The 54,755-nt window shown below is 64.0% G+C and carries 58 protein-coding genes (2 of these 58 cut by a window edge); 37 read left to right on the forward strand and 21 right to left on the reverse strand.

Annotation, left to right across the window (positions count from 1 at the left end; all coding sequences use genetic code 11):
• Positions 1–332, reverse strand: partial view of a TetR/AcrR family transcriptional regulator gene (locus tag ACZ1JX_RS00875; protein ID WP_465124953.1) — the beginning only. 346 nt of this gene lie to the left of the window's left edge; 332 of the gene's 678 nt are visible here — the first part of the coding sequence; its start codon is at positions 330–332; its stop codon lies beyond the left edge, outside the window.
• Between the two features lie 314 nt (positions 333–646).
• Between ACZ1JX_RS00875 and ACZ1JX_RS00880 the strand changes: the two genes are divergently transcribed.
• The 7 genes from ACZ1JX_RS00880 to ACZ1JX_RS00910 are packed head-to-tail and all read left to right on the forward strand — an operon-like array spanning position 647 to position 7,995.
• Entirely contained in the window at positions 647–1,408 is a 762-nt protein-coding gene (locus ACZ1JX_RS00880) for an SDR family NAD(P)-dependent oxidoreductase (protein WP_465124954.1), read from the forward strand.
• Entirely contained in the window at positions 1,408–2,757 is a 1,350-nt protein-coding gene (locus ACZ1JX_RS00885) for an aromatic ring-hydroxylating oxygenase subunit alpha (protein WP_465124955.1), read from the forward strand. The genes ACZ1JX_RS00880 and ACZ1JX_RS00885 overlap by 1 nt, the downstream gene beginning before the upstream one ends.
• Positions 2,758–2,771: 14 nt before the next feature.
• The gene (locus ACZ1JX_RS00890) at positions 2,772–3,746 is read left to right on the forward strand and encodes a thiamine pyrophosphate-dependent dehydrogenase E1 component subunit alpha (RefSeq protein ID WP_465126326.1); all 975 of its coding nucleotides are present in this window, start codon (positions 2,772–2,774) and stop codon (positions 3,744–3,746) included.
• Positions 3,747–3,758: 12 nt separating this feature from the next.
• Complete coding sequence (locus ACZ1JX_RS00895; RefSeq protein WP_465124956.1) at positions 3,759–4,769, forward strand: alpha-ketoacid dehydrogenase subunit beta; 1,011 nt, start codon at positions 3,759–3,761, stop codon at positions 4,767–4,769.
• Between the two features lie 14 nt (positions 4,770–4,783).
• Complete coding sequence (locus tag ACZ1JX_RS00900) at positions 4,784–6,178, forward strand: 2-oxo acid dehydrogenase subunit E2 (RefSeq protein WP_465124957.1); 1,395 nt, start codon at positions 4,784–4,786, stop codon at positions 6,176–6,178.
• 13 nt (positions 6,179–6,191) lie between these two features.
• Positions 6,192–7,352, forward strand: a complete 1,161-nt coding sequence (locus ACZ1JX_RS00905) for an acyl-CoA dehydrogenase family protein (RefSeq protein ID WP_465124958.1) — start codon at positions 6,192–6,194, stop codon at positions 7,350–7,352.
• Between the two features lie 13 nt (positions 7,353–7,365).
• Positions 7,366–7,995, forward strand: coding sequence for an FMN-dependent NADH-azoreductase (locus ACZ1JX_RS00910; protein WP_465124959.1), 630 nt, complete (start codon positions 7,366–7,368; stop codon positions 7,993–7,995).
• Here the strand turns inward: ACZ1JX_RS00910 and ACZ1JX_RS00915 are convergent.
• Genes ACZ1JX_RS00915 through ACZ1JX_RS00925 form a run of 3 tightly spaced genes read right to left on the reverse strand, consistent with a single transcriptional unit; the run spans position 7,941 to position 10,479 of the window.
• A complete protein-coding gene (locus ACZ1JX_RS00915) occupies positions 7,941–8,453 on the reverse strand; it encodes a MaoC/PaaZ C-terminal domain-containing protein (protein WP_465124960.1) in 513 nt (170 codons plus the stop codon). The genes ACZ1JX_RS00910 and ACZ1JX_RS00915 overlap by 55 nt on opposite strands.
• Positions 8,450–9,250 (reverse strand): SDR family oxidoreductase, encoded by an 801-nt coding sequence (locus tag ACZ1JX_RS00920; protein WP_465124961.1) that lies wholly within the window; start codon positions 9,248–9,250, stop codon positions 8,450–8,452. Before ACZ1JX_RS00920 ends, ACZ1JX_RS00915 begins: the two co-directional genes overlap by 4 nt.
• Before the next feature lie 2 nt (positions 9,251–9,252).
• Positions 9,253–10,479: an aromatic ring-hydroxylating oxygenase subunit alpha gene (locus ACZ1JX_RS00925; RefSeq protein WP_465124962.1), complete on the reverse strand. Its 1,227-nt coding sequence runs from the start codon at positions 10,477–10,479 to the stop codon at positions 9,253–9,255.
• Between the two features lie 220 nt (positions 10,480–10,699).
• On the opposite strand from ACZ1JX_RS00925, the gene ACZ1JX_RS00930 reads away from it, so the two are divergent.
• Positions 10,700–11,158, forward strand: a complete 459-nt coding sequence (locus ACZ1JX_RS00930; protein WP_465124963.1) for a VOC family protein — start codon at positions 10,700–10,702, stop codon at positions 11,156–11,158.
• Positions 11,159–11,164: 6 nt separating this feature from the next.
• On the opposite strand, the gene ACZ1JX_RS00935 is transcribed toward ACZ1JX_RS00930, so the two are convergent.
• Positions 11,165–11,875 (reverse strand): SDR family NAD(P)-dependent oxidoreductase, encoded by a 711-nt coding sequence (locus ACZ1JX_RS00935; protein ID WP_465124964.1) that lies wholly within the window; start codon positions 11,873–11,875, stop codon positions 11,165–11,167.
• Between the two features lie 163 nt (positions 11,876–12,038).
• Here ACZ1JX_RS00935 and ACZ1JX_RS00940 point away from each other — a divergent pair, with 163 nt between their 5' ends.
• From ACZ1JX_RS00940 to ACZ1JX_RS00950, 3 genes are read left to right on the forward strand one after another with little or no spacing between them, the layout of a single operon-like run.
• A complete protein-coding gene (locus ACZ1JX_RS00940) occupies positions 12,039–13,250 on the forward strand; it encodes a toxic anion resistance protein (protein ID WP_465124965.1) in 1,212 nt (403 codons plus the stop codon).
• 7 nt (positions 13,251–13,257) lie between these two features.
• Complete coding sequence (locus tag ACZ1JX_RS00945; RefSeq protein ID WP_465124966.1) at positions 13,258–14,013, forward strand: hypothetical protein; 756 nt, start codon at positions 13,258–13,260, stop codon at positions 14,011–14,013.
• Position 14,014: 1 nt separating this feature from the next.
• Positions 14,015–14,308 carry a polyhydroxyalkanoic acid system family protein gene (locus tag ACZ1JX_RS00950; RefSeq protein ID WP_465124967.1) on the forward strand — a complete coding sequence of 98 codons (294 nt, stop codon included), beginning with the start codon at positions 14,015–14,017 and terminating at the stop codon, positions 14,306–14,308.
• A gap of 6 nt (positions 14,309–14,314) precedes the next feature.
• Here the strand turns inward: ACZ1JX_RS00950 and ACZ1JX_RS00955 are convergent, their stop codons facing one another.
• Complete coding sequence (locus tag ACZ1JX_RS00955) at positions 14,315–14,776, reverse strand: DUF2721 domain-containing protein (protein ID WP_465124968.1); 462 nt, start codon at positions 14,774–14,776, stop codon at positions 14,315–14,317.
• A gap of 209 nt (positions 14,777–14,985) precedes the next feature.
• Here ACZ1JX_RS00955 and ACZ1JX_RS00960 point away from each other — a divergent pair, with 209 nt between their 5' ends.
• The 15 genes from ACZ1JX_RS00960 (at position 14,986) to ACZ1JX_RS01030 (ending at position 31,836) form a co-directional block, all read left to right on the forward strand.
• Complete coding sequence (locus ACZ1JX_RS00960) at positions 14,986–15,738, forward strand: DUF4198 domain-containing protein (protein ID WP_465124969.1); 753 nt, start codon at positions 14,986–14,988, stop codon at positions 15,736–15,738.
• A 24-nt stretch (positions 15,739–15,762) separates the two neighbouring features.
• On the forward strand, positions 15,763–16,137 hold the full coding sequence (locus tag ACZ1JX_RS00965) for a hypothetical protein (RefSeq protein WP_465124970.1): 375 nt from the start codon (positions 15,763–15,765) through the stop codon (positions 16,135–16,137).
• 24 nt (positions 16,138–16,161) lie between these two features.
• The gene (locus tag ACZ1JX_RS00970) at positions 16,162–17,373 is read left to right on the forward strand and encodes an acetyltransferase domain-containing protein (protein ID WP_465124971.1); all 1,212 of its coding nucleotides are present in this window, start codon (positions 16,162–16,164) and stop codon (positions 17,371–17,373) included.
• 280 nt (positions 17,374–17,653) lie between these two features.
• Positions 17,654–19,828, forward strand: coding sequence for a TonB-dependent siderophore receptor (locus ACZ1JX_RS00975; protein ID WP_465124972.1), 2,175 nt, complete (start codon positions 17,654–17,656; stop codon positions 19,826–19,828).
• A 63-nt stretch (positions 19,829–19,891) separates the two neighbouring features.
• Positions 19,892–20,902, forward strand: coding sequence for a PepSY-associated TM helix domain-containing protein (locus ACZ1JX_RS00980; protein ID WP_465124973.1), 1,011 nt, complete (start codon positions 19,892–19,894; stop codon positions 20,900–20,902).
• Positions 20,875–21,828 (forward strand): 2-hydroxyacid dehydrogenase, encoded by a 954-nt coding sequence (locus ACZ1JX_RS00985; RefSeq protein ID WP_465124974.1) that lies wholly within the window; start codon positions 20,875–20,877, stop codon positions 21,826–21,828. Before ACZ1JX_RS00980 ends, ACZ1JX_RS00985 begins: the two co-directional genes overlap by 28 nt.
• Positions 21,829–21,991: 163 nt before the next feature.
• Complete coding sequence (locus ACZ1JX_RS00990; protein ID WP_465124975.1) at positions 21,992–22,666, forward strand: haloacid dehalogenase type II; 675 nt, start codon at positions 21,992–21,994, stop codon at positions 22,664–22,666.
• A 3-nt stretch (positions 22,667–22,669) separates the two neighbouring features.
• Positions 22,670–23,953 (forward strand): NAD(P)/FAD-dependent oxidoreductase, encoded by a 1,284-nt coding sequence (locus ACZ1JX_RS00995; protein ID WP_465124976.1) that lies wholly within the window; start codon positions 22,670–22,672, stop codon positions 23,951–23,953.
• Positions 23,923–25,482, forward strand: a complete 1,560-nt coding sequence (locus tag ACZ1JX_RS01000) for an ABC transporter substrate-binding protein (protein WP_465124977.1) — start codon at positions 23,923–23,925, stop codon at positions 25,480–25,482. The genes ACZ1JX_RS00995 and ACZ1JX_RS01000 overlap by 31 nt, the downstream gene beginning before the upstream one ends.
• Positions 25,482–26,462: an ABC transporter permease gene (locus ACZ1JX_RS01005; protein ID WP_465124978.1), complete on the forward strand. Its 981-nt coding sequence runs from the start codon at positions 25,482–25,484 to the stop codon at positions 26,460–26,462. The genes ACZ1JX_RS01000 and ACZ1JX_RS01005 overlap by 1 nt, the downstream gene beginning before the upstream one ends.
• Positions 26,459–27,283, forward strand: coding sequence for an ABC transporter permease (locus tag ACZ1JX_RS01010; protein WP_465124979.1), 825 nt, complete (start codon positions 26,459–26,461; stop codon positions 27,281–27,283). Before ACZ1JX_RS01005 ends, ACZ1JX_RS01010 begins: the two co-directional genes overlap by 4 nt.
• Complete coding sequence (locus ACZ1JX_RS01015) at positions 27,280–29,028, forward strand: ABC transporter ATP-binding protein (RefSeq protein ID WP_465124980.1); 1,749 nt, start codon at positions 27,280–27,282, stop codon at positions 29,026–29,028. The genes ACZ1JX_RS01010 and ACZ1JX_RS01015 overlap by 4 nt, the downstream gene beginning before the upstream one ends.
• Positions 29,025–29,333, forward strand: coding sequence for a (2Fe-2S)-binding protein (locus tag ACZ1JX_RS01020; RefSeq protein WP_465124981.1), 309 nt, complete (start codon positions 29,025–29,027; stop codon positions 29,331–29,333). The genes ACZ1JX_RS01015 and ACZ1JX_RS01020 overlap by 4 nt, the downstream gene beginning before the upstream one ends.
• Positions 29,330–30,703, forward strand: coding sequence for an FAD/NAD(P)-dependent oxidoreductase (locus ACZ1JX_RS01025; protein ID WP_465124982.1), 1,374 nt, complete (start codon positions 29,330–29,332; stop codon positions 30,701–30,703). The genes ACZ1JX_RS01020 and ACZ1JX_RS01025 overlap by 4 nt, the downstream gene beginning before the upstream one ends.
• Entirely contained in the window at positions 30,700–31,836 is a 1,137-nt protein-coding gene (locus ACZ1JX_RS01030; protein WP_465124983.1) for an NAD(P)/FAD-dependent oxidoreductase, read from the forward strand. The genes ACZ1JX_RS01025 and ACZ1JX_RS01030 overlap by 4 nt, the downstream gene beginning before the upstream one ends.
• A gap of 21 nt (positions 31,837–31,857) precedes the next feature.
• Here the strand turns inward: ACZ1JX_RS01030 and ACZ1JX_RS01035 are convergent, their stop codons facing one another.
• Complete coding sequence (locus ACZ1JX_RS01035) at positions 31,858–33,330, reverse strand: aldehyde dehydrogenase family protein (protein ID WP_465124984.1); 1,473 nt, start codon at positions 33,328–33,330, stop codon at positions 31,858–31,860.
• 202 nt (positions 33,331–33,532) lie between these two features.
• On the opposite strand from ACZ1JX_RS01035, the gene ACZ1JX_RS01040 reads away from it, so the two are divergent.
• The 6 genes from ACZ1JX_RS01040 (at position 33,533) to ACZ1JX_RS01065 (ending at position 40,163) form a co-directional block, all read left to right on the forward strand.
• The gene (locus ACZ1JX_RS01040) at positions 33,533–34,390 is read left to right on the forward strand and encodes a GNAT family N-acetyltransferase (RefSeq protein ID WP_465124985.1); all 858 of its coding nucleotides are present in this window, start codon (positions 33,533–33,535) and stop codon (positions 34,388–34,390) included.
• A 2-nt stretch (positions 34,391–34,392) separates the two neighbouring features.
• Positions 34,393–35,847, forward strand: a complete 1,455-nt coding sequence (locus ACZ1JX_RS01045) for an NAD-dependent succinate-semialdehyde dehydrogenase (RefSeq protein WP_465124986.1) — start codon at positions 34,393–34,395, stop codon at positions 35,845–35,847.
• Between the two features lie 15 nt (positions 35,848–35,862).
• Complete coding sequence (locus ACZ1JX_RS01050) at positions 35,863–36,942, forward strand: tartrate dehydrogenase (RefSeq protein ID WP_465124987.1); 1,080 nt, start codon at positions 35,863–35,865, stop codon at positions 36,940–36,942.
• Between the two features lie 125 nt (positions 36,943–37,067).
• Positions 37,068–38,495 carry an aminotransferase class III-fold pyridoxal phosphate-dependent enzyme gene (locus ACZ1JX_RS01055; protein ID WP_465124988.1) on the forward strand — a complete coding sequence of 476 codons (1,428 nt, stop codon included), beginning with the start codon at positions 37,068–37,070 and terminating at the stop codon, positions 38,493–38,495.
• Positions 38,496–38,509: 14 nt separating this feature from the next.
• Complete coding sequence (locus tag ACZ1JX_RS01060; RefSeq protein ID WP_011446572.1) at positions 38,510–39,007, forward strand: Lrp/AsnC family transcriptional regulator; 498 nt, start codon at positions 38,510–38,512, stop codon at positions 39,005–39,007.
• Positions 39,000–40,163, forward strand: coding sequence for a M20 aminoacylase family protein (locus tag ACZ1JX_RS01065; protein WP_465124989.1), 1,164 nt, complete (start codon positions 39,000–39,002; stop codon positions 40,161–40,163). Before ACZ1JX_RS01060 ends, ACZ1JX_RS01065 begins: the two co-directional genes overlap by 8 nt.
• Here ACZ1JX_RS01065 and ACZ1JX_RS01070 read toward each other — a convergent pair.
• The 6 genes from ACZ1JX_RS01070 to ACZ1JX_RS01095 form a co-directional block, all read right to left on the reverse strand.
• Positions 40,160–40,831 carry a copper resistance protein B gene (locus ACZ1JX_RS01070; protein ID WP_465124990.1) on the reverse strand — a complete coding sequence of 224 codons (672 nt, stop codon included), beginning with the start codon at positions 40,829–40,831 and terminating at the stop codon, positions 40,160–40,162. The genes ACZ1JX_RS01065 and ACZ1JX_RS01070 overlap by 4 nt on opposite strands.
• A 126-nt stretch (positions 40,832–40,957) precedes the next feature.
• Positions 40,958–41,965 carry a copper resistance protein B gene (locus tag ACZ1JX_RS01075; protein ID WP_465124991.1) on the reverse strand — a complete coding sequence of 336 codons (1,008 nt, stop codon included), beginning with the start codon at positions 41,963–41,965 and terminating at the stop codon, positions 40,958–40,960.
• Positions 41,962–43,731, reverse strand: coding sequence for a copper resistance system multicopper oxidase (locus ACZ1JX_RS01080; RefSeq protein ID WP_465124992.1), 1,770 nt, complete (start codon positions 43,729–43,731; stop codon positions 41,962–41,964). Before ACZ1JX_RS01080 ends, ACZ1JX_RS01075 begins: the two co-directional genes overlap by 4 nt.
• A 27-nt stretch (positions 43,732–43,758) precedes the next feature.
• Positions 43,759–44,325, reverse strand: a complete 567-nt coding sequence (locus tag ACZ1JX_RS01085; RefSeq protein WP_465124993.1) for an RNA polymerase sigma factor — start codon at positions 44,323–44,325, stop codon at positions 43,759–43,761.
• A gap of 4 nt (positions 44,326–44,329) precedes the next feature.
• Complete coding sequence (locus ACZ1JX_RS01090) at positions 44,330–44,767, reverse strand: Spy/CpxP family protein refolding chaperone (protein WP_465124994.1); 438 nt, start codon at positions 44,765–44,767, stop codon at positions 44,330–44,332.
• Positions 44,767–45,024: a hypothetical protein gene (locus ACZ1JX_RS01095; protein ID WP_465124995.1), complete on the reverse strand. Its 258-nt coding sequence runs from the start codon at positions 45,022–45,024 to the stop codon at positions 44,767–44,769. The genes ACZ1JX_RS01090 and ACZ1JX_RS01095 overlap by 1 nt, the downstream gene beginning before the upstream one ends.
• A gap of 143 nt (positions 45,025–45,167) precedes the next feature.
• On the opposite strand from ACZ1JX_RS01095, the gene copC reads away from it, so the two are divergent.
• The 4 genes from copC (at position 45,168) to fghA (ending at position 47,722) form a co-directional block, all read left to right on the forward strand.
• Positions 45,168–45,545: a copper homeostasis periplasmic binding protein CopC gene (copC, locus tag ACZ1JX_RS01100; protein WP_465126327.1), complete on the forward strand. Its 378-nt coding sequence runs from the start codon at positions 45,168–45,170 to the stop codon at positions 45,543–45,545.
• A 16-nt stretch (positions 45,546–45,561) separates the two neighbouring features.
• On the forward strand, positions 45,562–46,407 hold the full coding sequence (copD, locus tag ACZ1JX_RS01105; RefSeq protein WP_465124996.1) for a copper homeostasis membrane protein CopD: 846 nt from the start codon (positions 45,562–45,564) through the stop codon (positions 46,405–46,407).
• 98 nt (positions 46,408–46,505) lie between these two features.
• Complete coding sequence (locus tag ACZ1JX_RS01110; protein ID WP_465124997.1) at positions 46,506–46,877, forward strand: VOC family protein; 372 nt, start codon at positions 46,506–46,508, stop codon at positions 46,875–46,877.
• Positions 46,877–47,722 (forward strand): S-formylglutathione hydrolase, encoded by an 846-nt coding sequence (gene fghA, locus ACZ1JX_RS01115; protein ID WP_465124998.1) that lies wholly within the window; start codon positions 46,877–46,879, stop codon positions 47,720–47,722. Before ACZ1JX_RS01110 ends, fghA begins: the two co-directional genes overlap by 1 nt.
• 153 nt (positions 47,723–47,875) lie before the next feature.
• On the opposite strand, the gene nusB is transcribed toward fghA, so the two are convergent.
• From nusB to hisG, 3 genes are read right to left on the reverse strand one after another with little or no spacing between them, the layout of a single operon-like run.
• Positions 47,876–48,322: a transcription antitermination factor NusB gene (gene nusB, locus ACZ1JX_RS01120; protein ID WP_465124999.1), complete on the reverse strand. Its 447-nt coding sequence runs from the start codon at positions 48,320–48,322 to the stop codon at positions 47,876–47,878.
• Positions 48,319–49,608 (reverse strand): histidinol dehydrogenase, encoded by a 1,290-nt coding sequence (gene hisD, locus ACZ1JX_RS01125; protein ID WP_465125000.1) that lies wholly within the window; start codon positions 49,606–49,608, stop codon positions 48,319–48,321. The genes nusB and hisD overlap by 4 nt, the downstream gene beginning before the upstream one ends.
• Positions 49,608–50,279 (reverse strand): ATP phosphoribosyltransferase, encoded by a 672-nt coding sequence (gene hisG / locus ACZ1JX_RS01130; RefSeq protein ID WP_465125001.1) that lies wholly within the window; start codon positions 50,277–50,279, stop codon positions 49,608–49,610. The genes hisD and hisG overlap by 1 nt, the downstream gene beginning before the upstream one ends.
• Positions 50,280–50,333: 54 nt before the next feature.
• Between hisG and ACZ1JX_RS01135 the strand changes: the two genes are divergently transcribed.
• Complete coding sequence (locus ACZ1JX_RS01135) at positions 50,334–51,380, forward strand: DUF2332 domain-containing protein (protein ID WP_465125002.1); 1,047 nt, start codon at positions 50,334–50,336, stop codon at positions 51,378–51,380.
• Here ACZ1JX_RS01135 and ACZ1JX_RS01140 read toward each other — a convergent pair.
• The 5 genes from ACZ1JX_RS01140 to ACZ1JX_RS01160 form a co-directional block, all read right to left on the reverse strand.
• Entirely contained in the window at positions 51,377–52,264 is an 888-nt protein-coding gene (locus ACZ1JX_RS01140; protein WP_465125003.1) for an alpha/beta fold hydrolase, read from the reverse strand. The genes ACZ1JX_RS01135 and ACZ1JX_RS01140 overlap by 4 nt on opposite strands.
• Entirely contained in the window at positions 52,261–53,079 is an 819-nt protein-coding gene (locus ACZ1JX_RS01145) for an SDR family NAD(P)-dependent oxidoreductase (protein ID WP_465125004.1), read from the reverse strand. The genes ACZ1JX_RS01140 and ACZ1JX_RS01145 overlap by 4 nt, the downstream gene beginning before the upstream one ends.
• A 164-nt stretch (positions 53,080–53,243) precedes the next feature.
• A complete protein-coding gene (locus ACZ1JX_RS01150) occupies positions 53,244–54,134 on the reverse strand; it encodes a pirin family protein (protein WP_465125005.1) in 891 nt (296 codons plus the stop codon).
• Complete coding sequence (locus tag ACZ1JX_RS01155) at positions 54,131–54,580, reverse strand: NUDIX hydrolase (RefSeq protein WP_465125006.1); 450 nt, start codon at positions 54,578–54,580, stop codon at positions 54,131–54,133. The genes ACZ1JX_RS01150 and ACZ1JX_RS01155 overlap by 4 nt, the downstream gene beginning before the upstream one ends.
• Positions 54,573–54,755: the 3' portion of a BolA family protein gene (locus ACZ1JX_RS01160; RefSeq protein ID WP_465125007.1), read on the reverse strand. It continues 90 nt past the right edge of the window; only the last 183 of its 273 coding nucleotides appear in the window; the start codon falls outside the window, past its right edge — the gene reads right to left on this strand; the stop codon is at positions 54,573–54,575. The genes ACZ1JX_RS01155 and ACZ1JX_RS01160 overlap by 8 nt, the downstream gene beginning before the upstream one ends.

The following is a 54,755-nucleotide window of genomic DNA, read 5'->3' on the forward strand; positions in this document are numbered from 1 at the left end:
TACCCGCGCACCATCGCGCGCACGTCGCCCATGTGGGCCTGCGAGGCGCGGCGGAAGGCATTGAGGCGGCGCTCGTGCAGTTCCACTATGGTCGCGCGGATCAGCGCATCGCCATTGGCGAAGTGGTGCAGCATGGCCCCGCGCGAGAGGCCGGCCTCGGCAGCGACAAGGGGCGTGACCGTGCGGGCGTAGCCGTGCTTGACCAGGCACGAGATCGTCGCCTCGATCAACCGGGCGCGGGTCGCTGCGCTCTTGCGGACCTGACGGCCCGGCTCGGGCAGAGCTGGCTGCCCGTCCGCTTCAGAGGCAATTGTCGGGACATGTGCGGGCACGGCCCGCCTTGCCATAGGCGCCATGATCTACCTGCCCGCCAATGGCGGCCTCTCCCCTTTCGCGTGGCCAGTTGCGGGCCATCGCGGCGTTGTTCATGTCGCACCATGCGGCACGTGAAAAAAGCATGCAAGCATGTTTTTTTCTTGCACTCTCCAAGCCAAGTCATATTGTGACGGCAAGGGAGAAAGGATGACGCCTGATTGCGCGCCGGAGATGGCGGCAGGGGTGTTGGTATCGGCGTCGGGGCATGGTTCCGTCCGCGCCGGACTGTCCGATCTTCCGTGGTAATTCGCCAGACTGGAAAGGGCAGGTCATGGATCTCGGGCTGCAGGGAAAGAAGGCCATCGTTGTCGGCGGCGCACGCGGCATCGGCTATGCCGTGGCCGAAGTGCTGGCCCGCGAGGGCTGCGACATTGCCCTGAGCGCGCGTGGCGAAGATTCGGTCAAGGACGCGGTGGCCTCACTCTCGCGCTATGGCACCAACGTGGTCGGCAAGCCGGTCAATGTGAAGAAGGCCGACGAGTACAAGGGCTGGATGGAATGGGCCATCAAAGCGCTTGATGGCGTCGACATTCTCGTTCCGCTCAGCTCTGCAGGGGGCGGCATTGGTAGCGAGAAGTATTGGTCCAACGCCTTCGAGACCGACGTCATGGGTCCGGTCCGCGCAGTCGAGGCGGTCATCCCGCACATGACCGCCAAGGGTTCTGGCTCGATCGTGTTGATCGCCACCACGTCCGCTCTCGAGGCGATGGGCGGCCCACAGGCCTACAACGCGATGAAGGCCTCCCTCATCACTTACGGCAAGCAGCTCGCGTTGGCCCACGGCAAGGACGGCATCCGCGTCAACGTGGTTTCGCCCGGCCCGGTCGAGTTCGAAGGCGGCAACTGGGACATGATCAAGGGCACGATGGAGAAGTTCTACCAGTCGCAGCTCCGCCAGCAGCCGATGGGTCGGCTTGGGCGTCCGGAAGAGATCGCCAAGGCCATCGTCTTCCTCGCAAGCGATGCGGCGAGCTGGTGCAGCGGCTCCCACCTCGTCGTCGACGGTGCCTTCACCAACCGGACGCACTTCTGATGTGGGACACCGCACGGATGGATGTGAAGCGCGTCGTCGACGTGATCCGCGTCGATCCGGCGGATTGCACCGGGCGCACGCCGGTTGAGAAGGCGCCCGATCCCGATCTTGGCACTGACATCATCCCGGCCGAGCGCTACTATTCCGAAGCGTTCATGAAGCTCGAATGGGAGCGGGTGTGGACCAAGGTCTGGCTGCTGGGCGGCCGGGCTGACGACATCCCCAATCCGGGCGACTACATCTGTACCGACATCGGCAAGGAGTCCGTGCTGATCGTGCGCCAGCACGACGGCTCGATCCGCTGCTTCCCGAATGTCTGCCTGCATCGCGGCAACCGGTTGCGGCCGGAAGGCATCGGCAACGCCGAGCATTTCCGCTGCATGTACCACCACTGGACGTACGGGCTGGATGGCAGGATCGAGCGCCTCCCGGACCTGTGCACGTTCCAGCAGGGCGGGCCTCCGGGCATGACTCTACCGAGTCTGCCGTGCGTGGAATGGAACGCTTTCGTGTGGTTCTCGCTGAACCCCGAGGTCGAGCCCTTCGACGACTTCATTTCTCCGCTCAAGGAGCATCTTGAGCCCTATCATCCCGAACGGATGGCGTGGAAGCGCGACGTGACGGTGGAGTGGGATTGCAACTGGAAGGCCTCGGTCGATGCCTTCAACGAGACCTACCACGTGCAGGGCATCCACCCGCAGCTGTTGTGGTATCTTGATGACGTGAACGTGCAGATCGACTGCTACGAACGCCACAACCGCTACCTCATTCCCTTCGCCACGATCTCGCCACGCGTGGCCATGCCGAGCCAGATTCCGCCCGCGATCGACGAGATCATGCGCAATGCCGGCATGGATCCGGCAGAATACGAAGGCCGCGTCAGCGACATCCGGCGCGACGTACAGCTGTTCAAACGCAAGCATGGGCCGGCGCAGGGCAAGGACTATTCTGCGCTGAACGATGACCAGTTGACCGACGACTATCACTACATGATCTTCCCCAACGTCGCGCTCAACGTCCACGCCGATGACATCCTGATGTTCCGCCAGCGCCCGCACGCGACCGACCCCAACAAGATGCTCTACGACGTCTGGGTGTTCGAGCTGGTGCCCGAAGGCGAGGAGTGGCCCGAGCGCGTGAAGCACCGGCGCTTCAAGCATGGTGACCGCAGCATCGGACAGGTACTCGATCAGGATGCCTACAACCTGCCGACGGTCCAGCTCGGCATGAAGAGCGACAGCTTTCCCGGTCTGTGGATCGGCGAGCAGGAACTGCGCATCCGGCACTTCCACAAGGTGCTGGACGACTACATCTATGGCCCCGGCGGCAAGGGCCCGGGCGACATCTGAGAGGAACAGGCATGTTGCAACTGGCCCATGACCAGCTGCTGGGCGCCTATCGGCGCATGAGCACGATCCGCGCGTTCGAGGAACGTCTGCATGACGAGATCAAGACGGGCGAGATTGCCGGGTTCACCCATCTCTATGCCGGGCAGGAAGCGGTCGCAGTGGGAATCTGCGATCAGCTGACGGTTGAGGACATGATCGTTTCCACCCATCGCGGCCATGGCCACGGTATCGCCAAGGGCTGCGACGTGAAGGGCATGATGCTCGAAATCTATGGCCGCGCCGATGGACTTTGCAAGGGTCGTGGCGGCTCGATGCACATTGCCGATCTGGACGTCGGCATGCTGGGCGCCAACGGCATCGTCGGCGGCGGTGCGCCGCAGGCGGTAGGGGCGGCTCTGGCGGCCAAGGTCGATGGCAAGGGCCGCGTCGGCATTGCCTTTTCGGGCGATGGCGCTTGCAACCAGGGCACGACCTTTGAGGCCATGAACCTTGCTGTTGTGACCAAGGCCCCGGCAATCTTCGTGTTCGAGAACAATCACTATTCCGAACACACCGGCTTCGAGTACGCCGTCGGCACGTCGAGGGACATCGCCAGCCGTGCCGAGGCGTTCGGGATGAAGGTCTGGCGCGCCAACGGCTGCGACTTCTTCGATACCTACGAGCAATTCCGGGACCTGCTGGAATACGTGCGGGCGGGACATGGCCCGGCAGCCATCGAGCTGGATACCGAGCGGTTCTACGGCCACTTCGAGGGCGATCCGCAGCGCTATCGCGGCCCCGGCGAACTCGACCGCATCCGGGACGAGCGCGATTGCCTCAAGGCTTTCCGCAAAGTGGTGACCGAAGCGGGCCTGCTGACCGCTGCGCAGCTCGACGAGATCGACGAGGAAGTGCGCATCCTGATCGACGAGGCCGTGGCCGATGCCCGTGCTGCCGCCGATCCCGACCCATCGACCGTCGCCGACGACGTCTACGCCGAATACTATTGAGGGTTTGCGAACATGGCTGTGATGAACATTCGCGAGGCTATCCTGCGCACCCTCCACGACGAAATGGAGCGGGATGGCGACATCATGCTGCTGGGCGAGGATATCGTGGGCGGCAATGGAACTGCGGGCGGGCCTGAGGCTATCGGCGGCATATGGGGCACGACGACCGGTCTGTGGGAGAAGTTTGGCCCGAACCGGGTGATCGACACGCCGATTTCCGAAAGCGCTATCGTGGGCGCAGCAGCAGGTGCCGCGCTTGCAGGGAAGCGCCCGGTGGCAGAGCTGATGTTTGCCGATTTCGTGGGCGTCAGCCTTGACCAGCTGTGGAACCAGATGGCCAAGTTCCGCTACATGTTCGGTGGCAAGACCAAATGCCCCGCAGTGGTGCGCATGGTCTATGGCGCGGGCATGCAGACGGCGGCTCAGCACAGCCAGTCGGTCTATGCATTGCTGACGGCGATGCCGGGGCTCAAGGTCGTGCTGCCCACCACGCCCGCCGATGCCAAGGGGCTTTTGACTGAAGCCCTGCGCGGCGATGACCCGGTGATGTTCTTCGAGCACAAGGCGCTCTACGGCGTGAAGGGCGAAGTGCCCGACGGCGAATATCGCATTCCATTCGGACAGGCGCGCATGGTGCGCGAAGGTGGCGATGTGACGGTTGTCGCCTGCGGGCGCATGGTCGGATTTGCCGAGAAGGCTGCCGACAAGCTGGCGGCAGACGGCATCGGTGTGGACCTGATCGACTTGCGCACGACCAGCCCGATGGACGAGGACGCCATCCTTGATTCGGTGGAACAGACCGGACGTCTGGTGGTGGTCGACGAGAGCCCGCCGCGTTGCAGTCTTGCCGCCGACATATCCGCTCTGGTTGCAACGCGTGCATTCACCAGCCTCAAGGCGCCGCCAGAAATGATCACCGGCCCCCATGCTCCAATCCCGTTCTCGCGCGTGCTTGAGCGAGCATGGCTGCCATCCCCGCAGACGATCGAGGGCGCGGTTCGTCGCACCCTCGCGTTCCGCTGAGCAGGAGCCGGGACATGGCCAAGCTCAAGGCGTTCACCATGCCCAAATGGGGCATCGAGATGGCCGAAGGTACGATCGCGGAGTGGATGGTCGCGGAAAACGCGCCCTTCGCGCGGGGCACCGTGCTGACCCTGATCGAGACGGACAAGATCACAAACGAGGTCGAGGCCGAGGCGGATGGTCGCTTCGTGCGAATACTGGCCAAGGCGGGCGAGACCTACCCCGTGGGCGCATTGCTCGCCGTATTGTCTGACGGTGGCGAGGCCAGTGCGCAGGAAATCGACGCCTTGATCGCCAGCTTCCGGCCTTCGGACACGAGCTTCGATCCGGATGCAGGAAGCGCGGCGGCCGAGGAGATCGAGGTGCCGCAAGATCTGGCGATCAGTCCTGCGGCGCTCGAACAGGCCAAGGCGCTTGGCGTCGATCTCGCGTCGGTCAAAGGCTCGGGCCGCAACGGACGGATTTCTGCGCAGGACGTGCATGTGGCTGCGCGAGGCACTGCGGAGCCGGAACTGGTCGGCGTGCTGCCGCTTCTGCCCGAAGGCTCGGTCATGGCGACGCCCGTGGCGCGGCGTCTGGCAGTCCTGCACGAGCTTGATCTGGCGAAAGTGGCGGGAACCGGCCCACGCGGGCGGGTACGCAAGGCTGATGTGCTTGCGGCGATTGCCAACATGGCACCGCCAGTTGTGGAAGCGCCGCCGCCCCCGCCAGCTTCCGCAGTGGCGCCTCCGCTGGTGAGCGGCGCGCCCGAGATCGTGCCGATGTCATCGATGCGCCGGACGATCGCGCGCAGGCTGACCCAGTCTAAGCAGGAAATTCCGCACTTCTATGTCCGCCGACGCGTCCGCGCGGATCGTTTGCTCGCCCATCGTGCGGCTAGCAGCGGTGAGAAACCCAGCGTCAACGACTACCTGATCCGCGCCTGTGCGCTGGCCTTGCTGGAAGTGCCTGCGGTGAACATCCAGGTCCACGGCACCGACATTCACAGCTTCGGGCAGGCCGATATCTCGGTGGCCGTAGCGACCGACCGGGGCCTTGTGACGCCCATCGTGTTCGGCGCCGACGAGCTTTCGCTAGGCCAGATTGCGGGGGCGATGAAGGCGCTTGCGCAAAAGGCCCGCACTGGAAAGCTGCAACCAGAAGAGATCAGCGGCGGCAGCTTCTCGCTGTCCAACCTCGGCAGCTTCGGGGTGGAACAGTTCGACGCGATCATAAATCCGCCGCAGGGCGCGATCCTTGCCGTGGGCACGGCGCGGCCCGAGCCGATCGACGACGATGGGGCAATCCGCATCGTGCCCGTGCTCAACCTTTCATTGAGCTGCGATCACCGCGCCATCGACGGCGCGGATGCCGGCCGCTTCATGGCAGCGCTTGCGCGGCTGATCGAGCAGCCCGGCCTGCTCGCCTGACCGGAGAAGACCGATGAACTTTGCCCTGACCGAAGAGCAGCGCCAGCTGCAGGAAGCTGCGCGCGCATTCGCCCGCGCCGAGCTTCCCGCCATTGCCGCAGAATGCGAGCGCGACAACAAGCCACCCAGCCATGCACTGATCCGGCGTTATGCGGAAATGGGATTCCTCGGGATCAACGTCTCGTCCGACCTTGGCGGGCTCGGGCTCGGCAATGTCGAGGCGCTGGTCGTGCTGGAAGAGTTTGCCAAGATTTCCTCGGCGGTCGCGTTCCCGATCTTCGAATCCTCGGTCGGCCCGGTGCGCGCCATCGAACACTTCGGCTCGGACGACTTGAAGCGCCGGGTCGTGCCCAAGGTCTGTGCGGGCGAGATGGTCGTGGCGGTCTCCATGTCGGAACCCGACGCGGGCAGCGCGCTCACCGATCTCAAGACGCGCGGCGAACTGCGCGGCGACAGGATCGTGCTCAATGGCACCAAGCGCTGGTGCTCGGGCGGCGGACATGCCGATGCCTATGTGGTCTATTGCCGCCTGTCCGATGCACCCGGTGCCAAGGGCATTGGGGCGGTTCTTGTCGAGAAGGACGCGCCGGGTCTGACGTTCGGTCCCAATGAGCAGCTGATGGGCTTCCGTGGCGTGCCATCGTCCGATCTCAATTTCGACGACTGCGAGATCCCGGCCGCCAACGTGATCGTGCCGGCAGGTGGCTTCAAGCAGTTGATGGAAGCCTTCGACCTTGAACGCTGCGGCAATGCGACGATGGCACTAGGCCAAGCCTCTGGCGCGCTCGAGGACGCCTGCGCCTATGTTCAGGAGCGTAAGCAGTTCGGCAAGCCGATCGTCGAATTTCAGGCGGTGCAGCTCAAGCTTGCCGAGATGCACATGAAGGTGGAGGCCGCGCGCCTGCTGATCTGGCGGGCGGCATCGCTGGCGCAGGACGGGCTGCCTTCGGTCCTGCACAGTTCCACCGGCAAGTGCTTTGCGAATACCATCGCTCGCGAGGTGACCGGGGACGCCATGCAGCTGATGGGGGCCTATGGCTATTCCAAGGACTTCCCGATGGAGCGCCGCTTGCGTGACAGCTGGGGCTGGGGAATCGCAGGCGGCGCCATCGACATTCAGAAGACCAATATCGCCGGTGCCATGCTCGGCCGCCGGTTCGACCAGCGGCGCTGAAGAGAGGCTTTCGATGAAGCTGATGCACGTCATGGGCAGTCCGCGCGGGGTTCGTTCGCGCTCGGACATGGTGGCGCGACACCTCATCGAAAAGCTTGCGCCTGACGAGATGGAGGCGCTCGACCTTGCCAGCGCGAGCCTGCCACGTTTCGACGGCACGACGATCGAAGGGCGCTACGACCTGATCGAGGGGCGCGAAGTGCGCCCCGAAGTTGCCGAGGCGTGGGATGGCATCGGGCGCGCGGTCGAACACTTCCTTTCGTTTGATACTTACGTGTTCAGCGTGCCGATGTGGAACTTTGGCGTGCCTTGGCGGCTCAAGCAGTACATCGACGTGCTGACCCAGCCGGGCCTTGCCTTCACGGTCGGGCCGGAAGGCGTGGTGGGTCTGGCTGCAGGCCGCAAGGCAATCCTGGTCTGCTCTGGCGCGCTTGATATCCGACCGGGACAGCCGGGCGCCGAGCTGGATTTCCAGACCGCTTTCATGAAGGCCTGGCTTGGCTTCATAGGCATTACCGACGTCCACGAAGTGCAGGTGCGTCCGACCTATGGTTCCACCGAAGAGGTCGAGGCGGCGATGCAGCGCGGTTATGCGGACGCTGATGCCTTGGCCGAGGCCCTAGCGCGGCCCTCTCGGCTATAGACGAGGTTGATGCTTTCGAACGTCACGCACTCGGTGCCGTCTTTCAGCAGAACGGCGTAGCGGGTCACAGCCGTGCCGCGCTCTTTGCCGCTGCGTGAGGGTTCAAGGGACAGGATTTCGCTGGTGACGTGGATCGTGTCGCCCGCGCGGACGGCGCGTTTCAGGCGCAGGTGCTCCCAGCCGACGCCACATACGAAGTCGATGTCGCTGTTGATGGTGTGATCGAGCTGTCGCCACATTGCGAGCACGTGGATGCCGCTGGCGACGACCTGTCCGAACACCGAGGCGCGCGCGGCTTCGGGATCGGTGTGGAACCACTGGGGGTCATAGGCGCGGGCGAAAGTGACGATCTCGTCTTCGGTCACGGTATGCGAATGGGACATGCGCTTCTCGCCGACGACCAGATCTTCGAAACAGCGCCATGGGGTGCCGAGGGGCGAGAGATCGTTCCCGCTCATGCCGAAGCTGCCTTGCGCGCAGCGCGCACAGAGGCAGCGATTTCGGCGTTGGTGGGATTGCGCCGCAGAGTGAGGCCACCGTTCACCTGCAAGACCTGGCCGGTCATGAAACAGGAGTCGCTGGCAAGCCATGCGACCGCTTCGGCGATGTCTTCGCTCGTGCCGACCCGGCCGAGCGGATACTCGCGCGCGAAGGCTTCTATCAGGCCGGGGGTGGTGCTGGCCTTGCCGGTCATCGGGGTGACAGTGAAGCCCGGCGCGACCGAGTTGGCCCTGATACCGCGGTGGCCGAACTCGTTGGCGATGCAGCGGATCACGTGGTCAGCCCCGGCCTTGGTGCCCATGTAGGCGGCGTGGTCCTCAAGCATGATCGAAGCCGTGGCGGACGAAATCTGGATCAGCGAGCCGCCATCGCGCATGACCCGCAACATGGACTGATAGAACAGCATCGCGCCGGTCATCTGCAACGCCACCATGCGTTCGATTTCTTCGCGTGTGGTATCGAGGAACGGCTTGAGCAGGCCCCAGCCGGTGGCGTTGACGGCTATGTCCAGCCCGCCGAAATGCTCGACCGCCTGAGTGGCGAGGCGCGCAAGGTCGTCTTCGCTGGTGATGTCGCAACGGCTGACGGCGAGTCCGTCAATCTCCAATGCCAGCTCTTCAAGCGCTTCGGGCGCGCGTCCGGCTACGACCACTTTCGCGCCCTCGGCGGACAGCTTGCGCGCGATGATCTGTCCCATGTTGTCTCGGTTGGCAGCGCCAAGCACCACCGCCACCTTGCCGTCGAGCGCAGCCACTGTCAGTCGTGCTCGACGAAGGGCGCGAGAACGGGTTTGACCCGTGCCGCCTCCGGCACGCGGTCGATGCCGATGCGGCGGTCGAGCTCTTCGTGCCAGTGGTAGATGCGGCGCTCCTGATAGTTGAGCGACATGCCGGTGAAGCCGGGGCCTTCGACCGATTCCTGGATCTGCGGGGCGAACTGGAGGTCTTCGTAGAGGATACGCTCCCAGTTCTTGATCCGAGTTTCCCACAAGGGGTGGGGGTTGGCCGGATCGTGATTGGGCGCGACCCAGCTGGAGACGACGCGGGTGCGGCGCGTGCCGATGGGCCAGAACTGCAGCAGCGGAATGCCGGTGGGGGCAGGTGGCATCACGAAGTTCGGGTAGATGTGATAGCTGATGTTGTTAGTGGCGGTGAATTCGGACACCGTCGGGATTTCAGGCATGCCCTTCGTGCCCGGATCGACCCAGTCCGGCCGCCGGTTGGGCGTAACCATGCGGCTGTGACCGTTGGGCCAGAGCGTGACGATCATCGCGCGGTGGTCGAGGAAGCGGTCAACCGTGTTCTCGTGGATCGACTTGAGGTGATAGACTTCGAGAAACGCGTCGAGCAGAACCTTGACGTTGCAATCGACCTCGTAGCTGCGGCTGTCGACGAGGCGCAGCGTCTCTAGCTGCAGTTCCTCAAGCTGTGCGGCCATCGGACCGATGTGCTCGATCAGGGGCTGGGCATCGGGATCGCAATTGAGGAAGATCAGCGAGCCAAGCAGTTCGCAGCGCACCGCACTAAGCGAATGGCAGGCCATGTCGAATTCGGGAAAGTCGCGCTTGTCGCGCACGGCGGTCAGCTTGCCGTCGAGCGTGTAGCTCCAGCCGTGATAGCCGCAGACAAAGCCGCGCGATGTGCCGGCGTCTTCCTTTACCAGCGGCGCGCCGCGATGCTTGCAGGTGTTGTAGAACGCCTTGATCTCGCCCGACATGGTGCGGCAGACGACGATGGGCGTGCCCGTGTTGCGAGTCAGGAACCATGATCCGGGCTCGGGCAGTTGATCGACATGTCCGGCATAGAGCCAGGCCTTGTTCCACATGCCGGTACGCTCAAGCTCGAGGAAATCCGGATCGACATAGCGCGCGGCTGGTACGGTCGGCAGCGCCGGGAAGCCTTCGGGTGGATCCTTGCGATCACGCTCCCAGTCCATGCGGGCAAGGTCATTGGCGTGTCCACGGCTGGCGGCCAGATCAAGCATTCTTCCCACTCCGCTGCAGCTTATCGTTCTGCACAACAAAAAACAGACATGTATGCTTGTAAATGACGCTGGTGGTATATGCAAGCTCTACAAAAATATCATAATAATCATATGCTTGAATGGATATCCGGCCGATGGTGTAGAGTCGCGGAACGGGCGATTCCCGGCCTTGTGCGTCGGCTGGGAGCAGGGCATTGTCAGGCGGAATCGGGAGAGAGCCATGGATATCCTGTCAGGCATATTTCATCACGGATTGATAGTCGACGATATCAAGGTGGCGATGGCCCAGATGACCACTGCAACCGGGATCGAATGGACGCCCGTGCGGGCGTTTGATCCCCTTCCCGTCTGGACGCCTGAACATGGCCGGGGCGAGGCGCGGCTTTGCGTGGCTTATGCCAGACACGGGTCAGTGCGGCTGGAACTGGTCGAAGCGGAAGCCGGATCGCCCTATGACGTGCTGCGCGCCATCGACCGTTCGCACATCGGTGTCTGGGTGGACGATCTGGGCGATGGCGTGGAGCAGCTCTGTACGCAGGGTTGGCGGGTGCTGGTGGCAGGAGCGTCACCGCGTCACCGCCATGGGGCGATGACTTATCTGGTGCGCGATGGCGGCCCGGTGATCGAACTGGTTGCGCGTTCGCTCATGCCGATGATGCAGGAGTGGTGGGACAGCTGATCGTTTTCAGAACGGGATGTCGCTGTCGTCCCACGCAATGAGGCTCCCGGACCGTTCGGGCGACAGGCCCTCGATGACGTCGACAAGGTGTCCCGCCGAGCGCTCCGGCGTGAACAGCTTTTCGGTGGGGACGCCGCGCTGGAACGGGCGGGACAGTGGCGTATCGACGGTGCCGGGATGGAGCGTTACCGCGACGACCTGAGGATGGGTGCGCGACAGTTCTATCGCGAGGTTGCGGAACAGCATGTTCAGCGCGGCCTTGGAGGCCCGGTAGGAGTGCCAGCCGCCGAGGCGATTGTCCGAGATCGATCCTACGCGCGCGGAAATGGCGGCAAGCACGGCGCGGCGGTCTCTTGGCAGCAGCGGAAGGACATGGCGGGCAATCGATGCAGGGCCGATCGCGTTGATCGCGAACATTTCTGACATGCCTGCTGCATCGAGCGCGCGCCATGATTTCTCCGGACCCGTGCCGTCCTGTCTTACCAGACGTCCCGTCGCGATGATCACGAGATCGAGCATTCCGCCAATGTCTGTGCATGCGGTTGCGATGGAGGTTTCATCGAGCAGATCAAACTGGTGCGGAATGACCTTGCCGTTTGCGGGCACAGGCAACCGCGCCAGAGCGTGGACTTCGCCGACGTCTTCGCGTGCGGCAAGCAGGGTGGTCAGGGCGGTGCCGATCCCGCCGCTGGCGCCAAAAATGGCGCAGCGTTTCATCCATGTCATCATGCCGTTGATGGACCTGTGGGAGCGCTCCGTCGATATGGCCCAAGGCGCTGCGCTGTGTTGCGGGTATAAGACAGCTTGCGCGTGATCGCGCGAGGTACCATGTTGCCAGCACACCCTGTTGAACGCGTCCATTACCGAAAGTCCAATAACGATGGCTTCGACCCAGACTGAAACCGCCACGATGAGCCCGATTACCCTGACCCCGCCCGATCCGGTGCCGGTGGTCGCGCCCGCACAGGCGGCAGGGCTGGTGCCGGTTTCGGACGAGAATCGCTCCAAGCTGGAAGCAAAGGTCGATGCTTTCGTTGCCGACCTCGTGTCGGTCGATGCGCAGAGCCCAGAGTTCGGCAAGAAGGTTGACCAGCTGACCAACATGGGGCGCAAGGAGATTGCGCAGGCTGCGGGGATGTCGAACCGGTTCCTCGACCGGCCGATCCGCGCGATGGACAAGGATAGCGGCGTTGGTGCCGATCTGGCCGCGCTGCGCCGCACGATCGAGGATCTCGATCCGGGCCGTCAGGGCAACCTGTCGTCGGGCCGCAAATTCCTTGGCATCATCCCCTTCGGCAACAGCCTGAAGAAGTACTTCGACGGCTACACCTCGGCGCAGGGGCACATCAGGGCGATCCTCGAACGCCTTGCCTCGGGCAAGGACGAGCTGTTGATGGACAACGCAGCGATCGACGTTGAGCGGCAGAAGCTGTGGGAAGCGATGGGCAACCTCGAGCAGATGATCCACATCTCAAACACGCTCGACGCCAAGCTCGAGGAGGCCGCCGCCGATCTCGATCATACCGATCCGGCCAAGGCCAAGGCGATCCGCGAGAGCGCGCTGTTCTACACCCGCCAGCGCACGCAGGACCTGCTGACGCAGATGGCGGTGACGGTGCAGGGCTATCTCGCGCTCGATCTGGTCAAGAAGAACAACGTCGAGCTGGTCAAGGGCGTGGACCGCGCCAGCACGACGACGGTGGCGGCGTTGCGCACGGCAGTGACGGTTGCGCAGGCGATGACCAACCAGCGGCTGGTGCTGCAGCAGATCACGGCGCTCAACACCACGACCGCCAACATGATCGATTCCACCGGCAAGCTGCTGCGCGAGCAGACCGGCAAGATCCACGAAATGGCGGCGTCGAGCACGATTCCGCTGGAGACGCTGCAGCGCGCCTTCCAGAACATCTACGATACGATGGACACGATCGACACCTTCAAGCTCAAGGCTCTGGACGCGATGAAGCAGACGGTGACGACGCTTTCGGGCGAGGTCGAGAAGTCGAAGGGCTATATCGCGCGGGCGGAAGGCGCGGCTCAGGCGAAGCTCGCGGGGCCCGAGACCTCGCCACTGCTGACGCTGGAGGGCTGAGCGGCGAATGGCCAATTCCCCTGCACACGAAAGCGATCGTATTCTGGAACAGGCGCGCTCTTCGCTTGTCCGCCAGCAGGCGGGCGGGCGACGGAGCATTGGCAAGCGGTCTGCGGAACTGAAGCGCCAGCATTTCGGCAAGAAAGCCGCGCGCATGGCGATGTCGGTCGGCGTGCTGATCGTTGGCGCGATGGTGGCGGGGATTATTCTCAACGGTATCGGAATTACCGGCGTGATGGTGCTTGGCCTCGCCATCGTGGCGGCGCTGTGGTTCTTCGCCACATTTCCGAAGATGAAGGTGCCGGAGCTTTCGGCGCTGAACACCGGCGATGTGCGCACGATGGTCGGGCGGACCGAGCTGTGGCTAGAGGCGCAGCGGCCCGCGCTGCCTGCGCCTGCGGTGCAGCTGGTGGACCAGATCGGCGTGCAGCTTGACGGGCTTGGGCTGCAGCTTGAGGGTATCGATCCGGCAGAGCCTGCCGTTGCCGAAGTGCGCAAACTGGTGGGCGAGCATTTGCCCGGCATGGTCGAAAGCTATCGCAAGATCCCGCAAAACCTGCGACGCGAGGAGCGGGGCGGGCGCAATGCGGATCAGCAACTGGCCGATGGTCTGGGCAAGATCAGCAAGGAAATTGACGAGATTGCGCGTCAGTTGGCTGCTGGCGACCTCGATGCCCTGGCCGTGCGCGGACGGTATCTGGACTATCGCTACGGCGAGGGTCTAGAGGCTGCGCCCCAGCTTGAAGCTCCGAAGGGTCCTTGAGATGCGCATCGCCATTCCTCACTCGCTCGATCACGACGAAGCGCGCAGGCGTCTGCGCGAAAAGGCAGCGCAGGCTGCTGCCAAGGCCGAGGGCATGGCAAAGGTGATGACCAGCTTCAGCGACGACGACCACATGGTCATGACCGTCAGCGCGATGGGCTATACGCTCGACTGCGGGGTGGAGCTGGCCGAGAAGGAACTGGTAGTCGAAGTCGACATCCCCGCCAGCCTCGGCTTTGCCAAGCGCATGATCGAGGGCATGATCCGAGAAAAGAGCGAGAAGCTGCTGACTTGAGGTGGATCAGATATCCCGCTCAAGCTCCAGCAGCTCCTGTGGCAGGCGCAGTGAGTTTGCGGCTATGCGCGTTTCCATGAGCAGGTAAACCAGCGCCGTCATCAATAGCGCGATTGCCACCGAGAAGGTGAGGCCGGTGAACGCGCCGGTCTCCAGATTGGTCATCTCGCCTATGAACAGCGAGCCGACCGTGATGCCGATGGCGAGGCCAGAGATCACCAGCAGCAACAGCGCGCGGCCGATCAGGTGGATGCGCCGGTCGACGTAGCGGATCTCGATCACCACGACATCATGCTCGCGCCCGGTGGTGGTGGCATGCTGGGCCTGCAGGGTGCGTGAACGATCGACGATGCGACCAAGGCGCGTCGTGAGGATGTTCATGATGTTGCCGATGGCGACGAGCACAAAGACAGGGGCCAGCGCAAGCTGGATGGTCTGGGCGATCACGCCGGTGTGGGCGGCAGTCATGATGTTTCTCGCTGGGGCACGGGGCCGTTTGCCACGAGGTGCCGGTGCGCGGCAAGCAGGATACGTCTGCGCCCGGATTATGCTTCGCGCCGCCACCTGCGCGACAGAATCGTGCTGGCGCGCCGGCATCTTCGATAGGATACGCCGCTCGCGAGTCATAAGCTGGTCATGCCGGGACGCTCCGGCCAGACAGTCCGGAGGTCGCCCCGATGCGCAGGATTTCCCGTTACATTTCAGCAGGCCTGGCGGCAGCAACGCTCGCTGCGGCGATTACCTCGACATCCGCGCAGGCGCACGCGATCTGGTTTGCCCAGCGGGCGCGGCAACTGGCGCTGGTCTATGGCGTGGGTGCCGACGACCTCGATGCGGTCAAGCGTCTGCCGCTGGTCAAGTTGGTCAAGGGCTTCGATGCGGACGGCATGCCCGTGAACACGTCCCTGCGCGCCGCAGGTGCGATCCCCGTCGTCGACAGCGACGAGCCGGTGGCCATCGTGGCGGCGGAAATGGACTACGGCATCTGGAGTAAGGACGCTGCAGGCGAGTGGCACAACAAGGGGCGCGATGAAGTGCCGGGGGCGACGGTCAGCGAGCACAATTTCAAGTATGCCGTGCACCTGACGCAGCTGCCAACCAAGCAGGTGCCCTTGATCGCAGGCCACAAGCTCCAGCTTGTCCCCGCAACCACAGCCATTCCGCAGAAGATGGGCGAGCCGATCAAGGTGCGCGCGTTCTATGACGGCAAGCCCAAGGCCGGGGTCGAGGTGATGGAAGACTACGTCAATGATCCCGACCAGATGCCGGTGAAGACCGATGCCCAGGGTTTCGCGACGGTCAAGGTCCGCAATCAAGGTCTCAACGTGTTGATGGCGATCTATGTCGGGCCGAGCGACAACCCCGCGAAGTATGCAAGCATGGAGTATCGCTCCTCGCTGTCGTTCGTGCTGCCGCACAAGCCCGAGTGAGCTGTTTTCAGGGAGTTTGATATCATGAAGACCATTTCTATCGCGCTGGTCTTTGCGCTTGCTGCAGTATCCACGACGGCGTTGGCACATGGGTCCACCAAGCCGCGCCATGGTGGGATCACACAGGTCTCTGGCGAGATGGTGATCGAGCTCGTGCGCTCGGCCAGCGGCGTTGATGTGTATGTCGTCGAGGAAGAAGAACCGGTCGCGGCAGCAGGCCTCGATGGCAGGCTCACCGTGACGGCGGGCAATGCCAAGCAGGCGGTTGCGCTCGTCCCCGGCGATGGCAATCTGCTGCGTGCACCGGGTCTTGCCGTGCCAGGCGGGGCAAAGGTGGTCGTGGCGCTTACGGGCAAGGCCGACGGTGCCAAGGCCTTCGCCACGTTCGAAGTGAAGTAAGCCGGAAACGGGAAGGGGGAGAGCATGACCACAATCACCGCCGAGAGCCAGTCTTTCGCACCAGCGGTTGCCGCACCGGCCAACCCGGCTGTGGCCCGCACCCGATTGCTGGCTATCGATGCCCTGCGTGGGCTGGTCATGCTGTTCATGCTGGTCGACCATGTGCGCGAGACGTTCTTCCTGCACTTGCAGGTGACCGATCCGGTCGATGCGAACACCACCGATCCAGGCCTGTTCTTCACGCGCCTGCTCTCGACATTCTGTGCACCGACGTTCGTTGCACTGACAGGGCTTTCGGCCTGGCTCTACGGCCAGTCGCACACCAGGAAGGAGGTCAGCGAATTCCTGCTCAAGCGCGGGCTGTTCCTGATTTTCCTCGAGTTGACCGTGATCTGCCTTGCCTGGCCGACGCAGACTTTCGAGTTTCCGCCGGCACGCTTCTGGCTGCAGGTGATCTGGGCGATCGGGATTTCGATGGTCGCGCTTTCTGCATTGATCTACCTGCCGCGCAAGGGCCAGTTCGCGCTGGGCCTTGCGATCGTGGGCCTGCACAACCTGCTCGACGGGATCGTGCTGACGCCGCAAGACAGCGGCTATGCGATCTGGTCAGTATTGCACCAGCGCACCGTGATCGACCTCGGCATGGGGCTTACGGCCAAGACGACCTATCCGGTCCTGCCGTGGATTGGCGTGATTCTGCTCGGCTACGCCTGTGGGCCCTGGTTCGGCAAGGGCAGCGATCCTGCCCTGCGTTTGAAGCGGCTTATCAGGCTCGGCATCGGGATGATCGTTGCCTTCGTGGTGATCCGTTATGCCAACGTCTATGGCGACAAGCCGTGGTTCGTGGCCGAGAGCCAGCTGCGTACGGTGATGAGTTTCCTTGCGCTGACCAAATACCCGCCTTCGTTGCTCTTTCTGCTGCCGACGGTGGGGATGGGTGTGCTGCTGCTCGCGCTGTTCGAGAAGTATCAGGATAGTGCGATCCTGCCGCATCTGGCCTATCTGGGTGGCGCGCCGATGTTCTTCTACATCCTCCACCTCTATACCCTGAAGGCGATCTACCACGTCGCCCTGGCGCTCTATGGGCCGGTCAAGGGCACAGTTTTCGGTGTCGACAACCTTTCGACCGTGTGGATCTGGGTCTTCGCACTGATTGTGCCGCTTTATCTGCCGACGCGCTGGTTTGCAGGGTTCAAGCAGCGCCGCAAGGACATCTGGTGGCTCAAGTATCTGTAACGGCACAGGAACGCCGTGATCAAGGAAGGCCGGGGCGAAAGCTCCGGCCTTTTTCGTGGCGCAAGGCGTCAAATCCGGGACGGCACAAAACGCCCCTGTCACGCCGTTTTCACAATTATAATCCGCTGAAACCGCTTCCTTCGACGCAACATTCGCATGAGGGGGCATAGCCTCTGGACATAACAGAACAAGACGCAGGACGGCTCAGACAATCGAATTCCCTTGAGTGTCATGATACAATGTTACATGGCGTGGCGGGGATCGTGAATGCACATCACAGATGAGGGGTGAAGTTGCGATGAAGACTATGTCCGCTGTAAAGGGCGCGCTGATTGCCGGCGTGGCCATGGGAACGATGCCGATGGCAGCTTGGGCGCAATCCGCCGCCGCTGCCGAAGAGGAAGCGGCTCCGGCCGAGGAAATGGTCGTCGTCGGCCAGCGCCAGCAGTATCGGGGTGACGTGCCGCTTTCGGCGATCCCGCAGTCGGTTCAGGTGCTTGACGCCAAGACCCTGCAGGACCTCAATATCACGCGGCTGGAAGGCGCGCTGGAACTTGCCAGCGGCATTGCCAAGCAGAACAACTTCGGCGGCCTTTGGGATGCCTTTGCCGTTCGCGGCTTTGCGGGCGACGAGAACTTCCCGTCGGGCTTCCTGGTCAACGGCTTTAACGGTGGCCGCGGCTACGGCGGGCCGCGTGATGCTTCGAACATCGAAAAGATCGAAATCCTGAAGGGCCCGAATGGTGCGGTGTTCGGGCGTGGCGAACCTGGCGGCACGGTCAACATCACCACCAAGAAGGCACGTACTGACGATACCTTCGGGTCCTTTGCCGCATCGGGCGGCAGCTGGAACACTTATCGTGGCGAAGCTGACATCAACGTCGCCATCAACGACAAGCTGGCCATTCGCGTCAACGGCGCCGCCGAAGACGGCGACAGCTTCCGCGATGTCGTGAACCACACCAAGTTCGTGGCCTCGCCCTCGATCCTCTACAAGCCGACCGACAGCACAAGCCTTTCGTACGAGATGGAGTTCGTCGACAACAAGGTGACGTTCGATCGCGGCATCGTCGCGATCAACGGCAAGCTCGGCGCGGTGCCGATCTCGCGCTTCCTCGGCGAGCCGGGCGACGGGCGCACCAACGTCAAGGTGCTTGGCCACCAGGTGCAACTGCAGCAGAAGATCTCGAAGGACTGGTTCTTCCTGGCAGGTTTCGGCTACCGCGACACCAGCTTCAAGGGCTTCTCGCAGGATCCCGAACTGGCGCTCAGCCGCCAGATCATCGACAACGACGGTCAGAACCTGTCGCGCCAGCGCCGCTTCCGCGATTTCAACACGACCAACACCACGGTGCGCGGCGAAATCTCGGGCAAGCTCTACACCGGTCCGCTCACGCACCACATTCTTGTCGGTGCGGACTATGACCGCTTCCACATCGATCTGCTGCAGATCCGCTATCGCCCGCCGAGCTACACCGCCGGTTCGCCGATCACGGCTGCCAACAACGCGATCAACGTTTTCAACCCGGTCTATGGCAATCTGCGCACACCTACGCAGACCAACATCAACTCGGATGAAGTCCAGAAGGGCTGGGGCATCTACTTCCAGGATCAGGTTGACGTAACCGACAAGTTCAAGATCCGCTTTGGCGGACGGTTCGATCACTTCAATCAGTACATCCTGAACCGCAACAACAATGGCGTTACTGACGCGACCAAGAAGCGGTTCAACCCGACTGCGGGCGTGCTATACAAGCTGACCGACACTGTCTCGATCTATGGCGGTTATGGTGAAGGCTTCCGTCCGAACAGTGGCTTGGACGCCGGTGGCAAACCGTTTGCCCCCGAACTGTCGAAGTCCGTCGAGGCAGGCCTTCGTTTTGCGGCACCCGGCGATGCCATCAGCGCTTCGATCGCCGCATTCGCGATGAAGAAGAATAACATCCTGACCTCGGACCCGGTAAACGCCGGCTTCTCGATCGCTGGTGGCGAGGCGAAGTCCAGGGGTATCGAGGCGGATATCTCGGCCAATCTGCCCGGCGATATCACCGTGCTGGCGACTTATGCCTACACGGACGCCTACTGGAGCAAGGCTTCGCTGGACTTCAACTTCGGCCTTGCGCTGCAGCCGGGGGATCGTTTGATCAACATTCCGAAGCACGCAGCCAACCTGCTGGTCAGCAAGGGCTTCATGATCGCCGGACGCCGCGCGAGCTTTGGCGGTGGCTTGAACTATGTCGGCAAGCGCCTTGGCGAAACGGCGACGACGTTCGAGCTGCCGGGCTACGTGATCACCCGCGTGATGGCGAGCTTCGAGCCGATGGACAACCTGCGGCTGACCGCGGATGTTTCCAACCTGTTCGACAAGACCTATTACGCAAGCTCCTATTCGCAATTGTGGGTAGCCCCCGGTGCACCGCGTGCGTTCACGGTCAAGGCGGCATACTCGTTCTGATGTGAAGACAAGACAGGTTGCCGGGGTCACCGCTCCGGCAACCTGCCTGATCAAGGATGCATGATGCAGCGCAGCGGCTTCCTTGTCTGGCATCGCAGAGTTGCCCTGGCCTTTGCGCCACTGCTGTTGTTGCAAGCCTTGACCGGAGCGGCTCTCCTGTTTCGCGAGCCACTGGCGCAATGGCTTGGACCGGCGGCTTCCGCCCGCCCAGCGTTGTCCGTTGGCGATCTGGCCAAGGCAGCAGGTTCCACTGGCGCACGCCTCGACCGCCTGTTTCTCCCGCTTGAGGCTGGTGATCCGGCAATGGTCCAGATGACCGACGTGGATGGACAGGCCGTTTATGCCGCGATCGACCCGGGCTCCGGGACCATATTGCGCCAGGGGAGCATCCTTGCTTTTCCCCTCGAGGCGGCGCTGCAGTGGCATTATCGGCTCATCGCCGGAACAGCGGGGCTGGTCGTGGTCGCATTCAATGCGGTCGTGTTACTGGTACTTTCTGGCACCGGCTTGGGTTTCTGGTGGCCAAGTAATGGACGCATTGCCAAGGCCTTGGCCATAAATCCGCGGATGCCGCCGCGCGTGCGTCTGCGCCATTGGCATCGCAGCGGCGGCGTGGTGACATCAATCGTGGTTCTGTTCAGCGCTGTGACGGGGTTGCTGCTTGTGGTGCCTGACCTTTTACCGGCAGGCTCTTCGTCGCAACCTGCGCCGTTTGCCGCATCCGGAGCGGAGATTGATGCTGCCATCGGCGCCGCGCAACGGGCGTTCCCGCAAGCGCGTCTGCGTGACGTGCGCTTTCCCAAGGCTGACCGGCTTGACATAAACTTCCTGGCTCCCGAACACGGACCGCGCTCGGTCCATGTCGTGTCGATGCGATTATCGCGGCCCGAACTGCTCAAGGTTCTGCCTGCAGAGCGAAATCCAGTGTTGTGGATGAAGGTCCTGCCCTTGCACACGGGCGACAGTTTCGGTCTGGCCGGACGCCTGTTGCTGCTGGCAGAAGCGCTGATCCTGGCTGCCCTGGCGATCACTGGCCTATTGATGTGGTGGCAGAAGAGGACTCGTACGAAGTGACCTTGCTCTATCACGGTCTGGAACAGCGCGGGCTCGTATGGCGCGAGATCGTGTCTGCACGCGTGCCCCAGATGCCGTTCCTGCGCTTGGGACATGATGTCGTCGATCCGCTGTCTGTGCGCTACATCGCGGTTTGGAACGCGCCGCCCGAGTTCATCGCGCAGTTTCCCAATCTCGAGATCCTGTTCAGCGTAGGCGCCGGGATCGATCAGTTGCCGCTGGAGGCGCTGCCGCCACAGGTGCGCGTGGTGCGGATGGTCGAGCAGGGGATTATCACTGGCATGGCCGAATATGTCGCGATGGCCTGCCTTGCGCTGCATCGCGATCTTCCGTTCTTCATTTCCGAGCAGCGTGCGGGGCGGTGGTCATACCGGCATACGCGGCTCGCATCCGAAAGCCGCATCGGGATCATGGGGCTGGGCGAACTGGGGCGGGCATCGCTGGAGATGCTGAAGCCACTGGGCTTTCCGCTCTCGGGCTGGAGCCGTTCGGCACGCGCGATCGAGGGTGTGACATGCTTTTCCGGCAAGGCCGGTTTCGATGCATTTCTGGCGCAATCGGACATCCTCGTCTGCCTGCTGCCGCTGACCGAGGAAACGCGCGGTATTCTGTGCCGCGAGACCTTTGCGAAGATGCCGGTCGGCAGCGCCGTGGTGAATGCAGGACGGGGCGGGCATCTGGTGGCAGATGACCTGATCGATGCGCTCGATTCAGGGCAGTTGCGTGCGGCGATGCTGGATGTGACCTGTCCTGAGCCGCTGCCGAAAACGCACGCATTTTATAATCATCCCGCGATTTTCCTGACGCCGCATGTGGCGGCGGAGACGCGGCATGAGACCGCAGGGAACGTGCTGGCCGACAATCTCGAACGTCTGCTGAAGGGGCAGGCGTTGCTGGGTGAAGTCGACCGGTCACGCGGCTATTGAGGCGCGGCATGTCGTGCTGTGAATTCTTTGCAAAAAGTGCTGCGGGCAGCCTCGGGCAGGTGCGAACAGGTGCAAGTTCCGCCCTGCCAATGGTGCTATAACTGCCAGACACAGCCGCCATTGGGGACTGACCCGAGGCATCAGACAGGGATCGAACAAGGCCATGGGCACCGCCGTCTTCACCCCAAAGTTCATCAGCTTCGATTGCTACGGCACGCTGACCCGATTCCGGATGACCGAGATGGCCACCGGCTTCTATGCCGACCGTCTTCCTGCTGAAGCTCTGCCGAAATTTTGCAAGGATTGGGGCGCCTACCGCCTCGACGAAGTCCTGGGCGCCTGGAAGCCCTACCGCGACGTCATCGCCAATTCGCTCGAACGCACGTCGAAGAAGTGGGGCGTGGAATTTCGCGAGGAAGAGGCCAACGCGGTCTATGAAGCGGTGCCGACCTGGGGGCCGCACGAGGACGTACCGGGCGGCCTTTCGAAGATCTGCGACAAGATCCCGCTGGTGATCCTGTCGAACGCGATGAACAGCCAGATCATGTCGAATGTCGGCATGCTCGGCGCGACCTTCCATAAGGTGTGCACCGCCGAAAGTGCACAGGCCTACAAGCCCAGGATGCAGGCGTTCGAATACATGTTCGACCAGCTCGGCATGGGGCCGGAAGTGGGCATGCACGTGTCCTCGAGCTTCCGTTATGACCAGAACACCGCCACCGACCTTGGCTTCGGTTGCCGCGTGTTCGTCGGGCGTGGGCACGAGCCTTCGAACGGCAACTACCGCGACGTCGAGATCCCGCACATCGGCGCGCTGCCGGCCGTTGTCGGCCTCTGATCGATGCAGCCGCAGTCGCTCTCATACTGGCAACAGAGCACGCCGCCCTTCGCGGGTGGCGAGCAGGGCCGTGTCGAGGGCGATTGCGACGTTGCGGTGATCGGAGGCGGCTTTACCGGGCTTTCCGCCGCGCTGGAACTGGCGCGCAGCGGGGCGAGCGTCATGCTCCTCGAAGCCGGGCGTATCGCGGGCGCCGCATCCGGGCGCAACGGTGGCCAGTGCAATGCCGGTACGGCGCACGATTTCGGAGCACTGGCATCGGCCCACGGCATCGATCTGGCGCGCAAGTGGTATCTTGCCCATGTCGAAGCGGTGGAGACGGTCGGCCGGATTGCGGCGCGCGAGGAGATCGATTGCGATTTCACGCGGTGCGGCCGTGCCAAGCTTGCGGCCAAGCCCGAACATTTCCCCAAGCTGGAAGCCGCGCATGCGCTGTTGCTGAAGGAAGTTGACCCGAACGTCCTGCTCGTTGGCCCCGGCGAGCTTTCCTCGGAGATCAACGCGCAGGGATTTCACGGCGCGCTGGTGCAGACGACGAGCGCGCAACTGCATCCCGGCAAGCTGGGCGTGGGCCTTGGCGAAGCCGCCGTGCGGGCAGGTGCGCGGATTTGGGAGAATGCGCCGGTAGAGGCAATGGAGCGCAGTGGCGCTGGCTGGAGGCTGACGACACCGCGCGGATCAGTGCGGGCGAAGCAGGTCCTTGTGGCGACAGGCGGCAACAGCCCCTATCCGCCGTTCGGTTGGTTCCGCCGCCGCATCGTGACGGTGGGGAGCTTCGTGATCGCGACCGAACCGCTGCCGGCCAATCTCGTCGGGCACCTGTTCCCGACGCGACGCAATTATGTGACGAGCCGGATTATCGGCAACTACTTTCGGCTGACTGCCGATAACCGCCTGATCTTCGGCGGGCGGGCGCGCTTCGCGCTGTCGAACCCGGCATCCGATGCCAAGTCGGGCCGCATCCTAGAGGCAAAGCTGCGCGAGATGTTCCCGGAGCTTTCCGGCATCGGCATTGCAGCATGCTGGGGCGGGGCGATCGACCTTACCGCCGACCGCATGCCCCGCGCCGGGGAGCATAACGGGCTGTTCTACGCGATGGGCTACAGTGGCCACGGCGTGCAGATGGCGACTGCCATGGGCGAGCGTATGGCAAGGGTGATAGGTGGCGATGCCGCCGCAAATCCCTTCGCCGACCTTTCCTGGCCCGCCATTCCCGGACATCTTGGGAAGCCGTGGTTCTTGCCGATGGTCGGGGCATGGTATCGCCTTCAGGACTGGCTGCACTGATGGACTTCACGCGCCGCTCCCTGATCGGTTCGGGCCTCGCTGCTGCGGGTGCCTTCACCGTGCCGGGACTTGCCGGCCCGGCGCGTGCCGTGCCGCGCCGCGGCGGTTCGATCCGGGTGGCGATGCAATCGTCCTCCACCGCCGATACCCTCGACCCGGCCAAGGGCGCGATGGCGACGGACTATGTGCGTCACTTCTGCCTCTACAGTGGCCTTACGCGGATGGAGGCGGACCTGCGCCCGCGTCCGTTCCTTGCGCAGAGCATCGAGTCTGCCGACCGGATCACATGGCACATAGCGATCAGGCGCGGGGTCCGCTTTGCCGATGGGCGCGAATTGACCAGCGCCGACGTGGTCCATTCGTTGCAACGCCATCTCGATCCGAAGCTTGGTTCGAAGGTCGCCTCAATTGCCAAGCAGTTCGCCGAAGTGCGCGCCGATGGCCGTCATGGCGTGATCATCCGCCTGATCGGAGCCAATGCCGATCTTCCAGCGATCCTTTCGCAATCGCATTTCCTGATCGTGCCTGCGGGCGAGGACAAGCCGAGCGGCAATGGCAGCGGACCATTCCGTCTAGCCGACTTCCGTCCCGGCGTGCGCACTGTTGTGACTCGCAATCCGGATTACTGGCGCGATGGCGAGCCATATCTTGACCGGATCGAGATCATCGCCATTCCCGATGAGATCGGCCGCGTTAATGCGTTGCTGGCCGGTGACGTGCAGTTGATCATCGCGGTACAACCGCTGTCGACGCGGCGGATCGAGCGGTCGTCGCAGCACGGCATCCTGACCACGCCTTCGCCGCTCTATACCGATCTGGTGATGCGGCAAGATCAGTTGCCCACCGGTAATGCGGACTTCGTGGCGGCGGTGAAGCACCTGATTGATCGCCCGCTGATCAAACGTGCGTTGTTCCGGGGCTATGCCACCATCGGCAATGACCAGCCGATTCCGCCGTTCCATCCCTATTTCAATCCGGCGGTGCCGCAGACCGTGCTCGACCTGGATCGGGCGAAGTGGCACGTGGCGCGTTCGGGTCTGAAGGGCGTGCGTCTGCCGATCTACTGTTCGCCAGCGGCGGCAGGCTCGGTCGACATGGCTTCAGTGCTGCAGGAGTATGGCGCGCAAGCCGGGCTTGAGTTCGCGGTCAACCGCATGCCCGCCGATGGTTACTGGTCGACGCACTGGATGAAGCACCCGATGAGCTTCGGGAACACCAATCCGCGCCCGACGGCAGACCTCGTCTTCAGCCAGTTCTTCCGCTCGGACGCCGAATGGAACGAAAGTGGCTGGAAGAACCCACGATTCGACATACTGCTGACCGAAGCGCGCGCCGATGCGGACGAGGCGCGCCGCAAGGAGCTCTACGGCGAGTTGCAGCAATTGGTGCACGACCACTGCGGCGTGGCGATTCCGGTATTCATCAACATGCTCGACGGGCATGACCGCCGGTTGAAGGGCATGACCGCGATCCCTCTGGGCGGGCTGATGGGCTATCGCTTTGCCGAATATGCCTGGTGGGACGCCTGATGTCGGGCCCGGCACCTCGCTTTGCACTTTTCGGCGTGCTGCCCCTGATCGGCAAGCGCTGTGCCTCCGCGCTGATCACGCTGCTGCTCGTCTCGGCAGTGGTGTTCACGATTTCGGGGCTGCTGCCGGGCGACGCTGCGCAGGAAACGCTGGGGCAGAGCGCGACGCCCGAACAGGTGGCTGCGCTGCGCCACGAAATGGGCCTCGATCGTCCCGCGCTGACGCGATACGTCGCCTGGCTTGGCGGGATCGTGCAGGGCGATCCGGGACAATCGCTGGTGGCGAACCTGCCGGTGCGTGAGGTCATTGCCGAGCGCCTGCCCAATTCGCTAATGCTGGCGGCGTTTACAGCGCTGGTTTCGGTGCCGCTGGCGCTAGCCATCGGGATAGCTTCGGCGATCAATCGCGGCGGACGGCTGGACCGGACTTTGAACGTGCTGACACTTTCTGCGGTGGCGGTTCCAGAGTTTCTTGTTGCTACGCTTGGCGTACTGGTGTTCTCGGTCAAGCTGCTATGGCTGCCCTCGATTGCGTTGGTGAGCGAGGAAGCGAGCCTGTGGGACACGATGCGGTCCTGCGCATTGCCGGTATTCTCACTGTCGGTCGTGGTTATTGCGCAGATGGCGCGGATGACGCGGGCTGCGGTGACGGACCAGCTTGATCGGCCCTATGTCGAGATGGCGCGGCTGAAGGGCGTGCCGTTCCGCCGCGTGGTGCTGTTCCATGTCATGCCCAATGCGGTGGGGCCGATCGTCAACGCGGTAGCGCTGTCGCTGTCGTACCTCCTTGGTGGGGCGATCATCGTCGAGACCATCTTCAATTTCCCCGGCCTTGCCAGTCTCATGGTCAATGCCGTGACCAGCCGCGACATGCCGCTGCTGCAAGCCTGCGCGATGATTTTCTGCGCGATCTACCTGACATTGGTGCTTCTTGCCGACGTCGTGGCGATCCTCGCCAATCCGAGGCTGCGGGCGCAATGAGCCGGTTTCTTTCTTTCGCACGGAGTTTGCCTCTTTCGGGCCGGATCGGAATGGGTCTGGTGCTGTTCTGGCTGGCAGTGGCGCTGATCGGGCCGGTTCTGGCACCGCATCCGGTAGGCGCATTCGTGGATCAGGACGTGTTTTCGCCCGTCACGACGGCGTTTCCGTTCGGCAGCGATTACCTTGGGCGCGACGTGCTGAGCCGCCTTCTCTGGGGTGCGCGCTATACCGTGTTGCTGGGTGTGGGCGCGGCAATGCTCGCCTGCCTGATCGGCACTTCGCTGGCGTTGACCGCCGCCGTGCGCGGTGGATGGGTGGACGAAGTGCTTTCGCGGGCGATGGACACGCTGATCTCGATCCCGTCGAAGATCTTTGCGCTGGTCATGGTCGCGGCGTTCGGCTCTTCGTTGGGCCTTCTGCTGACGATCACCGCGATCACTTACGTGCCCGGAAACTTCCGTATTGCCCGCGCGCTGGCGGTCAACGTCGTCTCGCTTGATTTCGTCACGGTGGCGCGGGCGCGGGGGGAGAGGGGGTTGCATATTGCGCTGCGCGAAGTGCTGCCGAACATGATCCACCCGCTGCTGGCAGACTTTGGCCTGCGCTTCGTGTTCATCGTGCTGCTGCTCTCGGGGCTGTCGTTCCTCGGACTGGGCGTGCAGCCACCGCATGCGGACCTTGGCTCGTTGGTGCGCGAGAATATGTCGGGGCTCGTTGATGGAGCGCCTGCCATCGTGGTTCCGGCGATTGCGATTGCCACGCTAACGGTCGGGGCGAACCTGCTGATCGACGCGCTCAAGCCCGTGGAGAAGCAGGGATGAGCGCGCATGTTTCGGTGCAGGACCTGCGCGTCGTTGCCGGGGGAAAGGCCATCGTCGATGGCGTTTCTTTCGCCATAGAACGCGGGCAAGTGCTGGCGCTGATCGGGGAGTCGGGATCGGGCAAGACGACGATCGCGCTGGCACTGATGGGCCATTCGCGTTTTGGTGCTGCGATCAGCGGCGAGGTGCGGATCGGCGATACGCGGGTCGATCAACTTGATGAGACGGCTCTTCAGGGTCTGCGTGGCAAGAGGGTCGCCTATGTCGCGCAAAGCGCGGCCTCGGCGTTCAATCCTTCGCGTACGATCATGGCACAGGTGATTGAGCCGCTGCTGGTCCATGGCCTTTCCGCGAAGGCAGAGGCCGAGGCGCGCGCGGTCGACCTGTTCCGAGCACTGGCGTTGCCATTCCCGGACACCATCGGCGCGCGCTATCCGCACCAGCTTTCCGGTGGGCAGTTGCAGCGGCTGATGGCGGCGATGGCGCTGATTACCCGGCCTGAACTGGTGATCCTTGACGAGCCGACCACGGCGCTGGACGTGACCACGCAGGTTGAGGTGCTCAAAGCGTTCAAGGCGGCGATTGCCTCGGTGGGGGCGACGGCGATCTATGTCAGCCATGACCTGGCGGTGGTGGCGCAGATGGCAGACCAGATCCTCGTGCTCAACCAAGGGCGCACGCGCGAGCAGGGCGCGGCGAAGCAGATCCTCCATGCGCCGGCCGACGACTATACCCGCACGCTGATGGCAGCAGCGCGACCTCATGCGCGTAACGCTCCGGCTGCAGTGGGCGAGGACGTGTTGCTCAAGGTCGAGAGCGTCCATGCCGCCTATGGCAAGGTGCCGGTACTGCACGACATTTCGCTTGAGCTTGCCAAGGGCGCTACTCTTGGGGTGATCGGGGAGAGCGGTTCGGGCAAATCGACGCTCGCGCGTGTGATCGCCGGGCTCCTTCCGCGCAGCGCCGGGTCTGTGAGCCTGGGTGGCGAGGAGTTGCCCAAAGGTCTCGCCGGGCGCAGCCGCGATCAGTTCCGGCGGGTGCAGCTGGTGTTCCAGAATGCCGATACCGCGCTCAATCCGGTGCATACGGTCGGGCAGACGCTGGCGCGGCCTCTGGCGTTCTATCACGGGCTGAAAGGCGCTGAGGCGCAAGCAGAGGTTGCGCGCTTGCTCGACTTGATCCGCCTGCCAGCCGACCTTGCCACGCGCAACGTTAGCCAGCTTTCGGGTGGGCAGAAGCAGCGCGTCAACCTCGCCCGCGCGCTGGCCGCGCGCCCCGAGGTGCTGCTGTGCGACGAGGTCACCTCCGCGCTGGATACCGTAGTCGGCGCGGCGATACTTGAGCTGATCGATGAACTGCGGCGAGAGCTTGGCATCGCCACGGTGTTTATCAGCCACGACATTTCCACCGTTCGCGCATTCTGTGATCAGGTGCTGGTGCTCTATGGCGGCACGGCGGTCGAACAGGCCGACGCGGCGGCTTTCGCACGCGGGGTGCATCACCCCTACACCGACCTGCTGATGGATTCGGTACCCGAGATGCGTGCTGGATGGCTGGAGCAGACGGTGACGCGCAAGGCAGTGCTGGCAGACCAAGGCGGCGGCGATCTATGCCGCTTCCTGCCGCGCTGCCCGGTAGCGCTGGAAGGCCGGTGCGATGCCGAAGCGCCACGTCTCCGCGCAGGCGACGGTCTTGCCCTGCTGTGCCACCACGACATCCACGAATTGAGGGAACTGACTGCATGACCGGCCGCTTCCGCCGCCTTGACGAGACCGACCGCGCGCCCGTGCGTCTGACTGTCGACGGCAGCGAAATCACTGCGCTTGTAGGCGATACGCTGATGGTGGCGATGCTCGGAAGCGGGATTGCCCTGCGGAGCGCCGAGTTCGGGCCTGAACGCCGCGCGGGCTTCTGCCTGATGGGCGCGTGCCAGGATTGTTGGGTGCGCGATGTTGAGGGCAATTCTCTGCGCGCGTGTTCGACCGTCGTCGAGAATGGGATGGCAATCTCGACCCAACCGTTGACGGCTGAATGGTCGGTGGCACCATGAGCGAACGGGTGGTGATCGTTGGCGCCGGGCCTTCGGGTGTGCGCGCGGCAGAGACGCTGGTGCTGGCGGGCATACGTCCGATCGTGATCGACGAGGGAACGCGATCGGGCGGGCAAATCTATCGCCGCCAGCCAGAAGGGTTCAAGCGCACTTACAAAGTGCTCTACGGCCGCGAAGCGCACCGCGCGAAAGGCGTGCACGACACGTTTGATGCCCTGCGCCCGCATATCGATTATCGCCCCGAAACGCTGGTGTGGAACGTGGCCGAAGGGCGCGTCTGGGCAGCGCGTGCCGGGGAGACCGAGGCTATTGCCTATGACCGCCTGATCGTCTGTTCGGGAGCGACCGACCGGCTGGCTCCGGTGCCGGGTTGGCAACTGGCGGGGTGTTACTCGCTCGGCGGATCGCAAGTGGCGCTGAAGGCTCAGGCCTGCAGCATCGGCGGTGCGGTAGTGTTCATGGGCACCGGACCGCTGCTTTATTACGTCGCCTCGCAGTACGTGAAGGCGGGCGCGAACGTTGTGGCGGTGCTCGATACCTCGCCTTTTGCGGGGCGCGTGAAGTCGCTGCCCAAGCTGGCTGAACAGCCTGACCTGTTGTGGCAGGGTATCTCGCTGACGCTCGGGCTTAAGCGGGCTGGCGTGGCGGTGCTTTCAGGGATTACCCCGGTGGAGATCAGCGGTGATCCCTATACGGGTGTTTCGGGGGTGACCGTGCGCACCGCATCGGGCGCGCCGAGGCATTTCGAATGCGATGCCGTGGCGATGGGATGGCACTTGCGGCCCGAGACCCAGATCGCCGACCTTGCGCGAGCCAGCTTTGCATTCGATCCGCGCACGCGACAGTGGCTGCCCGAGATTGACGCGCAGGGCCGCGCTGGCGTTCCGGGGCTCTATCTTGCGGGCGACGGTGCGAAGATTCTCGGCGCGCGTTCTGCCGAAGTGACGGGCGAACTGGCGGCTCTGGCAGTCCTTGCCGACATGGGCCGCGCGGTCGACAAAGACCGCCGCCGCCATTTGCTGGCGACGCGCGCCCGCTATGTCCGCTTTGCCGAAGGTTTGGCCGAAGCCTTCCCATGGCCGCACCAGTTCGTGGCCGATACGGCCGACAGCACCGTGGTCTGCCGCTGCGAGGGCGTGACCGCGGGCACCTTGCGCGCAAGCGTGAGCGAGGCTTTCGCTACCGAAACCAATCGCGCCAAGGCGTTCAGCCGCGTTGGCATGGGGCGGTGCCAGGGGCGCTATTGCGGCAATGCCTCGGCAGAAATCGTTTCGGCCCAGCGCAGCGAACCGGTTGAGCAAGCAGGCCGACTTCGCGGCCAGGCCCCGGTCAAGCCAATCCCCGTTGCGACCGCGAGGACCGACGCATGAGCGCTCCCGAACGTAGCGCAGACGTTGCGATCATCGGCGGCGGACTGATGGGCTGCTCTGCCGCATTCTTCCTCGCGCAGCGTGGGCTATCGGTGATCCTGCTCGAGACCGACAAGGTAGGGCGGCAGGCGAGCGGCACCAACTTCGGCAATGTGCGTCGTCAGGGCCGCCCGATCTCGCAGCTACCGCTGGCCAACCGCGCCAGCCGCATCTGGCGGCAGGCGAACGAGCTGCTCGGATCTGACGTGGAATACCTGCAAAACGGCCACATCCGCGTCTGCTTCCGTGATCGGCCCGAGAACGTGGGCAAGATGGAGGAGTACGCCGCGCAGGCACGCGAAGAGGGCCTCGATCTCGAACTGCTTTCGGGCAACATTCTGCGCGAGCGGTTTCCGTGGTTGGGGACTGACGTTCTTGCAGGCTCGCATTCGGCGCTCGATGGCCACGCCAACCCGCGCCTTGCCGCCCCTGCCTTCGCTCGCGCGGCGATGAAACTTGGTGCGCAGGTGGTGGAGGATACGAAGATCGTCCACGCAGCCAAGATCGGCGAGGACTTCGTGCTCGAAGCCGCTGATGGCCGTCGCTTCCACGCGCCGACGCTGCTCGTCACCGCAGGCGCTTGGGCCGGAAAGATCGTCAGCCAGTTTGGCGAGCCGGTTAAGCTCACTCCCCGCGCGCCGACGATGAGCGTGACCGAGCCGGTGCCTTACTCGATCCTCCCCGCCGTGGGGGTGATGACGCCCGACGAGGTCGAGACGGTCTATTTCCGGCAGGTCGCGCGCGGCAACATCGTGCTTGGTGGCTCCACCCGAGCACCGTCCTATCCGGATGAATACCGCGCCTATGTGATGCCCGAAAACACTATGACCCAGTTCCAGCACTTGCGCCGCCTCGCGCCTGCGCTGGCGAAACTGCAGGTGATCCGGGTGTGGTCGGGCATAGAGGGCTATACCGACGACAGCTTGCCGGTGATGGGGCCAAGCGTCACGGTGCCGGGGCTGTTCTATGCGTTCGGCTTTTCCGGTTCGGGCTTCCAGATCGGCCCCGGCGTGGGCGAGACTATGGCTGAATTGATCGCAACCGGCGCGACCGATATTCCGATTGATGAGTACTCGATCAAACGCTTTGCCTGACGCAGGAAAGCCTCGGGCCGATCAAATCTGGATCAGTGCCGTCTTGACCTTGCAGGACGCCAGATAGGCTTCCCGGCCGAGGTCCTTGCCAACGCCCGACTGGCGGAAACCGCCGGTGGGCAGGATGAAATCGTCAGAGCGGCCATAGCGGTTGACCCACACAGTCCCGGCATCAAGCGTACGGATCGCCCGCATTGCGCGCGAAAGGTCATTGGTGTGGACGCCAGCAGCAAGGCCGTATCGCGTGCCGTTGGCAAGCGCGAAGGCTTCGTCCTCGTCAGCGAAGGACTGCACGGTCAGGACCGGACCGAAGATCTCGCTTTGAACGGCTTCGCTGTCAGGCGCCACGTTGGCCAGCAAGGTCGGCTGATAATAGCTGCCCGATTGCGGTGCGGTGGCGCGTGCGCCGCCGGTCACGGTTTCAGCCCCGGCGCTGCGGGCGCGCTGGACAATTCCATCGATCTGGGTGAGCTGACCTTCGGAAATGATTGGCCCCATGGTCGTGCCTTCTTCCCAGGTAGCACCGATGCGGTGGGCCTCGAACGCGGCGGTCAGGCGCTCGACCACTTCGTCGCGAACTGCGTCCTGCACCAGCAGACGCGATCCGGCTACGCAGACCTGGCCTGCATTGAGCGTGATTGCGCGGGCTACAAGGGCTGACGCCTTTGTCAGGTCCGCGTCGGCAAAGACCAGTTGCGGGCTCTTGCCGCCCAGTTCCAGCGTCGAGGGCTTCGGTCCGGTCTCCGCACAGGCGGCCATGATCGCACGGCCCGTGCGGGTGGAGCCTGTGAAGCTGACCTTGTCCACGGCGTCATGGCGCACCAGCGCATCGCCGATGTCCGCGCCGCCGCCTTGCACCACGTTGAATATGCCCGCTGGAATGCCAGCGACGACTGCCAGTTCGGCCAGGCGCACGACCGAGAAGGGTGTAAGCTCCGAGGGCTTGAGCACAACTGCATTGCCTGCCGCCAGAGCAGGTCCCAGTTTCCATGCCGCCATGACCAAGGGCAGGTTCCAGGGCGCGATGGCTCCCACCACGCCATAGGGCTGGGTCAGGGTGAATCCGAGCTTGTCGGGCGTGGTCGCGCCGATCTCGCCGCCGAGCTTGTCGGCGAATTCGGCGAAGAAGCGGATGCACTCGGCGGTGTAGGGCAAGTCCCAGGCGAGGACTTCGGGCAGCGTGCGGCTTGACCCTGCAGCCTCCAGCAAAGCGAGCGTGGCCGCATCGGCCTCGATCAGATCGGCCCAGCGGCGCAGCAGGCGCATGCGGCTGCGCGGCTCCATCGTGCCCCACCCGCTGACCTTATGTGCATGCGCGGCATTTTCCACCGCTTCGGCAAGTTGCGACCCGTCGGCGGCCCGCAGTTCGCCCAGCAGCCCGCCATCGGACGGACGGGCAACCCTGAAGCTCTGCCCGAGTCCCACAACCGCCTTTCCGCCGATGAAGTTGGCAGCAATGGCAGGGCGGACGGTATCGGGATCGAACAGGGGCATCGCAGCTTTCCGGACGTGGCGGGGATGCGGCAGTCTATGCCGCCGCTTGCGCAATCGGCGCGGCGAAGGGGCGTGAGAACGCGCGATAATGTTCCGAATAAAATGGAAAACCGGCACCTCATGTTGATCGGCGCTGGTTAGACCGAAAGCATCACAGCGGTGCCTTGCGCGCCCTCTCTCAAGCTTGTTCCGGGAGCATCCGATGGCAGTTCAGGACGCAACGCAGATCGTCTTGCGCGCAATGACCGGCGAGGACGTCCATGCTGCTGCCGAACTGTGCATCGAGCAGCAATGGCCGCACCGCGAGGAAGATCTGGCGCTGTTCCTGTCGATCGGAGAGGGCATTGTGGCCGAAACCGAGGGCAAGGTGGTCGGAACGATCATGGGCTGGAAGTTCGGCGAAGCCTTCGCGACGCTCGGACTGGTGATTGTCACCAATGCCATGCAGGGACAGGGTCTTGGCCGCAAGCTGATGGACGCCATGCTGGAGCGTCTGAAGGGGCGAACAGTCATTCTCAATGCCACGGGCGAGGGCCTGCCGCTCTATCGCAAGCTCGGCTTCGAAGAACTGGGCGTGGTGTGCCAGCATCAGGCGGTTGCGCCAGCCCAGCCGCTCGTCCAGCTTCGGCGCGGCGAACGCGTGCGACCCATGGGGGCAGCTGACGGCGAGGCGCTCGAAGCGCTTTATTCCCGAGCCAGCGGCATGGAGCGCAAGGCAGTCCTCGATGCCTTTCAGGCTGAGGGTAGTACTGTGGTGCTGTGTCGCGAGCATGAGCAGACCGGCTTTGCGGTGTTGCGCCGGTTCGGGCGCGGCTGGGCCATCGCGCCGGTTGTCGCGCCCGACCAGACCGGAGCCAAGGCGCTGATTGCGCACTGGCTGGGTACGCAATCGGGCAGCTTCTGCCGGCTCGACATTCCCGAAAACAGCGGGCTGGGGCCGTGGCTGGAGGAGCTCGGCCTGCCGGAAGTGGGGCGCGTGACGGTCATGGCGCTCGGGCCTGCGCCGGTCGGCGACCCGGCCGCCAAGACATTCGCAATTGCTGCACAGGCGCTTGGTTGAACATGTTGAACCTCAATGATCCCACCCTGCTGCGGCAGGCCGCGCTGGTCGATGGCCAGTGGATTTCTGCTGGCCTCCCCGCGCTTGAAGTCACCAATCCCGCAACCGGCGAGGTGATCGGCACGGTGCCCGATTGTGGCGCGGCGGAGACTGAGGCGGCCATTGCCGCGGCTCAGGCCTCTTGGTCGGACTGGCGCCGCCGTACTGCGGGCGAGCGCGCCGCGCTGCTCGAAACCTGGCATTCGCTGGTGCTCACCAATGTCGATGACCTCGCCCGGATCATGACCGCTGAGCAGGGCAAGACACTGGCGGAGGCGCAGGGCGAAATTCGTTACGCCGCAACGTTCATCAAGTGGTTTGCCGAAGAAGGCCGCCGCGTTGGCGGGCGCAACGTTGCCTCGCCCGAGCGCGACCGCCGGATCATCGTGCTGACCGAGCCGGTCGGCGTTTCCGCCGCGATCACGCCGTGGAATTTCCCAGCTGCCATGATCACGCGCAAGTGCGCGCCCGCGCTTGCTGCCGGGTGTCCGGTGGTGATCAAGCCTTCGGAAATGACGCCTTTCACCGCGCTCGCGCTGGTCGAGCTGGCGATCCGGGCAGGTTTTCCCAAGGGTACGATCAATCTGCTCACCGGCATGCCGCAGGCTATCGGTGCGGCGATTACGGCCAGCCCGGTCGTGCGCAAGCTCTCCTTCACCGGCTCGACCCGTGTTGGCTCGCTGCTGATGCGGCAGAGCGCGGACACCATCAAGCGGCTGAGCCTGGAGCTGGGCGGCAATGCGCCGCTGATCGTGTTCGACGATGCCGATCTCGATCTGGCGGTGAAGGCCACCATGGCGAGCAAGTTCCGCAATGCCGGCCAGACCTGCGTCTGCGCAAACCGCATTCTGGTGCACGCACCGATCTACGACGAATTCGCAGCGCGCCTCGGTGCTGCAGTCGAAGCGCTCAATGTCGGTAACGGGATGGACGCCGACACCACCACCGGCCCGCTGATCAACCGCGCAGCTGTCGACAAGGTCTCGGCCCATCTCGAGGATGCGCTGGCCAAGGGGGGCAAGGTCCTGTTTTCCGGCAGGGGCGCGCAGGATGGCAACTTTGCCCGGCCGGTGTTGATCGGCGAGGCCAGCACCGACATGCGGCTCGCATCGGAGGAAACTTTCGGCCCGGTTGCACCGCTGTTCCGCTTCGAGACCGAGGACGATGCCATCGCTCTTGCCAACGATACCCAATACGGCCTTGCCAGCTATTTCTACACCTCGGGCCTTGATCGCGCCTTCCGCGTGGCCGAGGCGCTGGAGGCGGGGATGATCGCGCTGAATACAGGCTCGATCGCCATGGAAATGGCCCCGTTCGGCGGCGTCAAGCAATCTGGTCTAGGGCGCGAAGGCGGAACACTCGGCATCGAGGAATACCTGGAAACCAAGGCTTTCCATATCGGCGGCCTGAAGATCTGAACCGGAGACGGAGCAATGACCAGCAACACGCGAAAGCACACCATCGCGGTCATCCCCGGTGACGGCATCGGCAAGGAAGTCATGCCCGAAGGCATGCGCGTGCTCGAGAAGGCCGCCTCGCTGTTCGGTTTCGAGATCGAGCAGAAGTGGCACGATTTCGCCTGCTGCGACTACTACGCCCGCCATGGCAAGATGATGCCCGATAACTGGAAGGAAGAGATCGGTCGCCCCGACGCGATCTTCTTCGGTGCGGTCGGCTGGCCCGATACCGTGCCCGATCACGTCTCACTGTGGGGCTCGCTGCTGCAATTCCGCCGCGAATACGATCAGTACGTCAACCTGCGCCCCGTGCGCCTGATGCCCGGCGTGCCGTGCCCGCTGGCGGGGCGTGAGCCGGGTGACATCGATTTCTGGGTGGTACGCGAGAATACCGAAGGCGAATACTCCTCGGTCGGCGGGATCATGTTCCCTGGCACGGAGCGCGAGGTCGTCATCCAGGAAACGGTCATGACCCGCATCGGCGTGGACCGTGTGCTGCGCTATGCCTTTGATCTTGCGCAGAAGCGCCCCGCCAAGCACCTGACCAGCGCCACCAAGTCCAACGGCATAGCCATCACCATGCCCTACTGGGACCAGCGCGTTGAAGTGATCGGCATGGAGTATCCGGACGTAACGCACGACAAGTATCACATCGATATCCTGACCGCGCAGTTCGTGCTCAACCCCGATCGCTTCGATGTGGTCGTCGGCTCCAACCTGTTCGGCGATATCCTGTCCGATCTCGGCCCGGCCTGCACCGGCACCATCGGCGTTGCTCCATCGGGCAACATCAACCCTGAGGGCATCCATCCCTCGCTGTTCGAACCGGTCCATGGCTCTGCGCCGGACATTGCCGGGCAAGGCATCGCCAATCCGGTCGGCCAGATCTGGTCAGCCGCGATGATGTTGGAGCACCTTGGCGAAGCAGAAGCTGCCGCGGCGATCATGCGCGCGGTCGAACAGGTTCTCGCCACGCCCTCGGCCCGCACCCGCGACCTCAAGGGTGCGGCTGGCACTGAAGCATGTGGCAAGGCCATCGTCGAAGCTCTCGGCTGACGGGACAAGAGCGCGGCATAAAATGCTGCCTCCCGCCACGCGAAAGCCCCTGAAGCACCCCCCAGCCCCCGCTTTCGGCCAAACCCGCTCTTGCTAGCGGCATAGGCTCGCTCCATTGTTCCCCAATGGACGAGCCTGTGATGAACGCCCCCGCTTCTGCCCTCTCGAACCGTTCCCTCGTCGATATCGACCGCGATCACCTGATCCATTCGGTCACGTCGTTCCGGGGGCATGAACAGCACGGCGCGATCGTGCTGGAATCGGGCCAAGGCATGTGGCTCACGGATGCAGAGGGCAACCAGTTGCTTGATGCCTTCGCGGGCCTTTGGTGCGTCAACGTCGGCTACGGACAGGATTCCATCGTCGAAGCTGCAGCCGCGCAGATGCGCAAGCTGCCCTATGCCACCGGCTATTTCCATTTCGCCAGCGAACCGGTGATCCGGCTTGCGGGAGAGCTCACCGCCGCCGCGCCCGAAGGCCTCGACCACGTGTTCTTCACGCAGGGCGGGTCTGACGCGGTCGACAGCGCGATCCGCTACATCGTCCACTACTGGAACGCTGCGGGGAAGCCTTCAAAGAAGCACTTCATAGCGCTGGAATGGGGCTACCATGGATCGAGCAGTCTCGGTGCAGGCCTCACCGCGCTCGGCAATTTCCACCGCAACTTCGATCTGCCGCGCCCCTGGCAGCATCACATTGCCTCGCCCTACCAGTACCGCCACCCGCAGGGTGACGATGATGCGGCGGTGATCGCCTCCACCGTCGCCGCGCTCGAAGCCAAGGTGGCCGAACTCGGCGCTGACAACGTGGCGGCCTTCTGTTGCGAACCGATCCAGGGTTCGGGCGGCGTGATCGTTCCCCCGCGCGGCTGGCTGAAGGCGCTGCGCGAGGCCTGCACGCGGCTCGGCATCCTGATGCTGGTGGATGAGGTCATCACCGGCTTCGGCCGTACCGGACCGCTGTTCGCCTGCCTCGACGAGAGCGTCTCGCCCGATTTCATGACCACGGCCAAGGGCTTGACTGCCGGCTATATCCCGATGGGCGCGATGTTCATGGCCGACCACGTCTATCAGACCATCGCCGATGGCGCGCCTGCCGCCCTGCCGATTGGCCACGGCCAGACCTATTCCGGCCACCCGGTTGCGGCTGCCGTAGGCCTCGAAGTATTGCGCCTCTATCGCGAAGGCGGTCTGCTGGAGAACGGCGTGAAGGTCGGCGCGCGCTTTGCCGAGCACATGGAGCGCATTCGCAGCCACCCGTTGGTCGGAGACGTGCGCTATCGCGGGCTGCTCGGCGCGATCGAACTCACGCCGAACCAGGCGACGAAGGCGATCTTCGATGCCTCGCTCGACATCGGTGGAAGGCTCTCGAAGCTGACTTACGGCAATGGGGTGATCGTGCGCTGCTTTGCCAATGCTGTTCTGGGCTTTGCGCCAGCCTTGTGCTGCACGCTGGACGAAATGGACATGATCTTCGAGCGTGTCGAACGCTCGCTCGATCAACTGCTCGACCAGCCCGACATTCGTGCTGCCGTCGCGCTGCAAGACGCCTGAGGGGGACCACCGCCATGCTGCCCGGACCCAAGCTCGACAGGATTGATCTCAAGATCCTCGCCAAGCTCCAGCAGGAGGGGCGGATCACCAACGTCGAACTTGCCGACGCGGTCGGCCTTTCGCCCAGCCCCTGCCTCACGCGCGTCAAGCGGCTGGAAAAGGCTGGCTACATCACCGGCTACGGTGCGCATGTGAACCTCAACAAGCTTGGCGAGTTCCTGACGGTCTTCACCGAGGTCACTCTCAGCGAGCACCGTCGCGGCGATTTCAGCCGGTTCGAAAGCCGCATCGTCAAGATCGACGAGATCGTCGAATGCCATCTTGTTTCAGGCGGGTACGACTACCTGCTCAAGTTCGTGGCGCGCGGCGTCTCGCACTACCAGTCGATCATCGAGGGCATGCTGGAGAGCGATTACGGCATCGAGAAGTACTTCTCCTATGTCGTGATCAAATCGCCGTTCATCAAGCATCACTTCCCGATCCAGAACCTCTTTGGCCAAACCCATGGCTGACTCTGTTGTGGTTGATCTGGCCGAAATCATGCCGGACCTCGTCGCCCTGCGCCGCGATATCCACGCCCACCCTGAATTGGGTTTCTGCGAACACCGCACCGCTGCGCGCATTGCCGATGAACTGCGCGGGCTTGGCATCGAGGTGCACGAAGGCATCGGCACAACCGGGCTTGTTGGTGTCCTCAAGGGCAAACGCCCCGGAAGACGCACCTTGGGCCTGCGCGCTGATATGGACGCGCTGCCAATTCACGAGCAGACCAACCTGCCCTGGGCCAGCACCACGCCCGGCACCTTCCACGGTTGCGGCCATGATGGCCACGTCGCCATGCTGCTGGGCGCTGCACGGGTGCTTGCCGCCAATCCCGACTTTGCCGGTACGCTCAACTTCATCTTCCAGCCTGCCGAAGAAGGGCAGGGCGGCGCGCGCGTGATGATCGAGGAAGGCCTGTTCGACCGCTTTCCTTGCGACCGCGTCTATGCCCTGCACAACTGGCCCGGCCTGCCTGCAGGAACGATCAGTACGCGTCCCGGCCCGATCATGGGGGCAGCGGACAAGTTCCGCATCACCCTCACCGGCAAGGGCGGCCACGCTGCGATCCCGCAGGACAGCCCCGACGCGATCCTCGCCGCGGCAAGCTTGGTGCAGCAGCTCAACACCATCGTCAGCCGCGCCGTGCCACCTTACGCGTCGGCGGTCCTGTCGATCACCGAGATCCATGGCGGCCATGCGCACAACGTGATTCCGGCTGAAGTCATGGTCGGCGGCACTGTCCGCACTTTCGACCCCGTAGTCCAGGACCGGATCGAGGCGCGGATGCGGGGGATGCTCAAGGGCATCGAAGCTTCATTCGAAGTCCACTGCGCGCTCGACTACGACCGCTACTACCCGGCGACGATCAACGATCCGCTTGCCGCTTGCGATGCGCTGGAAGTCGCAGCAACGGTTGCGAAGGCCGAACTGGCACCCGAGCCTGCGCCGACATCCGAAGACTTCTCATTCATGCTCCAGCAGCGCCCCGGCGCCTACATCTGGCTGGGACAAGGCACGGACGATCACGCCGCGCCACTGCACAACCCGCATTACGATTTCAACGATAACGTGCTTGAGACCGGCATCCGCCTGCACGTCGCGCTGGCGAGGCACTGGCTGGTCTAGAACCGCAGCGCCATGCCGACGATGCCGCGCGTTATCCGGCCGCGCGTGCCGCCTGCGCGGGCAATGTCGAGCGTCTTGCCGACCAGCCGCTCGTGTATTGCGCCACCATATATCTCGAGAAGTGGTGTCAAGGTCTTCCGCACGCGCAGAGCGGTCTGAATATCGGTCACGCCATGACCGCTGCTTTCCTGCTCGATGTCCTGCGCGGCCCAGTTCACGTTGAGGCGCGGTTCGGCGGTGAGAGTTGCAGACAGCGGCAGGGTGAAGTTCAACTGCCCGCTGCCGATCAGATCGCCGCGCTCCGACATATAGAAGAAGTGTTCGATCTCGAGCCAGTCGACGGGTGTCACCACGAAGGCGAAAGAACCATGCGTCAGGTCCTCGCCCCCGCGGACATCCTGCCGGATGCCGGCCAGCAGTGTGAGCTTGTCGCTAACGTTGCGAACGTAGAGCGCTTCGAGTTGGACGTTGTCGATCAAGGGGCCGACATCGCTGCCGCCCGATGCCCGCACTTCGAAACGATCGTTGTCGGAACCTACCGACAGCGCGCTGTCGAATGTGAAATGCTCGTCACCATCGCCCACGTGGAGTTCAAGCAGGTCCACTTCTGCCTCGACCGGATCGGCGAGCGCAGGAGGGGCAAAAAGGATCGAAGCCAGCAAGGGCAATGCGCATCGCATGGTGCCACATGACCCGAAAGCGCGCAGAACTGTAGCCCGAAAGAGCGCTTATCGACGGAAGAGGATTGCGAAAGCCTGGCCCGGATGGCGTCTCGATGCTGCGTCAATCGAAGCTCAGAACCACATCCTCACGCCCACGACGGCGCTCACCTGCGAAGGACTTTCGCCATCCAGTCGGGCAAACCGCGCCGTTTCGCCCAACTTGCGCTCCCAGTGTACCCCTACGTAAGGCGCGAATTCGCGGGCAAATTCATAACGCATCCGTGCGCCCAGTTCGATCTTCTCGAACCCTGCACCGATGCCGAGTTCGGGCACGTCCTGCGCCGATGCATCGATTTCGACAGAAGGCTGCAGGATCAGGCGCTGGGTCAGGCGCATGTCGTGCTCGGCTTCAACGCGAAAATGCACGTCGCCCTTGTTCGAAACGAAGGCATGCGCGCCAACTTCGAACCAGTAGGGCGCAAGCCCCTCGATACCGATCACGCCATAGGCGCGATTCGGCCCAGCGCCAAAATCCTGCCGCACGCCGAGTTCGAAATTCCACCACGGATCGAGCGCGTGTCGCCACGCCGCGCGGACTTCCCCGGTCTCGAGCGATTCGCCGAACGCGCCTTCGCCCTCGGTCTCGACCGCGAGCCGGTCGATGTCGCCGCCGATCCAGCCCATGGCCTGCCACGCAAATCCATCCTTGCCGCTGCGCGGGCGATACTCGAAGCGATCGAGTATCAGGGCGTTGCCATAGAAGCGCCCTTCCTTGGCGAGGTCGGCCCGGGCTTGGGCCATGCGCTGCTTGTCCCAATAGGCATCGGCGGGATGGTCGGTGGGCACAGGCGGCGGAGGGGCATTGCCCACTTCGCTTTCGCTGGCCGTTGGCATCGTGTGGCCTGCGTGGGCGGAATGGTCCGTCGGCGCGGCCTGGTCCGCCGTGGCAGGCTCGGACTGCTGGTGCATGGAGTGATCCATGCCTTCCATCTGCTGCCCCTCCATCGCCCTCATGACGTGCCCGGAGTGATCCATCCCCTCCATCTGGCTCATGTCATGGCCCGCATGCGGGTCCTGCGCGTCCTGCGCGAAGGAGGGGGCGGAGATCAGTGCTGCCCCTGCCAGCACAAGGCGCTTCATGCTGCGTCTCCCGCGCTGCGCACCGTGACCACGCGCATCATCCCTGCGTGCATGTGCAGCAGCATGTGACAGTGAAATGCCCAGTCGCCCTCCGCATCGGCAGTCAGGTCGAAGCTCGCCTTGCCGCCGGGCAGGACGTTCACCGTATGCTTGCGCGGACGGTTGCCCGGCTCGCCTGTGACCAGTTCGAAGAAGTGGCCGTGAAGGTGGATCGGGTGTGGCATCATCGTGTGGTTGATCAGGTTTACCCGCACCCGCTCGCCCTTGCGGAAAGGGATAGGCTTTGCGCCATCGGAGATCGTCTCACCATCGATGGACCACATGTAGCGCTCCATGTTGGCGGTGAGGTTCACGTCGATCTGGCGTGAGGGTGCGCGCGAATCGGGATTGGCACTGCGCGAGCGCAAGTCGGCATAGGTCAGCACTCGGTGATCGACATCCTCCAAACCGGTCGGCTTGTCAGCCAGCCGGTCAGCCGGCATCGGCGAGATCGTGGCGACACCCGGACCGGGCTTGACCCCCGGCGCGAGGCTGAGATCGCGCATCTTCATCGAATGGCCCGCCATGCTCTCGTTGGCAGGCTTGGACAGGTCTATCTCGCCGCCGTCGCCCATGTCCATCCCGCTCATGTCCATGCCCATATCGCGCATGGTCAGCACGGGGCGAGCGCGGCGGGCGGGGATTGGCCCTGCCATGCCGATCTGCGGCGCGAGGGTGGCGCGAACGAGGCCTGATCGATCAATCGCCTCGGCAATGATTCCGAACGGCGCTGCCTCGGTCGGCTGCACGATCACGTCATATGTCTCGGCAATCGCGATCTGGAACTCGTCGGTTTCGACGGGCTCGACGTTGCAGCCGTCGGCGGCGACCACTGTCATGGGCAGGCCGGGAATGCGGAAGTTGAAGTTGGTCATTGCCGAGGCATTGATTATCCGCAACTTCACCCGCTCGCCGGGGCGGAACAGCGCGGTCCAGTTCGCGCCCGTATCGTGCCCGTTGATCACGAACGAATAGGTCGCGCCGGTCACGTCCGAGATGTCGGTCGCGTCCATGCGCATCTTGGCCCATTCGAGCCGCTCCTTAAGGCTCTGGTCCTTGCCCTTGACCAACCCGCCCACAGTCTGGCGCTGCCAGTTGTAGTACCCGCCCATGGCCTTCAGCTTGCGTAGCTGCTCGTGCGGATTCATCGGGCTCCAGTCCGACAGCATCAGCACGTATTCGCGGTCAAACGGCGCTGCGGCGTCCGGCTCGGCAGGGTCGATCACGATGGGTCCGTAGAGCCCGACCGCTTCCTGCATCCCTGAGTGCGAGTGGTACCAGAAGGTGCCCGAATGGAGGATCGGGAACTCGTACGTAAAAGTCTCGCCCGGATCGATGCCGGGGAACGACAGGCCGGGCACGCCATCCATCTGGAACGGCACCAGCAGCCCATGCCAGTGGATCGAGCTCTGTTCGCTCAGCGTGTTGCTGACGGCGATGCGCACCTTCTGCCCCTCGCGCAGACGGATGAGCGGGGCGGGGATCGAGCCGTTGACCGCAACCGCCGGAGCGGAACGATCACCCACCGCGAACTTCGCCGCGCCGATCGAAAGCGCAATGCTCTCGCCCGACAGCGTGCCGCCGCTGTTGCGCCCCGCCATCGCGCCGGAGCGCATCGAATGCCCGCCATGCCCAGATTGCGCCCAAGCGGGAACTAGCGGCGTTGCGGCAAGGGCACCGGCTCCCAGGAGCAGGTTGCGGCGATTGAGGTGGAGCGTCTTGGTCATTACCCTGCAGTTACGCAGGAAAAGCCGCTACCCCTCAAGCATTTCCGACAATTTCTGCCGCGCCCGATAAATCCGCGTCTCCACCGCCTTTTCCGTCAGGCCGAGCACATCTGCGGCCTCGGCCATGCTCATGCCTTCGAGGCGGCAGAGGATCAGCGGGTCCTTCAGATTTGCCGGAAGCGCGGCAACCGCCGCCGAAACCCGCGCCAGTTCGCGCCGCGAGATCGCCTCGGCTTCCGGGTTGAGCCCCTGATCGGCGAGGTCGAATGCGTCTTCAAGCGGGCGTGCCATACGGAACAGTCGCCGCACCGCGCGACGGCGCGCCCAGTCGCGACACTTGTTCACCGCGATGCGCATGATCCAAGCGCGGAACGGACGGGCAGCGTCGAACTTTGCAAGGGATGCGAACGCTGCAATGAAAGCTTCCTGCGTCACGTCGAGCGCTTCGCCTTCGTCCCCGGTGTGATGGCGGGCCAGCCGGAACACCGCCTCGCGGTGCCGAGCCATCAGGACGGCATAGGCGGTCTGACGTCCGGCCAGCGCGCTTGCGACCAGTTGCGGGTCACTCTCCCCTGACGCGTCGTTCCCCGTCACCGGTTCAGCGGTGGTCGGGTGCGGTAAGGGCGCGGGCGATCTCGCGGTCGAAGATGGTCTGCTGGGCAGGGGTCAGCACGCCACGCATGGCAAACACGTGCGCCAGCGTCGCCTTCTGCAGCTCACCCATCGCCATGTGCGAGGCATCGACCGCACCGGTCACCTTTGGGCCGATCTGATGCTCGCTTTCGATTGCCCGAGCGAGATCGGCGTTCGAAGCCCGCAGACGTTCGTCCAGCGCGCGCCGCTTGCCAGCAAAATCGGCTTCCAGCTTGTCGATCTGCTGCTTCTGCTGCGCCGACAGGTCAAGCCGGTCGTGCATCAACTGGTGCAGTTCGCTGCCGTGATGCATCGGCATGAACCCGCGGACGAAATGGCTGGCAGCAAGCGCGACGGCAGCAGAGACCACTGCCACCAGCACATAGCGCAAGGCCCCGCCCATCAGTCTGCCAGCAAGTGCGACGGCGCGCCCGAAGGCACCCCGAACAGCGGTTCGGCCTGCGCCGGGGCGGAGGGGGCCACCGACCCTGCGATGCCGACGACGGCCGCGATGCCGACCGCCATGATCATCCCGCGCCGCGCAGCAGCGCTTTCGCGCCGCTCGGCAAGGCCTCGCATCACGCCATCATCGATGGTGCCAAGCGAAGCGGGCATTGCCTTGTTTGCCAAGGCGCCGAGAAGTTCATCGATATCGGCCATCGCTGGCTGTGTTCCTTTTTCCACGCGATTCCCATTACGCGCGGTTCAAGCGAATCCCTCAAGACAAATTTTGCGCTATGGCCTGAGGGATGACCGCAGGCCTTGCGTATCACCTTGCAGATCCCAACCCGAAAGGACTTGCCATGCGCCGTCTCGCGCTTCTTGCCGTTCCCGCCCTTGCCATGCTGGCTCTGCCCGGTGCCGCCTTCGCGCACCCCAAGCTGCTCTCGGCCAATCCCGCGGCAAACACGGCAGTGGCCAAGCCGACCAAACTGACCCTGACTTTCTCCGAAGAACTCGTTGGCCCGCTCTCGGGAATCGAACTTGTCATGACCGGAATGCCCGGCATGGCGAACCACGCGCCGATGCCCATCAAGGGTTTCAAGACGGTCGCTTCGGGCAAGGTCCTGACCGTTACCCTGCCGCGCGCTCTTCCTGCCGGAACCTACAACCTCAAGTGGCATGCAGTCGCTGCGGACCAGCATCGCATTGAGGGCCAGTACGCCTTCACTGTGCGCTGACCGGGCCTGAGGGGGCGTGGAAACGACTGGCCTGATCGCCTCGCGGGCGGTGGCGTATCTCGCGCTGCTGCTCGTGGCAGGCTTGCCTCTGCACGGCCTCGCGGCGGGTCAGGCGCTGACGCTCCGTGCCCGTATCTCCCTTGCCCTGCTGGCATTGGCGGCGGCGCTGGCTTCGGCATGGTGGGCGCTGGAAAGCGTGGCAGCCATGGCAGGTATCGGGCTAGATCAGCTCGATCAGGCCACGGCCGAGGTCGTGCTCGCTCAGACACCGCTCGGCGAGGTCATGGAATGGCGGCTGACGGCTCTGCTGGCAGTGATCGCCGCCTGCCTCCTGCCTTTGCGCTTGCTGCGACTGCCGCTTCTGGCCTTGGGAGGTGCAGTGGCACTGTGTTCTCAGGCTTGGACAGGTCATGCAGGCGCAAGCGGGATGCCCATTCATCGTGCGGCCGACATTTTCCATCTGATCGCTGCTGCAACCTGGTTTGCGGCACTGGCAATGTTCGTCGTATCGGCCATCTCTCGCAAAGGCCCGGACGTGGCGGCGCTGTCACGCTTTGCCCGTACTGGCAGCGCTGTGGTCGCCGTACTGATCCTGACGGGGTTGCTCAACACGCTGGCCATTGCTGGGTGGCCAATGATGTTCGAATCGCGGTGGTTCAGTATTCTCGCCGTGAAACTTGCATTCTTCGTGCTGATGCTGGGCTTGGCTGCGGGCAACCGCTGGCGGATCGTCCCGGCGCTTGAGCGCGACGAGCCTGGGGCACCCGCGGGTTTGCGGATCTCGCTCATGCTTGAGTTTGCTGTCGGCCTTGGCGTCGTCGGTGCGGTTTCGCTCCTAGGTCTGCTTGATCCTGCTGCTTGAGGCCAAACGGCAATAAAGAATTCCCGCTCGGACGCTTGACCGCCCACCGCATTGGCTTAGCTCTCTGTGCGCTACAACCTGACTACGGGAGAGAGCTTATGTTCAGCCACGTGATGGTGGGCGCCGATGATATCGCCGCCGCCAAGAAGTTCTACGACGCCACGTTCGCCGCCTTCGGTGGCCCGGAAGCCATCACCGACCCCAAGGGGCGACTGATCTATCAGCACAACGGCGGGCTGTTCATCGTCACCCAGCCGATCAATGGCGAACCGGCTTGCGGCGCGAATGGCGGCACGATCGGTTTCCGCATGAACCCGGAACAGGCCAACGCCTGGCATGCTGCGGGCGTCGCCAATGGCGGCACGGCTTGCGAAGATCCGCCGGGACCGCGTGAAGGTTCGCCCTACTACCTCGCTTACCTGCGCGATCCGGCTGGCAACAAGCTCTGTGCGCTGGACATAATCGCCTGATGACACTCGAAACGGTCTCTACGTCAAAGGCGCATGGCGGAACGCTGGGCGTCTACAAGCATGAGTCCGCTGCTACGGGGACGGGAATGACCTTTTCGGTCTTCCTGCCCCCACAGGCTGAGGCGGGCGCAAGATTGCCGGTGCTGGTGTACCTCTCAGGCCTCACCTGCACCCACGCGAACGTCACCGACAAGGGCGAATACCGCAAGGCCTGTGCCGAACTCGGCATCGTCTTCGTCGCGCCCGACACCTCGCCGCGCGGCGAGGGTGTGGCCGATGATCCGGATGCTGCCTATGACTTCGGCCTTGGCGCAGGGTTCTATGTGAACGCCACGCAGGAGCCCTTCGCGCAGCACTATCGCATGTGGGACTATATCGCCGAGGAGTTGCCCGCACTGTTGGGCGCAAACTTCCCGGTCGATCTGGATCGCATGGGTATCACCGGCCACTCGATGGGCGGCCATGGGGCGCTGACGCTGGGCCTTACTTATCCCGAGAAGTTCAAGTCGCTATCCGCCTTCGCGCCAATCGTTGCGCCGGGGCAGGTCCCATGGGGCCACAAGGCGCTCGGCGGGTATCTTGGTGATGATCGTGCGGCATGGCGCAGGCACGATGCCGTGGCGCTGATCGAAGACGGCAAGCGGCCTGCGGGCCCAGTGCTGGTCGATCAGGGCGCTGCCGACGGCTTCCTGGCCGAACAGCTCCGCCCCGAACTGCTCGATGCCGCCTGCAAGGCTGCAGGCATAGACCTGACGCTGCGCCTGCAGCCGGGCTACGACCACAGCTACAACTTCATCTCGACCTTCATGGACGACCACATCCGCTGGCACGCGGAGCGGTTGTAAGGTCCAAGATCCTCCCTGATTTTCCGTAAGGACAATCGGGGAGGGGGACCGCCAGCGAAGCTGGGGGTGGAGAGGCTGCCACCCCTCCGTCATTCGCTGCCGCGAATGCCACCTCCCCGCTTGCGCTCCGCGAAAACAGGGAGGATTCTCAACCTACCGCACGTCCTTCGCCACGGCATCGAGCACGCCGTTGACGAACTTCGCCTCGCGCTCCTCGAAGAAGGCGTGGGCCACGTCGACATACTCGGTGATCACCGTCGCGACGGCCACATCCTTGCGCGCCATCAGTTCGTAGGACCCGGCGCGCAGGATCTGCAGCATGGTCTTGTCGAGGCGGGCGAGCGACCAGCCCTTGGCAAGCTTGGCCGAGAGCATCAGGTCGATCTCGTTGCGACGCGCGTCGACGCCCTTCACGACGTCGTCGAAGAAGACGACATCGGCCTTGAGGTATTCCACCTCTTCGATCTCAGCGCCCAGCCGGTGCTGGTGGAATTCGTCGAGCAGGACGGTCAGCGGCGTCTGCTCCATGTCGATCTGGTAGAGCGCCTGCACGGCGGCAAGCCGCGAGGCGGCGCGGGCCTTGCCCGATATCTGCGTCATAGCCCGAGCCTCACTTCGATGGACCGGGCGTGGGCGGCAAGCCCCTCGGCCTCGGCAAGGGCAATGGCGGCGGGGCCGACGGCGGCAAGCGCGGCGTCAGTCGCCTCGATAAAGCTGGTGCGTTTCATGAAATCCAGAACGGAAAGGCCCGAGGAAAAGCGCGCGCGGCGCCCGGTGGGCAGGACGTGGTTCGGTCCGGCAACGTAGTCACCGACCGCTTCGGGGGTCATGCGGCCGAGGAAAACGGAGCCTGCATGGCGGATCTTGTCGAACAGCGCCTGCGGACTGTCGGTCGCGATCTCGACGTGTTCTGCGGCCAGCGCATTGGCAAGCGCGGGGGCTTCGTCGAGCGAATCCACGACGATGATCACGCCGTAATCGTCCCAGCTGGCCTTGGCGACCTTGGCCGTCGGCAACATCGCGATCTCGACGCCGACCATGTCCGCCACCTGATCGGCAAAGGCCGCATCGTCGGTGATGAGGATCGACTGGGCCACCGGATCATGCTCGGCCTGGCTGAGCAGGTCGGCGGCGATCCACTGCGGGTCGTTCTTTGCATCCGCAATCACGAGGATTTCGGAAGGCCCTGCCACCATGTCGATGCCGACAATGCCGAAGAGCTGGCGCTTGGCTTCGGCCACCCAGGCATTGCCGGGGCCGGTGATCACGTCGACCGGCTTTATTCGCTTGGTTCCATAGGCAAGCGCCGCCACGGCCTGCGCCCCGCCCACGCGCCAGACTTCGTCGGCTCCGGCAAGGTGCGCGGCGGCCAGAACCAGCGGATTGGCCTCACCTTTGGGAGTTGGCGTCACGACGACGAGGCGCTCGACACCCGCAACCTTGGCGGGAATGGCGTTCATCAGCAGTGAGGACGGGTAGGCCGCGCGGCCGCCCGGAACATAAAGCCCCGCGCCGTCCACCGCGCTCCAACGCGCACCGAGGCGCATGCCGCTCTCGTCCGTATAGTCCCGGTTTTCAGGCAGTTGCGCGCGGTGGTAATCGCGAATGCGCTGGGCTGCGAGTTCGAGCGCGGCGCGAAGATCGGGCTTCAGCGCGTCAAACGCGTCGCGGCAGGCCTCGGGCGAAATGCGCCAGTCGTCGTCTGCCGGAGTGTGGCCGTCGAACTTGGCGGTGTATTCGGCCAATGCCTCGTCGCCCCTCAGGCGCACGTCTTCGATGATCGTCTGCACATCGCGCGCGACGTTCTCGTCGCTCTCGCGGCGGTCCTTGACGAGGCGGGCGAAGGCCTTGGCGAAGCCGGGTTCGCTGGATTTCAGGCGCAGCATCAGGCGGCCTTCCTTGCAGCGACCATCTCGCGGAAGGCATCGACCAGCGCGCCGAGGCGGGCGCTGTCGGTCTTCAGGGCGGCGCGGTTGACGATCAGGCGGGCCGAGACGGGGAGGATCTGGCTGGTTTCGACCAGACCATTCTCCTTGAGCGTCCGCCCCGTCGATACGAGGTCAACAATGCGGCTGGCAAGGCCCAGAGAGGGGGCCAACTCCATGGCACCATTGAGTTTTACGACCTCTGCCTGCACGCCAAGCTTCTCGAAGTGGCGGCGTGTCAGGTTCGGGTACTTGGTGGCAACTCTGGCATGACTCTCGCGGGCAGAGGCACAACTCTCCACCAACTCTACCGGTTCGGCGACCGACAGACGGCAGTGTCCGATGTCGAGATCGACCGGCGCATAGAGGTCTGCGTAATCGAATTCGTCGATCACGTCCGACCCTACGATGCCCGCATGCGCCGCCCCATGCGCCACGAAGGTCGCCACGTCGAAAGCGCGGACGCGGATGATCTTCACGTCTGGCCGGTTGGTGGCGAAGGAGAGGGCGCGCGAGGCCTTGTTAAAGAAATCGGCCTCGGGCACGATCCCGGCCTTCTCGAGCAGAGGCAGGGCCTCGTCGAGGATGCGGCCCTTGGGCAGGGCGAAAACGAGCGGTGCGGCGGTGGACATAACCCGCCGCCCTTATGGCAGCACGGCGCAAAGGGCAACCGAATGAACCCGATCATGGAGATCGAAGAGGTCGCAAAGGCCATAGAATGGCAGGCGGATCATGCCACGAACAATGGTGCGCCCTGCACAGGCCGGGTGGTGCGAGCGCAATTGCGGCTGCTGGATGGCGCGACCGAGGTCGGCAAGCGAATCGCAGCGTGGCCGGGAAGGCCGCTTGAGGACGCGTTGCCGCTGCGGCTTTCGGGCGGACATCACAACCTTGTGCTGACTGGCAAGGACCGCCGGTTGGAGCCGGTCTATCGCGGCGAGGTGACCGATCAGGCCGAAGTGGACGCGCTGGTCTTGGCTGTGACGCAAGACCATGACGCGGACCTCCTGCCATGGCTCGATGGTCCGCCGCAGACCAACGAGGCGGGGCGCTCGGCCTCGATCATGGCGGCGTTGCTGTTGCTCTCGGGCAAAGTGGGACCGCGCTTCGAACTCAACGAGCTTGGCGCGAGTGCTGGCGTCAACACGATGATGGAGCGGTTCTTCTTCGATCTTGGCGGGACGACGGCGGGGCCTGTGGATTCGCCGATGCGGATCGTGCCGGAGTGGCGCGCGCCTCCGCCTCCGCAAGCGCCGGTTGAGATCACCGCCATTCGCGGGTGTGACCGCGCGCCGATGAACCTTGCCGATCCGGAACAGGCGCTGCGTCTGAAGTCCTATGTCTGGGCCGAAGTGACAGAACGGATCGGGCGGATCGATGCGGCGATTGCGCTGGCGGGGCAGAAGGCGCCCGATCTGGTGCAGATGGATGCGGCAGATTTCGTTGCCGAGTGCATCGCCGCGGCGCAGGAGGAAAACACCACCCGCGTGTTCTTCCATTCGATCGTCTGGCAATACCTTCCGCCCGAAACCCGTGCGCGGATCGAAGCCGAAATGGCCGAGGCAGGCGCCAGGGCCGATGCCTCGAGGCGGCTGGCTTGGGTCATGCTGGAAACCAATCGCCAGACTTTCCGCCACGAACTGACGGTGCGCTACTGGCCCGACGGCGCGGAGCCGGTGCTGCTCGGCACCGCACACGCCCATGGTGCCTGGGTGGAGTGGTTCGGGAGCTAGCCCAGAAAACGGTCGAGCGCTGCGTTGACCGCATCTGGCGCTTCCCAAGGCACGAAGTGGCCGCAATCGTGGACTTTTTCGAGGGTAAGACTGGTGACCAGCTTGTCCATGCCATCGAGGTTGCACGGCGGCAGGGCCATGTCGTCCATCGCCCAGATCACCAGCGCCGGGATCTGCAGCGGTGGCACCGGAGCATCCTGATAACCTTCGGGCAGTGCGAAAGGCGCGTCCATCGGCGGGACCGCCATGGGGCTGGCGCGATACCAATTGAGCATGGCGATGGCGGCATCGGGATTCGACCAGTCCTTGAACAGGGCGGCCCGCTCTTCCTCCTCCATGGTGGGCGCACGCTCCCATTTGAGCGCCTGGGCCAGCAGTGCGCCGAGGCCGTGTTCGCGCACCATGGCGTCGTTGGCGGTGTCGCGGAAGGCGCGCATGTACTGGCTCGCCTCGCGCTGCTGGCGGTCGGTCCAGAGCAGGCGTGGGAAGATCACCGGGTGAGGGGCATTGGCGATGACGGCGCGGGTGACGCGCGTACCCTGGCCAAGCAGGGCGACGCCCCAGGCGATTGCGCCACCCCAGTCATGACCGAGAATAGTGAACTGCTGGACGCCCAGTGCATCGGCGAGCTGGAAAATATCGCCGATCAGCTTGTCGGGCGTATAGTTTTCGACTCCCTCCGGCTTGGACGAGCCGCGATAGCCGCGCTGGTCGGGCGCGATGCAACGGAAGCGGGAGGAAAGGTGCGCGATCTGGTGGCGCCAGGTGCGATGGCTTTCGGGGAAGCCGTGAAGGAAGATCAGGGTGGGAGCGTCTTTCGGCCCGATGTCCAGCACATCGAGTTCGATGCCGCTTGCGAGCGTAACGCGTTGCAGATCAGTCATTCAGGGGCTCCCTCGTCCATCCTCTGAGCATAGCCTGCCGCGACGACCTCGGCCATGCGATCGTGCAGGGCATCGGGGGTGCGGCGCAGTTCGCCGATTTCCCGTTCCATGCCCTCGCCCATGATGATTTCGCGTTCGCCCGCAGCGATGGCGTCGAGCATCTGGCGCGCGGCCACGTCGGGATCGAGGCCCTTCTCGATCACCGCATCGCTGATCCCGCGCCGCGATCCGTCAGCGGTGATGGCGTTGCGCGAAACGTCGGTGCGGATCGAGCCGGGAGCTATCACGTGGACCTGGATGCCGAGGCCTGCGACTTCCGCGCGCAAGGCATCGGAATAGCCGAACAGCCCGAACTTGGCTGCGCTGTAGCCCGTCCGCATCGGAGAGCCGACCTTGCCGGCGATGCTCGAGACCATGACGATCCGCCCGGACTTGCGCGCAGCCATACGTGGCAGCAGAGCCTGCGTCAGAGCGATGGGGGCCAGCAGATCGACCGCGACAATTCGTTCGTAGACGGGGAAGGCAGTGTCCACCGCAAGCGAGCGCTGCGAGATGCCGGCGTTGTTGACCAGCATGTCGACATGGCCCTTCCAGCCCCACGCCTGATTGGCAGCACGGGCGGCGGCTTCATAATCGGTCGCCTCGAAGGGCAGGACGAGCGCCTCACCGCATTGCGCCGCGACTTCGCGGAGTGCAGCTTCATTGCGTCCTGACAGGATCAGCTGCGCCCCTTGTGCCGAAAGCGCCCGTGCCAGTGCCGCGCCGATGCCCGACGACGCTCCGGTGATCCACACGACTTGCCCAGAAAACGCCATTCGCCTGCTCTCCCCAAAGGATCAGGTCTTAACCGACCCATTAAGGGCATGGTGTCAGGGTTTGGCGGGATAGGGAAGGGGTGATGATCTGTCTTGGCGTCGTGCTTGCAAGCGAAGTGAAGCAATGACGAAACGATAAGTGGGGGAACCACGCGGTTTGAATCTCAAGGATAGCTTACTGTCGTGGCCACCTTGGGCAGCGGGATGAACTCTGCCTCGTCCCCCGGCACTTTCGGAAAGCGGCCTTCCTGCCAGTCTGCCTTGGCCTGGTTGATGCGGTCGCGGCTGGAGCTGACGAAGTTCCACCAGACGTGGCGTTTGGTGGTGAAGGCCTCGCCGCCCATGAGCATCACGCGGCCGCCGGTTTCGGATTGGAGTTTCAGGACGGCGCCGGGGGCGAGGACGACGAGGTCGTAGAGGGCGAGGGTATGTCCGTCGATGCTGGCTTCGCCGCCGACGAGCATGACGGCACGTTCGTCCGCCTCTGCGTCGATGGGCAGGGAGCCGCCCGGCGCGAGGAGTATCTCGGCGTAGATCGTGGCGGCGTGCTGGGTGGTCGGCGCGGTCTGGCCCCAGAGGGTGCCCATGATCACGCGGGCGCTGACGCAGACGTCCTCGACCAGCGGCAGGGCGGTGACCTGTTCAAAGGCGGGGGCGATTTCCTCCTTGCCATCGGGCAGGACGAGCCAGGTCTGCATGCCGTAGAGGTGCGGGCCGCCGGGACGCTCGGTTTCGGGCGAACGCTCCGAATGGACGATGCCGCTGCCTGCGGTCATCAGGTTGACCTGGCCGGGGCGGATCGTGGCGAAGGAGCCGAGGCTGTCGCGGTGGTCGATCGCGCCTTCAAACAGCCACGTCACGGTGGCGAGGTTGATGTGCGGGTGGGGGCGCACGTCCATCGCTGAACCTGCGGGCAAGTGCGCGGGGCCGAACTGGTCGACAAAGATGAACGGGCCGATCATCGTGCGCTGGCGCGAGGGGATGGCGCGGCGGACCTCGAAAGCGCCGAGATCGTGGGCGACGGGGGTGATGGTCTGGATGATCGGATCGGTCATGCCTCAGCCTCGAGATCGAGCAGTTCAAGCAGGTTCACCGGGAACACCGGTTCATGCCAGTCTGCCAGTTCTGCGCGGGTAAACCAGCGAAATTCCTTGATAAGTTCGCGCTCGATCTGGGTGTGGCCGGAACTGTCGGGCGTAAAGCTGGTCGTGCGGACGCGGAAGAAGCGTTCGTCCGAAGTGATCGGTTCGCCTTCGAGCGTCAGGTAATCGTCTGCTCGGCGGGCCAGTTCGGGGCCGCAGCTGTCCACCACGAGACCGGTCTCTTCGAACAGTTCGCGTACCGCAGCGACGTGGAACTCTTCGCCCGGATCGCATTCACCGCCGACGCCGCACCAGAACGGGCGACGGTCCGCCGGGGCGAAGCGGATGAGGAGGAGGCGGTCTTGCTCGTCGAGCAGGAGGATGCGGGCCGCGCGGCGGATGCGGCGCGGATTACTCACCTGGGGCTTTGGCCTTGATCGCGAGGGCGTGGACGCGCTGGCCGGGGAGGTCGCCCAGCGCCTTGTTGACCATGCGCTGACGGTTGAGGCGCGATTGTCCGGTGAAGGCCGCGCTTTCGATCTCGACAGTGAAGTGCGATTCGCCGGTGCCATCGTCGCCCATGTGGCCCGAGTG

This window comes from Novosphingobium sp. BL-A-41-Hi4A-0G (assembly GCF_055521735.1).

Coding starts and splice junctions, on each gene's coding strand:
- ACZ1JX_RS00880 (WP_465124954.1), top strand. CDS start 647: ATGGATCTCGGGCTGCAGGGAAAGAAGGCCATCGTTGTCGGCGGCGCA.
- ACZ1JX_RS00885 (WP_465124955.1), top strand. CDS start 1,408: ATGTGGGACACCGCACGGATGGATGTGAAGCGCGTCGTCGACGTGATC.
- ACZ1JX_RS00895 (WP_465124956.1), top strand. CDS start 3,759: ATGGCTGTGATGAACATTCGCGAGGCTATCCTGCGCACCCTCCACGAC.
- ACZ1JX_RS00900 (WP_465124957.1), top strand. CDS start 4,784: ATGGCCAAGCTCAAGGCGTTCACCATGCCCAAATGGGGCATCGAGATG.
- ACZ1JX_RS00905 (WP_465124958.1), top strand. CDS start 6,192: ATGAACTTTGCCCTGACCGAAGAGCAGCGCCAGCTGCAGGAAGCTGCG.
- ACZ1JX_RS00910 (WP_465124959.1), top strand. CDS start 7,366: ATGAAGCTGATGCACGTCATGGGCAGTCCGCGCGGGGTTCGTTCGCGC.
- ACZ1JX_RS00915 (WP_465124960.1), bottom strand. CDS start 8,453: ATGAGCGGGAACGATCTCTCGCCCCTCGGCACCCCATGGCGCTGTTTC.
- ACZ1JX_RS00925 (WP_465124962.1), bottom strand. CDS start 10,479: ATGCTTGATCTGGCCGCCAGCCGTGGACACGCCAATGACCTTGCCCGC.
- ACZ1JX_RS00930 (WP_465124963.1), top strand. CDS start 10,700: ATGGATATCCTGTCAGGCATATTTCATCACGGATTGATAGTCGACGAT.
- ACZ1JX_RS00935 (WP_465124964.1), bottom strand. CDS start 11,875: ATGAAACGCTGCGCCATTTTTGGCGCCAGCGGCGGGATCGGCACCGCC.
- ACZ1JX_RS00940 (WP_465124965.1), top strand. CDS start 12,039: ATGGCTTCGACCCAGACTGAAACCGCCACGATGAGCCCGATTACCCTG.
- ACZ1JX_RS00945 (WP_465124966.1), top strand. CDS start 13,258: ATGGCCAATTCCCCTGCACACGAAAGCGATCGTATTCTGGAACAGGCG.
- ACZ1JX_RS00950 (WP_465124967.1), top strand. CDS start 14,015: ATGCGCATCGCCATTCCTCACTCGCTCGATCACGACGAAGCGCGCAGG.
- ACZ1JX_RS00955 (WP_465124968.1), bottom strand. CDS start 14,776: ATGACTGCCGCCCACACCGGCGTGATCGCCCAGACCATCCAGCTTGCG.
- ACZ1JX_RS00960 (WP_465124969.1), top strand. CDS start 14,986: ATGCGCAGGATTTCCCGTTACATTTCAGCAGGCCTGGCGGCAGCAACG.
- ACZ1JX_RS00965 (WP_465124970.1), top strand. CDS start 15,763: ATGAAGACCATTTCTATCGCGCTGGTCTTTGCGCTTGCTGCAGTATCC.
- ACZ1JX_RS00970 (WP_465124971.1), top strand. CDS start 16,162: ATGACCACAATCACCGCCGAGAGCCAGTCTTTCGCACCAGCGGTTGCC.
- ACZ1JX_RS00975 (WP_465124972.1), top strand. CDS start 17,654: ATGAGGGGTGAAGTTGCGATGAAGACTATGTCCGCTGTAAAGGGCGCG.
- ACZ1JX_RS00980 (WP_465124973.1), top strand. CDS start 19,892: ATGCAGCGCAGCGGCTTCCTTGTCTGGCATCGCAGAGTTGCCCTGGCC.
- ACZ1JX_RS00990 (WP_465124975.1), top strand. CDS start 21,992: ATGGGCACCGCCGTCTTCACCCCAAAGTTCATCAGCTTCGATTGCTAC.
- ACZ1JX_RS00995 (WP_465124976.1), top strand. CDS start 22,670: ATGCAGCCGCAGTCGCTCTCATACTGGCAACAGAGCACGCCGCCCTTC.
- ACZ1JX_RS01000 (WP_465124977.1), top strand. CDS start 23,923: ATGGTATCGCCTTCAGGACTGGCTGCACTGATGGACTTCACGCGCCGC.
- ACZ1JX_RS01005 (WP_465124978.1), top strand. CDS start 25,482: ATGTCGGGCCCGGCACCTCGCTTTGCACTTTTCGGCGTGCTGCCCCTG.
- ACZ1JX_RS01010 (WP_465124979.1), top strand. CDS start 26,459: ATGAGCCGGTTTCTTTCTTTCGCACGGAGTTTGCCTCTTTCGGGCCGG.
- ACZ1JX_RS01015 (WP_465124980.1), top strand. CDS start 27,280: ATGAGCGCGCATGTTTCGGTGCAGGACCTGCGCGTCGTTGCCGGGGGA.
- ACZ1JX_RS01020 (WP_465124981.1), top strand. CDS start 29,025: ATGACCGGCCGCTTCCGCCGCCTTGACGAGACCGACCGCGCGCCCGTG.
- ACZ1JX_RS01025 (WP_465124982.1), top strand. CDS start 29,330: ATGAGCGAACGGGTGGTGATCGTTGGCGCCGGGCCTTCGGGTGTGCGC.
- ACZ1JX_RS01030 (WP_465124983.1), top strand. CDS start 30,700: ATGAGCGCTCCCGAACGTAGCGCAGACGTTGCGATCATCGGCGGCGGA.
- ACZ1JX_RS01035 (WP_465124984.1), bottom strand. CDS start 33,330: ATGCCCCTGTTCGATCCCGATACCGTCCGCCCTGCCATTGCTGCCAAC.
- ACZ1JX_RS01040 (WP_465124985.1), top strand. CDS start 33,533: ATGGCAGTTCAGGACGCAACGCAGATCGTCTTGCGCGCAATGACCGGC.
- ACZ1JX_RS01045 (WP_465124986.1), top strand. CDS start 34,393: ATGTTGAACCTCAATGATCCCACCCTGCTGCGGCAGGCCGCGCTGGTC.
- ACZ1JX_RS01050 (WP_465124987.1), top strand. CDS start 35,863: ATGACCAGCAACACGCGAAAGCACACCATCGCGGTCATCCCCGGTGAC.
- ACZ1JX_RS01055 (WP_465124988.1), top strand. CDS start 37,068: ATGGACGAGCCTGTGATGAACGCCCCCGCTTCTGCCCTCTCGAACCGT.
- ACZ1JX_RS01060 (WP_011446572.1), top strand. CDS start 38,510: ATGCTGCCCGGACCCAAGCTCGACAGGATTGATCTCAAGATCCTCGCC.
- ACZ1JX_RS01065 (WP_465124989.1), top strand. CDS start 39,000: ATGGCTGACTCTGTTGTGGTTGATCTGGCCGAAATCATGCCGGACCTC.
- ACZ1JX_RS01075 (WP_465124991.1), bottom strand. CDS start 41,965: ATGAAGCGCCTTGTGCTGGCAGGGGCAGCACTGATCTCCGCCCCCTCC.
- ACZ1JX_RS01080 (WP_465124992.1), bottom strand. CDS start 43,731: ATGACCAAGACGCTCCACCTCAATCGCCGCAACCTGCTCCTGGGAGCC.
- ACZ1JX_RS01090 (WP_465124994.1), bottom strand. CDS start 44,767: ATGGGCGGGGCCTTGCGCTATGTGCTGGTGGCAGTGGTCTCTGCTGCC.
- ACZ1JX_RS01095 (WP_465124995.1), bottom strand. CDS start 45,024: ATGGCCGATATCGATGAACTTCTCGGCGCCTTGGCAAACAAGGCAATG.
- copC (WP_465126327.1), top strand. CDS start 45,168: ATGCGCCGTCTCGCGCTTCTTGCCGTTCCCGCCCTTGCCATGCTGGCT.
- ACZ1JX_RS01110 (WP_465124997.1), top strand. CDS start 46,506: ATGTTCAGCCACGTGATGGTGGGCGCCGATGATATCGCCGCCGCCAAG.
- fghA (WP_465124998.1), top strand. CDS start 46,877: ATGACACTCGAAACGGTCTCTACGTCAAAGGCGCATGGCGGAACGCTG.
- nusB (WP_465124999.1), bottom strand. CDS start 48,322: ATGACGCAGATATCGGGCAAGGCCCGCGCCGCCTCGCGGCTTGCCGCC.
- hisD (WP_465125000.1), bottom strand. CDS start 49,608: ATGCTGCGCCTGAAATCCAGCGAACCCGGCTTCGCCAAGGCCTTCGCC.
- hisG (WP_465125001.1), bottom strand. CDS start 50,279: ATGTCCACCGCCGCACCGCTCGTTTTCGCCCTGCCCAAGGGCCGCATC.
- ACZ1JX_RS01135 (WP_465125002.1), top strand. CDS start 50,334: ATGGAGATCGAAGAGGTCGCAAAGGCCATAGAATGGCAGGCGGATCAT.
- ACZ1JX_RS01140 (WP_465125003.1), bottom strand. CDS start 52,264: ATGACTGATCTGCAACGCGTTACGCTCGCAAGCGGCATCGAACTCGAT.
- ACZ1JX_RS01145 (WP_465125004.1), bottom strand. CDS start 53,079: ATGGCGTTTTCTGGGCAAGTCGTGTGGATCACCGGAGCGTCGTCGGGC.
- ACZ1JX_RS01150 (WP_465125005.1), bottom strand. CDS start 54,134: ATGACCGATCCGATCATCCAGACCATCACCCCCGTCGCCCACGATCTC.